42 protein-coding genes (1 of these 42 running past the window's edge) are annotated in these 57,671 nt (G+C 44.4%); 23 read left to right on the top strand and 19 right to left on the bottom strand.

Going from position 1 to position 57,671, the window contains the following annotated elements; translation table 11 throughout:
- Both CSD97_RS07065 and recJ read right to left on the bottom strand, forming a co-directional pair.
- Window positions 1-1,642: the 5' portion of an ATP-dependent DNA helicase RecQ gene (locus CSD97_RS07065; protein ID WP_229075296.1), read on the bottom strand. The gene continues 305 nt to the left of window position 1, outside the view; only the first 1,642 of its 1,947 coding nucleotides appear in the window; it begins with the start codon at window positions 1,640-1,642; the stop codon falls past the left edge of the window.
- Between the two features lie 174 nt (window positions 1,643-1,816).
- On the bottom strand, window positions 1,817-3,532 hold the full coding sequence (gene recJ / locus CSD97_RS07060; RefSeq protein ID WP_005833333.1) for a single-stranded-DNA-specific exonuclease RecJ: 1,716 nt from the start codon (window positions 3,530-3,532) through the stop codon (window positions 1,817-1,819).
- A gap of 195 nt (window positions 3,533-3,727) precedes the next feature.
- Between recJ and yaaA the strand changes: the two genes are divergently transcribed.
- The 12 genes from yaaA (at window position 3,728) to CSD97_RS07000 (ending at window position 23,610) form a co-directional block, all read left to right on the top strand.
- Window positions 3,728-4,501 (top strand): peroxide stress protein YaaA, encoded by a 774-nt coding sequence (gene yaaA, locus CSD97_RS07055; protein WP_005830017.1) that lies wholly within the window; start codon window positions 3,728-3,730, stop codon window positions 4,499-4,501.
- 147 nt (window positions 4,502-4,648) lie between these two features.
- Window positions 4,649-5,644, top strand: coding sequence for a phosphatidylinositol-specific phospholipase C (locus CSD97_RS07050; protein ID WP_098032159.1), 996 nt, complete (start codon window positions 4,649-4,651; stop codon window positions 5,642-5,644).
- A gap of 83 nt (window positions 5,645-5,727) precedes the next feature.
- Window positions 5,728-6,552: an ROK family protein gene (locus CSD97_RS07045; RefSeq protein WP_005833328.1), complete on the top strand. Its 825-nt coding sequence runs from the start codon at window positions 5,728-5,730 to the stop codon at window positions 6,550-6,552.
- A 173-nt stretch (window positions 6,553-6,725) separates the two neighbouring features.
- Window positions 6,726-9,908: a TonB-dependent receptor gene (locus tag CSD97_RS07040; RefSeq protein ID WP_005833326.1), complete on the top strand. Its 3,183-nt coding sequence runs from the start codon at window positions 6,726-6,728 to the stop codon at window positions 9,906-9,908.
- Window positions 9,909-9,930: 22 nt separating this feature from the next.
- The gene (locus tag CSD97_RS07035; protein ID WP_005833325.1) at window positions 9,931-11,568 is read left to right on the top strand and encodes a RagB/SusD family nutrient uptake outer membrane protein; all 1,638 of its coding nucleotides are present in this window, start codon (window positions 9,931-9,933) and stop codon (window positions 11,566-11,568) included.
- 202 nt (window positions 11,569-11,770) lie between these two features.
- A complete protein-coding gene (locus CSD97_RS07030; RefSeq protein WP_098032158.1) occupies window positions 11,771-14,701 on the top strand; it encodes a GH92 family glycosyl hydrolase in 2,931 nt (976 codons plus the stop codon).
- Window positions 14,702-14,719: 18 nt separating this feature from the next.
- Entirely contained in the window at window positions 14,720-15,583 is an 864-nt protein-coding gene (locus tag CSD97_RS07025; RefSeq protein ID WP_005830032.1) for an endonuclease/exonuclease/phosphatase family protein, read from the top strand.
- A gap of 13 nt (window positions 15,584-15,596) precedes the next feature.
- Window positions 15,597-16,739: an alkaline phosphatase gene (locus CSD97_RS07020; RefSeq protein WP_098032157.1), complete on the top strand. Its 1,143-nt coding sequence runs from the start codon at window positions 15,597-15,599 to the stop codon at window positions 16,737-16,739.
- Between the two features lie 21 nt (window positions 16,740-16,760).
- On the top strand, window positions 16,761-18,365 hold the full coding sequence (locus CSD97_RS07015; protein ID WP_005830037.1) for a trehalase family glycosidase: 1,605 nt from the start codon (window positions 16,761-16,763) through the stop codon (window positions 18,363-18,365).
- Between the two features lie 14 nt (window positions 18,366-18,379).
- Window positions 18,380-19,831, top strand: coding sequence for a glycoside hydrolase family 125 protein (locus CSD97_RS07010; protein WP_005833321.1), 1,452 nt, complete (start codon window positions 18,380-18,382; stop codon window positions 19,829-19,831).
- The gene (locus tag CSD97_RS07005; protein WP_098032156.1) at window positions 19,828-22,149 is read left to right on the top strand and encodes a glycoside hydrolase family 20 protein; all 2,322 of its coding nucleotides are present in this window, start codon (window positions 19,828-19,830) and stop codon (window positions 22,147-22,149) included. The genes CSD97_RS07010 and CSD97_RS07005 overlap by 4 nt, the downstream gene beginning before the upstream one ends.
- Before the next feature lie 12 nt (window positions 22,150-22,161).
- A complete protein-coding gene (locus CSD97_RS07000) occupies window positions 22,162-23,610 on the top strand; it encodes a PA14 domain-containing protein (RefSeq protein WP_005830044.1) in 1,449 nt (482 codons plus the stop codon).
- A gap of 1 nt (window position 23,611) precedes the next feature.
- Here the strand turns inward: CSD97_RS07000 and CSD97_RS06995 are convergent, their stop codons facing one another.
- Together CSD97_RS06995 and CSD97_RS06990 are read right to left on the bottom strand one after the other, a co-directional pair.
- Complete coding sequence (locus tag CSD97_RS06995; protein ID WP_005830046.1) at window positions 23,612-24,784, bottom strand: DNA-binding transcriptional regulator; 1,173 nt, start codon at window positions 24,782-24,784, stop codon at window positions 23,612-23,614.
- 67 nt (window positions 24,785-24,851) lie between these two features.
- The gene (locus CSD97_RS06990) at window positions 24,852-25,286 is read right to left on the bottom strand and encodes an acyl-CoA thioesterase (RefSeq protein ID WP_005830048.1); all 435 of its coding nucleotides are present in this window, start codon (window positions 25,284-25,286) and stop codon (window positions 24,852-24,854) included.
- An 80-nt stretch (window positions 25,287-25,366) separates the two neighbouring features.
- Here CSD97_RS06990 and CSD97_RS06985 point away from each other — a divergent pair, with 80 nt between their 5' ends.
- The 8 genes from CSD97_RS06985 to glmM all read left to right on the top strand — a co-directional run bounded on the left by CSD97_RS06985 (window position 25,367) and on the right by glmM (window position 35,132).
- On the top strand, window positions 25,367-25,930 hold the full coding sequence (locus tag CSD97_RS06985) for an L-threonylcarbamoyladenylate synthase (RefSeq protein ID WP_005830050.1): 564 nt from the start codon (window positions 25,367-25,369) through the stop codon (window positions 25,928-25,930).
- 8 nt (window positions 25,931-25,938) lie between these two features.
- Entirely contained in the window at window positions 25,939-27,729 is a 1,791-nt protein-coding gene (locus CSD97_RS06980; RefSeq protein ID WP_005830052.1) for a chloride channel protein, read from the top strand.
- Window positions 27,730-27,902: 173 nt separating this feature from the next.
- Entirely contained in the window at window positions 27,903-28,874 is a 972-nt protein-coding gene (gene fmt / locus CSD97_RS06975; protein ID WP_098032155.1) for a methionyl-tRNA formyltransferase, read from the top strand.
- 265 nt (window positions 28,875-29,139) lie between these two features.
- The gene (rpe, locus tag CSD97_RS06970) at window positions 29,140-29,790 is read left to right on the top strand and encodes a ribulose-phosphate 3-epimerase (RefSeq protein ID WP_005830060.1); all 651 of its coding nucleotides are present in this window, start codon (window positions 29,140-29,142) and stop codon (window positions 29,788-29,790) included.
- Window positions 29,791-29,848: 58 nt separating this feature from the next.
- Window positions 29,849-31,885 carry a ComEC/Rec2 family competence protein gene (locus CSD97_RS06965; RefSeq protein WP_098032154.1) on the top strand — a complete coding sequence of 679 codons (2,037 nt, stop codon included), beginning with the start codon at window positions 29,849-29,851 and terminating at the stop codon, window positions 31,883-31,885.
- A gap of 86 nt (window positions 31,886-31,971) precedes the next feature.
- Complete coding sequence (locus CSD97_RS06960) at window positions 31,972-33,009, top strand: bifunctional oligoribonuclease/PAP phosphatase NrnA (protein ID WP_005830066.1); 1,038 nt, start codon at window positions 31,972-31,974, stop codon at window positions 33,007-33,009.
- A gap of 103 nt (window positions 33,010-33,112) precedes the next feature.
- On the top strand, window positions 33,113-33,718 hold the full coding sequence (locus tag CSD97_RS06955; protein ID WP_005833312.1) for a DUF4827 domain-containing protein: 606 nt from the start codon (window positions 33,113-33,115) through the stop codon (window positions 33,716-33,718).
- A gap of 25 nt (window positions 33,719-33,743) precedes the next feature.
- Entirely contained in the window at window positions 33,744-35,132 is a 1,389-nt protein-coding gene (gene glmM, locus CSD97_RS06950) for a phosphoglucosamine mutase (protein WP_098032153.1), read from the top strand.
- A gap of 77 nt (window positions 35,133-35,209) precedes the next feature.
- On the opposite strand, the gene CSD97_RS06945 is transcribed toward glmM, so the two are convergent.
- Window positions 35,210-35,713, bottom strand: a complete 504-nt coding sequence (locus CSD97_RS06945; protein ID WP_098032152.1) for an NUDIX domain-containing protein — start codon at window positions 35,711-35,713, stop codon at window positions 35,210-35,212.
- Between the two features lie 5 nt (window positions 35,714-35,718).
- Window positions 35,719-36,948: an S-adenosylmethionine:tRNA ribosyltransferase-isomerase gene (locus CSD97_RS06940; protein WP_098032151.1), complete on the bottom strand. Its 1,230-nt coding sequence runs from the start codon at window positions 36,946-36,948 to the stop codon at window positions 35,719-35,721.
- Window positions 36,949-37,075: 127 nt separating this feature from the next.
- On the opposite strand from CSD97_RS06940, the gene CSD97_RS06935 reads away from it, so the two are divergent.
- On the top strand, window positions 37,076-38,206 hold the full coding sequence (locus tag CSD97_RS06935; protein WP_098032150.1) for a DUF2027 domain-containing protein: 1,131 nt from the start codon (window positions 37,076-37,078) through the stop codon (window positions 38,204-38,206).
- Window positions 38,207-38,265: 59 nt separating this feature from the next.
- Here the strand turns inward: CSD97_RS06935 and CSD97_RS06930 are convergent, their stop codons facing one another.
- From CSD97_RS06930 to CSD97_RS06900, 7 genes are all read right to left on the bottom strand, one after another.
- Window positions 38,266-39,744, bottom strand: a complete 1,479-nt coding sequence (locus CSD97_RS06930; protein ID WP_005833302.1) for a serine/threonine-protein kinase — start codon at window positions 39,742-39,744, stop codon at window positions 38,266-38,268.
- 16 nt (window positions 39,745-39,760) lie between these two features.
- Entirely contained in the window at window positions 39,761-40,819 is a 1,059-nt protein-coding gene (locus tag CSD97_RS06925) for a protein phosphatase 2C domain-containing protein (RefSeq protein WP_044467752.1), read from the bottom strand.
- 8 nt (window positions 40,820-40,827) lie between these two features.
- On the bottom strand, window positions 40,828-42,570 hold the full coding sequence (locus tag CSD97_RS06920; protein WP_005830088.1) for an FHA domain-containing protein: 1,743 nt from the start codon (window positions 42,568-42,570) through the stop codon (window positions 40,828-40,830).
- A gap of 16 nt (window positions 42,571-42,586) precedes the next feature.
- Entirely contained in the window at window positions 42,587-43,861 is a 1,275-nt protein-coding gene (locus CSD97_RS06915; protein WP_098032149.1) for an FHA domain-containing serine/threonine-protein kinase, read from the bottom strand.
- Between the two features lie 11 nt (window positions 43,862-43,872).
- On the bottom strand, window positions 43,873-44,697 hold the full coding sequence (locus CSD97_RS06910) for a zinc ribbon domain-containing protein (RefSeq protein ID WP_057097587.1): 825 nt from the start codon (window positions 44,695-44,697) through the stop codon (window positions 43,873-43,875).
- A 72-nt stretch (window positions 44,698-44,769) separates the two neighbouring features.
- Window positions 44,770-45,540: a BACON domain-containing carbohydrate-binding protein gene (locus CSD97_RS06905; RefSeq protein WP_005830094.1), complete on the bottom strand. Its 771-nt coding sequence runs from the start codon at window positions 45,538-45,540 to the stop codon at window positions 44,770-44,772.
- The gene (locus CSD97_RS06900) at window positions 45,527-46,972 is read right to left on the bottom strand and encodes a serine/threonine-protein kinase (RefSeq protein WP_057097586.1); all 1,446 of its coding nucleotides are present in this window, start codon (window positions 46,970-46,972) and stop codon (window positions 45,527-45,529) included. The genes CSD97_RS06905 and CSD97_RS06900 overlap by 14 nt, the downstream gene beginning before the upstream one ends.
- Before the next feature lie 345 nt (window positions 46,973-47,317).
- On the opposite strand from CSD97_RS06900, the gene CSD97_RS06895 reads away from it, so the two are divergent.
- Window positions 47,318-49,348, top strand: coding sequence for a histidine kinase (locus CSD97_RS06895; protein ID WP_098032148.1), 2,031 nt, complete (start codon window positions 47,318-47,320; stop codon window positions 49,346-49,348).
- Between the two features lie 132 nt (window positions 49,349-49,480).
- Window positions 49,481-50,233 (top strand): LytTR family DNA-binding domain-containing protein, encoded by a 753-nt coding sequence (locus tag CSD97_RS06890; protein ID WP_005833286.1) that lies wholly within the window; start codon window positions 49,481-49,483, stop codon window positions 50,231-50,233.
- Between the two features lie 138 nt (window positions 50,234-50,371).
- On the opposite strand, the gene CSD97_RS06885 is transcribed toward CSD97_RS06890, so the two are convergent.
- The 6 genes from CSD97_RS06885 to hemW form a co-directional block, all read right to left on the bottom strand.
- Complete coding sequence (locus CSD97_RS06885; protein ID WP_005830102.1) at window positions 50,372-50,725, bottom strand: hypothetical protein; 354 nt, start codon at window positions 50,723-50,725, stop codon at window positions 50,372-50,374.
- A gap of 291 nt (window positions 50,726-51,016) precedes the next feature.
- On the bottom strand, window positions 51,017-52,150 hold the full coding sequence (locus CSD97_RS06880) for a DUF4249 domain-containing protein (protein ID WP_005833284.1): 1,134 nt from the start codon (window positions 52,148-52,150) through the stop codon (window positions 51,017-51,019).
- A gap of 12 nt (window positions 52,151-52,162) precedes the next feature.
- Complete coding sequence (locus CSD97_RS06875) at window positions 52,163-54,892, bottom strand: TonB-dependent receptor (protein WP_005833282.1); 2,730 nt, start codon at window positions 54,890-54,892, stop codon at window positions 52,163-52,165.
- Between the two features lie 2 nt (window positions 54,893-54,894).
- Window positions 54,895-55,413 (bottom strand): DUF4974 domain-containing protein, encoded by a 519-nt coding sequence (locus tag CSD97_RS06870; RefSeq protein WP_005833280.1) that lies wholly within the window; start codon window positions 55,411-55,413, stop codon window positions 54,895-54,897.
- A gap of 286 nt (window positions 55,414-55,699) precedes the next feature.
- Window positions 55,700-56,245, bottom strand: a complete 546-nt coding sequence (locus CSD97_RS06865) for an RNA polymerase sigma-70 factor (RefSeq protein WP_005833278.1) — start codon at window positions 56,243-56,245, stop codon at window positions 55,700-55,702.
- Between the two features lie 20 nt (window positions 56,246-56,265).
- Window positions 56,266-57,396 (bottom strand): radical SAM family heme chaperone HemW, encoded by a 1,131-nt coding sequence (gene hemW / locus CSD97_RS06860; RefSeq protein WP_057255807.1) that lies wholly within the window; start codon window positions 57,394-57,396, stop codon window positions 56,266-56,268.
- Between the last annotated feature and the right edge of the window lie 275 nt (window positions 57,397-57,671).

Below are 57,671 nucleotides of genomic sequence, written 5' to 3'. Positions count from 1 at the left end.
AATCCAGCATGGCACTTATGCGTTTCTCATATCGCTCTTTGCGTTCCTCGTACACGGTGGAAGGGATTTGCAGGTGGCGCATTTCAACCCTCTCTCGCGTGTATATTATATATGGTGTCTTTTTGCGGGGGATGTAACTGACGATATGTAGCTTGGCTAGGTGGATGAGCTGTTCATACACTTGCCGGCGTGTGAGTCCAGTGCGTATGGCCAGTGAATCTTCATTGATGAAAGCATGGTCTGTGAAGACCCCGGTATAGGAGCGGAGAATGGTTTGGATGAGTTTGTCCATATCTTCGCCGAGCTCTCTCAGTTTATAAAGTTCGTCTCGACGGATAGTGAACAGTAGCCGGGATGCATTGTCTTGTTCGTCTGTATATTCCAAGTATCCCGCTTGTGTCAGAATCTTCAAGGCACTGTCCACGGGAACGGGGAAGTACTTGAACTTTCGGCAAAAGTCTTCTATATTGAACTCGCGTACACAGCCTTGTCCATCTCCCATTGCCATCTGGTAATAGTATTGAAGATGCTCATATACTTCCTTTATATATTCTTTTTCAGGAAAGGTGTCGGGAATGCGTTTGTGCAGTGTTGCCTTATCCGACTTGGCGTAAAGGACGACCGCGTAGGCTTTTTGTCCGTCCCTTCCGGCACGTCCTGCTTCCTGGAAGTAGGCTTCTATGGAATCGGGCAGATCCATGTGGATGACAATCCGTACATCCGGTTTGTCGATACCCATACCGAATGCATTGGTGGCGACCATGACACGGCTTTCTCCTGTTTGCCAGCGTTGTTGGCGGATGTCTTTGGTGGCGTCATCCAGTCCGGCATGGTAGAAATCGGCGGTGATGTCTTCGTTGTGCAGCAGTTCGGTAATTTCCTTGGTACGGCGACGGTTGCGCACATAGATGATGGCGCTTCCGGGCATACGGCGCAGGATGTGCAACAGCTCTCCCGTCTTGTTTTCCGTCTTGCGGACGATATAGGCAAGGTTTTTGCGTTCGAAACTCATGCGGAACACATTTTCCTCACGGAAATGCAGACGGGCCTGGATATCTTTCACTACTTCCGGAGTGGCGGTGGCTGTCAATGCCAGGATGGGTACGCCGGGCAGAAGTTCGCGTATTTCGGCTATCTTCAGATAGGCGGGACGGAAATCGTAGCCCCATTGCGATATGCAGTGGCTTTCGTCTACCGTAATCATACTGATTTTCATCTTCTGCAGTTTGGTGCGGAAGATTTCAGTATCGAGCCTTTCGGGGGAGATGTAGAGGAACTTGAAATTGCCGAATATACAGTTCTCCAGTGTGACGATGATTTCCTGCCTGCTCATGCCTGAGTAGATGGCAAGCGCCTTGATTCCCCGCTTTTTCAGGTTTTGTACCTGGTCTTTCATGAGGGCAATCAACGGAGTGATGACCAGGCAAAGTCCTTCTTTAGCAAGTGCCGGAACTTGGAAAGTGATGGATTTTCCTCCTCCCGTGGGCATTAGTCCCAAAGTGTCCCGTCCCTCGGTAATGCTGTTGATGATATCTTCCTGGATTCCCCGGAAGGTATCGTATCCCCAGTATTGCTTCAGAAGCCTCACCCCCAATCCCTCCCCCATAGGGAGGGGAGTTTTGAAGTTACTACTGCTGCTCATGGTCTTATTGAACTTTCTTGCTACTTCTTATCGTTGAATTGATATTCTTTCCTTCTCTATGCTAATAGTAGTGATTACTTATCTTATAGCATCAACCAATTTTCATCATTTCCTTAATATAAGGAGACTATTCTTATTCCCCTCCCTGTGGGGGAGGGGTTAGGGGAGAGGCTTTCAGTTCGGCTTTATGTCTTCAATCTGCAACTGCACTTCACCCCTCTTATGGGTATTCTCTTCAATGGAATAGCAGATGTCGAAGGAACGTTTGGTCTTGATGAAGCGTACGTGGGAACTTTGCCCGAAAGCGATGCCGTTCATTACATTGTTCGATTTATTATCCACCAGTTCTAGCTTGATATGTTCCTGGTCGCGGCCTACGACTTTGCTGGTACCATAATCATAGACATTGTGCGTACAGAAAATGGGTTTGGCATTGTCCGGTCCGAATGGATTGAATTTCTTCAAGTCGCTGAAGAATTTCGGAGTGATGTCTCTGAAATCAATCTCGGCATTGATGTCGATGACGGCGCATGTCTGTTCCGGCAGGATATTTTGTGATACGAACTCTTCGAAGCGTTCGATAAAGGCCGGTACATTTTCCACCTTCATGGAAAGACCGGCGGCGTAGGTATGACCTCCGAAGTTTTCCAGAAGGTCGCGGCAGTATTCAATGGCTTTGTAGACATCGAATCCGGAGACGGAACGGGCAGATCCGGTTGCCATGTCATCCGTACGTGTCAGTACTACTGCCGGCCGGTAATAGATTTCCGTCAGCCGGGAGGCTACGATGCCGATGACGCCTTTATGCCAGTCTTCATTGTACAATACGATGGAACGTCGGTCGGCAAGTCCGTCCAGGTCAGCTACAATCTTGTTGGCCTCCTCGGTCATGGTCTTGTCCAAGTCCTTGCGTGTCTCGTTGTATTGGTTGATTTGTCCGGCTTTCTCCAGGGCAAGAGAGAAATCTTTTTCAGTAAGCAAGTCAACAGCTTCTTTCCCGTTCTGGATACGTCCGGAGGCGTTGATGCGGGGACCTATTTTGAATACAATGTCACTGACGGTGATGTCCTTGTCCGTCAGTCCGCAAACATCAATGATTGCTTTCAGGCCTACGCTGGGATTACTGTTCAACTGCTTCAAACCGTGGTAGGCGAGAATGCGGTTTTCACCCATAATGGGGACAATATCCGATGCGATACTGACGGCGCAGAGGTCCAGTAAAGGGATAAGGTGATGGAACTCGATACCGTTGTTGAGGGCAAATGCCTGCATGAACTTAAAGCCTACACCGCATCCGGACAGATGTTCATAAGGATAGGTGTTGTCTTCCCGTTTGGCATTCAGAATGGCTACAGCAGGGGGCAGTACATCATCGGGGACATGATGGTCGCAGATGATGAAATCAATGCCTTTCTCCTTGGCGTATGTGATTTCTTCGACGGCTTTGATACCGCAGTCCAATACAATAATCAAACCTACACCACTCTCTGCGGCATAGTCTACTCCTTGGATTGAAACTCCATACCCCTCATTGTAACGGTCGGGGATATAGTAGTCGATGTTCGAATAGAACTGTTGAATAAACTTGTAGACCAATGCCACAGCCGTGGTACCGTCTACGTCATAATCTCCATAAACAAGAATGCGCTCTTTCTTTCCCATTGCCTTGTTCAGGCGCTCTACGGCTATATCCATATCCTTCATCAGGAATGGGTCGTATAAGTCCGGTAGTTGGGGGCGGAAAAATTTCCGGGCATCCGCTGCCGTTGTTATTCCCCGCTCCACCAGCAATTTTCCCAATATTGGGCTAATTCCCAATTCTTGGGCCAGTTGTTGGCTTGCTTCTGCCTGTTCGGGTGTAATGGGTTGATAATTCCATTTGTGAGTCATTTTATATATTATTTTTTCTTTTTCTATCTCAAGATGTTGGGGGAGTAGAGGGGTTCAATACGTGCACTTTTCTCCAACAAGGTGTAAAGGTATGAAAAACTCTTGAAACGGAGGTGAATTCTGCGGAAAAACTTTATAAGTATATGTATTCTCCACTAAAAAACTTTATTTTTGTATCCATTAAAAAATATCGCTATGCTTGTTTTTATCTCTTGTGCAAAGACCATGGCAGCGCGCTGCTCTGTTGTCGTGCCCGAAGTCACAGTCCCGAAATTCGAAACGGAGGCTGTGCGGAATGCGTTGGAAATGTCGCAGTATTCAGTATCCGAATTGGAAAGGCTTCTTCGGGTGAATACCAAAATTGCTGCCGAGAACCGTTTGCGTTTTCATGATTTCTGTTCGGAGGAGAATCGTTCGATGCCAGCCGTTTGCGCCTACACGGGAGCTGTTTTTAAACGCATTCTTCCGAAAGATTTTTCAGCGGAGGATTTTCGTTATGCGCAAGAACATCTACGTATCACTTCTTTTCTTTATGGGTTGCTTCGCCCGCTGGACGGTATCAAACCCTATCGTTTGGAAGGAGATGTCCGTTTGCCCGAAAAAGGTGGAATATCCATGTTTGATTATTGGAAGCCTTTGTTGACGGATTACTTCATAGAGGAAATTAAAAACTGTGGCGGTGTTCTCATTAATTTGGCAAGTGCTGAAATGAAAGATTTGTTCGACTGGAAGCGGGTGGAGCAAGAGGTGCGTGTTATTACGCCCGAGTTTCAAGTTTGGAAGGCCGGACAGCCGAAGACTGTCGTTATCTATGCCAAGATGTGTCGCGGAGAGATGACGCGTTTTATTGTCAAGAACCGTCTGGAGTGTCCTGAGGAGTTGAAATCCTTTTCTTGGGAGGGCTTCGTCTGGGATGAGATACGCAGTACGGAGAATGTATGGCATTTTTCGTTAGGTACATTTATGTAATGAAAAGGTATATTACGTTTGGCTCAGATGTTACTATATGTTGCTTTCGATGTTTGCGCAAAATGAAGAACTAAATACGCAATTTAGGATGAGGGAAAAGAATGAACCCTCTACATTTGCATGCAGTAAACTTAAAAGCAATATACTATGAAGAGAAACGGATTAAGAACAGTTGTTGTATTAGCTTTGACCATATTTCTATTGAATGCTCCGGTTTGTGCTACAGCTTTCAGATTGCAGGATACTTGTGCGGAGGCGCGGGATGAGGTTGCACTGCGGCTTGAGTGGATGAGGATTCTCCATGATACGCTTCCTATATGTAAGATTTCTATTCCTGGTTCACACGATAGCGGTAGTATCAAAGGAGGGCATATGTTGAAAACGCAAGCAACAGATATTCCTGCTCAATTACGGCAAGGCATCCGTGCTTTCGATATCCGTTTGGAAAAGAAGGGTAATAAACTGGGGGTGTTTCACAGTCATGCCTTTCAGGATATATATTGGGAAGATGATGTTTTACCTGCTTTTATACACTTTCTGCAAACATATCCTTCTGAGACTTTGATTGTTTCCTTGAAAAAGGAAGGGGGAGAATTGCGGGATTATGCTTCTCTGCTGTCCGTTTCTTTAAGCAGCCCTGAGTATCAAAGTTATTTCGTGATGGACTTTCGCCCTGAACTGACGCTGAAAGATTGCCGTGGAAAGATTCTTTTCCTGCATAGGGATCATGCTATGGATAATTATCCTGGAGCAGCATGTGTAGGTTGGGAGGATGACAGTACTTGCCTGCTCACTCTTCGCAATAAAGATGGTAAGGAAGGAGTGGCTTTGCTCGAAGATGAATATCAATATGAATCGGGTGAGGAGGCCGGGAAGAAGGTAGGGGTTTGTGTCCGTAATATTGAAGGGATGTCTGCTGAGCCGGTTTCCTCACGTCGGTGGGGAATTACTTTTGTAAGTGCGACGGGGCTGCCCTTGGGAACCCCTAAAGTCTTTGCTGATAAGGTGAACAAGCCTATTGCTGACTATTTAAAACAAAAGAATAGCCGGAATTGCGGTATTGTTTTTATCGATTTTGTCAGTGAACCTGGAGGAAAAGATTTGGTGGAATATTTGATTGACAGTAATGTTTGCGCAAAATGAAGATTTATATGCGCAATTGGGAATACTGAAAAAAAAGCATTTTCTTAATTTTGCACATGTTGAACACCTTAATGTTATATACTATGAAACTGTCAATAGATTTAGGAGGAACCAATATTCGAATAGCCCAAGTGGAAAAAGGGAACTGCTTGAATAAAGTGTCGGTTCCATGTTTAGCTCAGCAAGATGCTTCTACTGTGCTAAACCAGCTTTCCCAGCTTATTCGGAATATGATGAATGAGCAGGTAGATGGTATCGGTATCGGTGTCCCTTCAATTGTTGATCCGGAGAAAGGAATTGTATATAATGTAGCAAATATATCTTCTTGGAAAGAAATACACTTGAAGGAGATTTTGGAGAACGAATTCAAGGTGGCAGTTGCCATTAATAATGATTCCAACTGTTTCACTTTGGGGGAGAGCCTATACGGCGAAGGAAAATCTTATACCAACATGGTAGGCGTTACTATTGGGACCGGAATTGGAGCTGGCGTTGTCATTGGCCGTCGTTTGTATGGTGGGCAATATATGGGAGCCGGTGAGATAGGCTCATTTCCTTATTTGGACTCTGATTTTGAACACTATTGCAGTAGTTTCTTGTTTAAACGTTATGGCACTACCGGTGCGGTAGTAGCTGAAAAAGCCCAGCAAGGAGAACAAGCTGCATTGGAGATTTGGAAAGAGTTTGGGAGGCATTTGGGTAATCTTATAAAGGCAATTCTTTTTGCCTATGCTCCCCAGGCTATTGTTTTAGGAGGCGGTATTGTATCGGCTTTTCCTTTCTTTAAAAATGCTATGGAACAAACAATGCAAAGTTTTCCCTACAAGATTATATCGGATAATGTGAGTGTGGTGGCTTCGCATCAAAAGGATTCCAGTTTATTGGGTGCTGCCGCTCTTCTTGAGTAATAATCCCTATACGGTTTGATTGAAAATAATAAATATTTTGCAGTTATATTATTTTACGCATAAATAAGGACTGTTAGAGAATTGTTCCTTTTGTAATAACTATGTAATTCTGCTTTCTGACCTTTGTGGCGGAATTATAATTTTCTATATTATAAACTTTAAATTTTGAATGCATGAAACAAGTAAATCTTAGAATCTATCGAACGATTCTGACCCTATTGTTGGGACTGTTCTTGTCGGCAGGTGCTTATGCACAGCAGATTTCTGTGAAAGGAACAGTAAAGGATCAGACTGGCGAACCTGTGATTGGTGCCAATGTGTTAGTAAAGGGGACGACTAATGGAGTGATTACGGACGTTGACGGAAACTTTAATGTTTCGGCCGATAAAAACGGCGTATTGGTAATCAGTTTTGTCGGCTATGTGACTCAGGAAGTACCAGTGGCAGAAAAACAAATGGTAATTGTGCTTAAAGAGGATACAGAACTTCTGGATGAGGTTGTTGTATTAGGGTATGGTGCGAATACACGTAAGCAGGACTTGTCTGCTTCAGTGGGTGTAGTAAGTAATACTGAAGAATTGGCTGCTCGCCCGGTAACTTCTACCGAAGGCATGCTGCAGGGACAGCTGGCAGGTGTTACCATTACGGCCGATGGTGGCGACCCAACTTCTTCTCCTAACATTGTGATTCGTGGTCAAGGCTCACAAGATGGAGACAATGTACTTTGGGTTGTGGACGGTGTTCCCGGTGCACCTATCTCATCCATGAATGATATTGAAAGTATCGTTGTTTTGAAGGATGCTGCTTCTGCTGCTATCTATGGCGCACAGTCTGGTGCAGGTGGTGTTGTGTTGGTAACTACCAAAAAAGCGAAACAAGGTGCTCCTTCGTTGACTTATGACGGCACTTTTGGTATTCGTCAGGCTACCAATTTGATAGAACCACTGAATGCGGAGCAGCAGATTGAGATGCGTAAGATATCTCATCAAAATGCAGGACTTTCGCTTCCAGTCGGTTGGGATGTTACCAAAAATCCATGGATAGGTACGACTCGTACTGATTGGATGGATGAGATTTTCCGCACTGCCTTCTACCAACGTCATAACGTAGCGTTGAATGTAGGTTCTGATAATTTTTCAAATCGTATATCTTTTGCTTACGATAATGATGAAGGTGTTTTGATTAATACTTTCAAGAAGAATCTTACATTACGTTATAATGGTAAAATGCAGCTGAACAAGTGGGTGAGCGTCAGTGAGGATTTTGTATGGCAGAACACTACCCAACGTTCCAAAGCTACGGATAACGATGCTTATACAGGACCTATCCTTTCGGCTATCTACATGCCGGCAAGTGCCACTGTCTATAATCCGTTGGACGGAAGTTATGGTGGTGTGACTACGGAAGATCCTGCCTATATTGAAAAATATGGTTCGAATTTCTCTGATATCCACGGGGATGCTGTAAATCCGGTACGTCTATTGGAAGCAGAGAATTTGTATGACAAGATAAGTGACATATGGAGCACTACCAGCTTGGAGATAGCTAATGTACTTCCTGGATTGAAGTTTACGAGTCGTTTTACTTATAATATGAAGACTAATCATTACAAGAAGTTCAATCCTATTCGTGATGAAGTAGGTAAACCGGCTTTGTCGAATAATCTTCAAGAAACTACTTACCGTAGAGATGCTTGGAAGACGGAAAATACCCTGACTTATGATAAGACATTCGGTGAACATACGGTTGGTGCCTTGTTCTCGACTACGGCAGATCATTCTGAAACGCGTGGACTGGAAGTGACGGGTAAGGATTTTGCGGATGAATCGGAATTTTTACAATACATGGCGTATGCAGGATCAGTGACAGCATCTGACTATTTGACTGGACCTGATGCCAATGTGTCGTTGATTGCCCGTTTGGCTTATTCTTATAATGACCGTTATTTTGCTACTGCATCTTGGCGTCGTGATTATGCTGGACGTTTGCCTAAGGAAAATAACTATGGTGATTTCCCTGCAGTGACCCTTGGATGGAAAATATCTAATGAAAAATTCTTTAAGAAGAGTGATTTTATCAGTTTGCTGAAATTGCGTGCTTCTTGGGGGCGTGTAGGTAATTTGAGCTCTATAGGGCTTAATTATAAGTCTGCTTTGTTGAAGAAAAGCTCGTGGACAGAACAAGCACAATATGGTCCTGAGGCAAATAATATCTGGAATACTTTGATTTACAACGGCTCTGCGTTAAATCCTGATTTGACCTGGGAAACTTCAGAACAGACTGACTTGGGCTTGGATGTTGAGATGTTTAAAAACCGTTTGTCGGTATCATTAGACTATTTTGATAAACGTACTTTCAATTTGATTCAGACACAATCAATGGGGTGGCCTTCTACTATGGGACTCGATGCCATGTTAATCAATCAAGGTGAAGTGCGTAACCGTGGCTTTGAGATTCAAGCTAATTGGAGCGATAAGATTAACAAAAACCTTTCTTATTTCGTATCGGGTAACTTCTCGTATTTAAAGAACTGGGTATCAGATATAGGTGTGAAGGATGCGGATGGCAATCCGGGTTTGTGGCCTAATGATAAAAGGTTCCGTAGCATCCCTTATATGATGCAGAGTACGGAAGGGGAACCTCTGAATTCCTTCTACTTGATTAAGACAGATGGTTTGTTCCAAAGTGATGCAGAAGTTGCCGAGTGGAATGCTAAACATGGAACATATGTGACCAATGATAATGGTGAAAAAGAGTGGGTAGGTATTCAGCCGAATGCCAAGGCTGGTGACTTGAAGTTTGTGGATCATAATGGCGATGGTAAAATTACGGATGCAGACCGTCAGTATATGGGTAGTGCGACTCCGAAGACGACTTTTGCCTTTACATTGGGAATGACGTGGAAAAAACTTTCTTTCAGTGCCATGTTCCAGGGAGTAGGTGGAGCAAAAGCTTTATATGTAGGAAAGTACATGCTGTTGAGTGATGTAGAAGGAAACTTTAACCGTTCCAGCGAGATATTGAATGCTTGGAGTCCTACAAATACCGGTTCTGATATTCCTCGTTTGTCAAAGAATGACCCGAATGGAAACTTTACGACTGCATCTGATTGGTATTTGGAGAATGCTTCTTATCTGCGTTTGAAGAATGTAACCCTTTCTTATGATTTAAGCGATGTATTCCGCAAGTGGTCTCATTTGAATGACCGTAACAGCCGTTTGTCTGTGTACTTCAGTGGTGAAAATCTTGCTACTATCACTGGATATTCTGGTATGGATCCTGAATGTGGTGGCTGGGATGCTTTGAAATATCCGGTATCTCGCGTATTATCTGTTGGTGTAAAATTGACTTACTAATAATTAATAGAGAAGAATGATTATGAAAAAAAATATATTATTTTTTGCGATGTCTGCCACATTGCTTATGAGTTCTTGCAGTGACTTCCTTGATGTGCAACCAGAGGGAGATGCTACTACAACGACTTATTTTACCAATGACCTGCAGGCTATTGATGCTGTAGATGCATTGTATGAAAGATTTCATCAGGAAGCTGTATATGGACGCGAACTGTTTTGGGAACAAGGTGCCGCGTGCGACGTTGTGTGGGGAAAGACCCGTGATTTTCCAACACTTGCTACATTGAAATATACAGGAGACGAATCCCCTTTGCGTACTATTTTTGATACTATGTACAAAGTGATGGCACGTTCCAACTGGGTAATACAAGAGTTGCTTAAGAAAGGGAAAAGCACCACTTTGAGTGATATTGAAAAGAGAAGTCTCGGTGAAGCTTACTTCACTCGTGGATGGGCTCATTTCTTGATCGCTTATCGTTACGGTCTTGATACACAAGGGGTACCTTTTGTCCGTTATGAAGATTTTGAAGGTGGCTATGACAATTCTATTCCTCCTCAGCAAGCTTCGGTCATCGATAATTATAAATTGATTATCTCGGATATGGACAAGGCAATAGAGTATTTGCCCCGTTTTGAAGAGTATGGAGATAATGATAGAGGACGCGCGCACGATGCGGCTGCAGTAGCTTTTAAAGCTAAAGTTTATGCTTATTGGGCAACTTGGGATGCTACACAATGGGGAAATGTAATCAGTATGGTCAATGAACTGGAAACTGCTTACGGACGTGATTTAGCCGGTACTTATGAAGAGTTGTTCTCTTCTGATTTCTCTAAATGGTGGAATAAAGAGTATATTTGGACTATTCCTGGAAATGGTGGCTCTCAAGGTGGCGGTTCGGAGTTTCCGGGAGTTGTCCTTGAGAACAAAGGCTGGGGACAATATAATGGCTGGGGACAGAACAAGCCGTCTTATGATATTTACGAAGAGATGTTGAAAGACGGAGCTGGTAATGACCGTTTGGTTCGTACGGTTTTAGAGTATGGTCAGGAATTTCAATTCTTGGGTGAATCCCGTGCTTTTTATTCAAGCTCGGATATTGAATCCGGTTTTATGATTAATAAATACATGGATCCCTTTAAGTATGAAGATGCAGCCAATAAGGGGTATATCAATACAAACGGAGACTGGCCGACGGTACGTATTAATTTCCCGGTTATCCGTTTTGCAGAAATGTTACTTTTCCGTGCGGAAGCTTATTTGATGACTAATAAAGCGGACTTGGCTACGGCTGATTTGAATCGCATTCGTAAACGTGCCAATGTTGCATTATTGACGGGCACTGCTACTATGGCTGACCTATATCATGAACGCCGTTGTGAATTGGCATTTGAGTTTACAGACCATTTATATGATTTGAAACGCTGGTATCGCTCAGGCAATACTGAAATAAAGGCTTTGGCTGCTGCCGAATTGAATGCCCGTCCGCGCGTACGTCATTATGCCAACCGCCAGGACCCTGCTTCCACATTCGTTGTAGGTGAGTATGAGGATTATACGGATAAGATTGCTTATCAGGATTACATGATCGTATTCCCTTATCCTTCGGTTCAGATTACCAAATCTGATGGTAAGTTAAAACAGAATCCTCATTATGATTGATATTTTCTCTGAAAGAGATAAAATATAAAAAAAGACCTCATTGCCATTGGTCTAATCTGCAGGGGTTGGTATTTTCGGGTATTGATCCTTGCAGATATTTCTTCTTTTTCTTTCATTTGCAAAGGCTATTCATAAAATCATTTTAATATACGGAGAGACGGCATTCCCGACAGTCTGCAGCGCTCTTCAAATATACAGTCTGATGAAATTAAAAACTCTTATATGTGCAACTACTGCCTTTTGGGCTTGCTGCTCTTGTACATCCGGTGAACTATCTCCCGTAGACTATGTAGACCCTTTTATAGGTACCGGCTTTCATGGGCATACTTATCCGGGGGCAACCGTTCCGTTCGGGGCGGTACAGTTAAGTCCTGACACGCGTGCCGGAAACTGGGATGCTTGTTCGGGGTATCATTATAATGATACGACTCTAAAAGGTTTTTCACACACACATTTAAGTGGGACCGGATGCATTGATCTTGGGGATATACTGTTTCGTCCTACTACGCTGAAACCGGATTTGACTACGGAAAGCATTTACCAGCCAGCGGCTTTTTCCCATAAAGACGAAGATGCTTCTGCCGGATATTATTCGGTTGTTCTGAAAGAAGAAGGAATAAAAGCTGAATTGACGGTAACGGCACACGCCGGTATGCACCGCTATACGTTTCCTTCCGGCAAAGAAGCATCTATTATTATAGATTTGACTCATTTGCTTGATAACGAATATATTTATGAGGCTGAACTTGAACAGACTGCCGCCAACGAAATAACAGGTATGCGCAGAACCAGGGGATGGACGGACAATCAGTACGTTTATTTTGTAGCCCAGTTCTCGAAACCTTTTCAGGCCATAGACTTTATACAGAATAAAAAGATGGTTTCTGCAGGAGTTAAGTTGAACGGTACCGATTTGCAGGCTTGCTTGTCCTTCGATAATAGTAATGGAGAGCCGGTTATAGCCAAAGTTGGATTATCCATTGTCAGTGAAAAGAATGCACGTGAGAATTTGGAAACCGAGGTGATAGGTTTCGATTTTGATGCCGTGCGTAGTGCTGCCCGTTCCGCTTGGGAACAAGCTCTCTCTGCTATTACGGTAAAAGGCGGCAATACGGACGACTTGAAGAATTTCTATACAGCCATGTATCATTCTATGGTTGTACCCAATGTCGTGAGTGATATCAATGGTGAGTACCGCCGTCATAATATGGAAATTGGGCAATTGCCAAAAGGCAAAGTGCAATATTCTACATTTTCGCTTTGGGATACTTTCCGTGCATGGAATCCGTTGATGACTTTGATTGATACAACTTTGGTCAATAATATGATAAATTCCTTTCTGGACATTTACGAATCTTCGGGTGAACTTCCTATCTGGCCGCTTTCTGCCGGAGAGACGGGAACTATGATTGGTTATCATGCAGTGTCCGTTATAGCAGATGCTTATATGAAGGGTATTAGAGGATTTGACGCGGAAAAGGCGTTGGAAGCTATGGTAGTTTCTTCTGAAAAGAACAAAAAGGGAGCTGATTACTATATTCAGAATGGCTTTATTCCTTCTAATATAAAGAAAGAGTCCATCTCTTGTTTGCTGGAGTTTGCCTATGATGACTGGTGTATTGCACGTATGGCTCAGGAAATGAGTAAGGATGATATTTATCAAAAGTATATTCAACGTTCCCAGAACTATATCAATGTTTTTGATGGTAATACAAAATTCTTCCGCCCCAAGCGGATGGATGGGAACTGGGAAACTCCCTTCAATCCTATTGAGGTAGGTCGTGCCTATACGGAAGCCACAGCCTGGCAGTATCGCTTCTTTGTACCTCACGATGTAAGCGGTATGGCACAACTGTTTGGTGGTAAGAAAGAGTTTATTACCGCACTCGATTCTATCTTTACAGTAGAGTCGGGTGTACATGGCGATTTAGTGGATATTACCGGACTGATAGGTCAATATGTTCATGGCAATGAGCCGAGCCATCATATCGCCTATCTGTACGATTACGTCGGACAGCCTTGGAAGACGCAGGAAATGACACGCCGTCTGCTCCATGAAATGTACGCTCCTACGCCTGAAGGAATCATTGGTAATGAAGATTGTGGACAGATGTCCGGTTGGTATATATTATCCTGCTTGGGTATTTATTCAGTTTGTCCGGGAAGCAATGAATTTGCACTGACTACTCCTCTATTTGAGAAAGCGGTTGTCAACCTGGCAAATAGAAAGACTTTGACCATCCTTGCCAACAATCCGAAGAAGAATGTCTATATCACAAAAGTAGAATTGAACGGACAACCGATAGATGTAAATTTTATTACTTATGCACAGTTGATGGAAGGTGGAGAACTTCGTTTTACTTTGTCCGACAAGCCGAATATGGAGAGAGGTGTTTCCTCTGAAGCATCCCCTTATTCCTATACTAAAGATGAAGTCGTTTCCATTCCCTATGTGGATAAGGATTTGAACTTGTTTATGGATAAGGTAACGGTTGCATTGGCCACAACAACCAAGGATGCCGAAATCAGATATACATTGGATGGCAGCGAGCCCACAGAGCAATCGGTATTGTACGAGCAGCCTTTTGAACTGGACAAGACCACTTTAATAAAAGCCAAAGGATTCAAGGAAGGTCTCCGCTCAAGCAGAACATTATCCATATCGGCAACGAAAGCTGAATTGAAGGCTGCTCTTTCTGTAAATCCTACTCAGAATGGTACATCTTATAAGTACTTTGAAGGCACTTACCAGAAAGTGGCTGATGTAGAAAAGTCACCGTTGCTGGAGTCTGGTGTCATGCCCGAACCTTCTATTAAGGGTGCTAAGCAGGAGGATCATTTCGGTTATATCTTTTCTGGATTGATAAATGTTCCCGAAGATGGAGTCTATACTTTCCAGACCCGTTCGGACGATGGCAGTGTCTTGTACATTCACGATGAGCAGGTAGTCAATAATGATGCTTCCCATGCTGCAATTCCTGCTACCGGAATGGTCGCGCTGAAGAAAGGTTTTCATCCTTACAAGCTCTATTACTTTGAAGATTATGAAGGTGAGTATTTGAGCTGGGCTTGGAAACTGCCTTCTGCCGAGAAGTTGGCACCCATTCCTGCATCGGCTTTATTTGTGAAATAATAGTTTAATATATATGCTATGAGAAAGTTATTTTTGTTATTTTTACCTTTGTTCGCTGCATCATGCGGACAGGTGAAGCAGCAGGCACCTGCACCAGAGCCCGTTAATGTCATGAGTTTCAATATTCGCTATGACAATCCGGAAGATAGCTTGGACAACTGGCAATACCGTAAAGACCGCGCGGCAAATGCCATCCGTTTTTATGATGTGGATATATTGGGTACGCAAGAAGTACTTCATAATCAGTTGGAAGACCTTAAACAACGATTGCCGGAATACGGAGTCATCGGTGTAGGTCGTGAAGATGGAAAGGAAAAGGGTGAATATAGTGCACTCTGGTATAAGAAAGATCGTTTCAACTTGCTGGATTCTGGCTATTTCTGGTTGAGCGAGACTCCTGAAGTTGCCGGTTCCAAGGGCTGGGATGGAGCTTGTGAGCGTATCGCTTCATGGGCAAAACTGCAAGATAAAGTAAGTGGCAAGGAGTTCTTCGCATTGAATACCCACTTGGATCATGTAGGTGTTGCTGCACGTCGTGAAGGTATAAGCCTTATGCTGGATAAAGTAAATGAGTTGAGTGGTAACTTACCCGTAGTAGTAACGGGCGACTTTAATGCTAGTCCGGAATCGGATGTCATCAAACACGTGACTGACCCTTCCAATCCGGAACACTTGACAGATGCACGCCAGGCATCGGCAATTGTTTATGGTCCGGCATGGAGTTTCCATGATTTCGGAAAGATTCCTTACGATAAACGTCCGCTGATTGATTACGTTTTTGTACGTAATGGACTGAAAGTTTTGAGGTATGGTGTATTGGCTGAAACAGAGAATAATGCTTTCCTCTCCGACCATGCCCCTATTTTAGTAACGGTTGAATAATAAAACAATAATTATGACTAAGATATTAAGAATATGTATCGTTATGCTCTTGGCAGTCTTGCTACTGCCGGTAGAGTTATCGGCACAAAGCCGCCGTGATAAAGAACAGACCTATGTTTTGGACCAACCTTATGAGGTGACAAAGATTACCCCTCCCCAGGGCAAGAAGATAAAGAATGTCATCTTGATGATTGGTGATGGCATGAGTCTTATGCACGTATATTCTGCCTGGACAGCCAATCGAGGCAAGTTGTTTTTGGATAACTGCCAGGTAGTGGGTTTGTCTAAAACCTATTGTGCCAACAAGCTGATTACAGACTCGGGAGCGGGTGGAACAGCCATAGCTACGGGGCAGAAGACAAACTATCATTCTGTGGGTGTAGATACCGAAGGACGTCCTTTGAAATCATTGGTAGACCTGGCTGCTGCTAAAGGTAAATCGACCGGTATAGCGGTGACTTGCCGTCTGTGGGATGCCACTCCTGCTGATTTTTGTTGCCATAACAAGGATAGGGATGCGGAAGCTGAAATCGTAGCAGATTACGTTAATTGCAGTGCCGATTATGTATTCGGTGGAGGTGCCAAGCTTTTCGAAAACCGTGAAGATGGACGTGACTTGTTTAAGGAACTACGCGATAAAGGATTTCAGACTCCTCGCAGTTGGGATGAATTGGCTGGCATAAAGAGTGGTAAGGTATTTGCCGTACCTTATCCCGTCGATACTCCTCTTCCTGCTGAACGTGGCGACCTTTTGGCACGTGCTTCATTGAAAGGTATCGAATTGCTGAACCAAAATAAAAACGGTTTCTTTATGATGATAGAAGGTTCGCAGCTGGATGACTACGGACACTTCAATGACATTGATTTGCTGATGCAGGAAACACATGACTTTGACCGTACTATCGGTGCCATTTATGAATGGGCTGCCAAGGATGGAGAAACATTGGTAGTAGTTACTGCAGACCATGAGACTGGTGGACTTACGTTGGTTGATGGAGATTTGGCAGAAGGCAGAATCGTATGTAAGTTCTCTACCGGTGGTCATAGCGGTGTAATGGTACCAGTGTATGCTTTTGGTCCCGGTGCAGAGGAGTTTACAGGGATTTTTGAAAATACTGCTATCTTTGACAAGATAAAAAAACTGCTCAATTTGTAATTTAAAAAATAACTATTTCCTATGTTGAAACACATTTTATTGGTAAGCTTGCTTTCTTTTTCCACTCTCCCTTTGCTGAAAGCTCAGAGCTGTGGCAATGATGAAAAGTATCATTTGCCTTATAAAAATACATATGTAAAGGAACCGCTGGTCACTGAAAATGAGTATCGTGTGGCAAAACCTGAGACGATTGTGCCGAAAAGCTTCGAAGAAGCTCGGCAGATTCTTCCCAATCCCATTTGGGGTGGACATGACAAGGAACTTGAAATGTATTGGAAGGCATGGGAAATAGCTATCGGCAATATTCGTGCTCCTCAAGCAGGCTCGGGTTTTGTCTCAAGCTATTTGGATACAGCTTATAATGGTAATATCTTTATGTGGGATTCCTCTTTCATTCTGATGTTTGCCCGCTATGGTACCCGTTTCTTTCCTTTCCAGAATACGCTGAACAACTTTTACGCCAAGCAGCATCCCGACGGTTTCATTTGCCGTGAAATAAAGGCGGATGGTGCCGATTGCTTTGAACGCTATGATCCGGTGAGTACCGGACCGAATTTGATGCCTTGGTGTGAGATGGTCTATTTCCATCAGTTTGGTGATACGGAACGCCTGCACAAGATATTTCCGGTACTTTGTGCTTATTATAAGTGGTTGAAATTGAACCATACTTGGAGAAATGGAACCTACTGGTCAAGCGGATGGGGGACCGGCATGGATAATATGCCCCGTGTTCCGTCGGAATACAGCCCTATCTACAGTCACGGGCATATGATTTGGTTAGATACAAACCTACAGCAATTATTTACTGCCAATTTACTACTTGAGATGGGCTTTTATCTGGAACGTTGGCAAGAGATAGAAGAGTTTGAAGACGAAGCCAAAATGCTGGGAAAATATATCCATGACAATCTTTGGGATGAAAAGACCGGTTTCCTTTATGACCAGTATGCTGACGGTACGCTCTGTACAACCAAGGGAATAGGTGCCTATTGGGCTCTGTTTACTGATGTATTGGATTCTGTACAGTTGGACCGCATGGTGAAGGAATTGGATAATCCTGCCACATTCAACCGGAAACACCGTATTCCTTCTTTGTCTGCCGATAATCCCAAGTACAAGGAGAATGGCCGTTATTGGCAGGGTGGCGTATGGCCGGGAACTAATTACATGGTGATGCAGGGCCTTGTGCAGAAAGGTTATGGTAAACTGGCACGGGAGATTTGTTTGAATCATTATGCCCAGGTGTTTGAGGTCTATAAGAAGACTGGAACTTTTTGGGAATATTATGCTCCGGAAAGTGCTGAGCCGGGATTTATGGCAAGGGATAATTTTGTGGGTTGGGCAGGACTTCCTCCTATTGCTGAATTGATAGAATTTATTATCGGTATTCGGGGAGATTATGCCAAAAAGCAGATTATCTGGGATATGAATTTGACGGAGATTAACGGCATAGAACGCTATCCTTTTGGTCCCGAAGGGCTTATCTCCTTAAAAGCTGAAGCACGCCGTTCTGCAAGTGATGAACCTCGTATTACAGTAGATTCCAATATCGATTTTGAACTGTGTGTACTCTATGGTGGAAAAGAGAAAAAGATAAATGTGACATCCGGTAAGCATACCTATTAAAGAAGAAATCAATCATGAAAAACAATATGTCAAGACGCCAATTTCTGAAGACTGGCGGGCTTGCCTTGGCTGCAATGACCTTTCAGCCCGCTTCCGTATTATCTTCATCCGGGACTTTCAGCCAGAGATATGTTTCGTTGCGTCCTTCTGCAAGCAAAAGGAACTTCATTTCGAAGGCAGTAGATGCTGCCATTGAAGAAGCAAAGCCTAAAATAAAGGACGAGAAGTTGCGTTGGATGTTCGAGAACTGTTTTCCCAATACGCTTGACACTACTGTCAGATATAGAGTGAAGAATGGCAGACCAGATACTTTCGTCATTACAGGTGATATAGATGCCATGTGGTTGCGCGACTCTTCAGCGCAAGTATGGCCCTATCTGCCGTTGATGAAGAAAGATAAGGACTTGCAGTTGATGGTGGCAGGACTTGTCAACAGACAGACTGAATGTATCTTAATAGACCCGTATGCCAATGCCTTCAACGACGGGCCGTTGGGCAGCTATTGGGAAACCGACCATACACAACATATGGCTAAGGAACTGCATGAACGCAAATGGGAGATAGATTCTTTGTGCTATCCCATTCGTCTGGCTTATCATTATTGGCAATACACGGAAGACACGTCTGTGTTCGATGAAAATTGGCATAAAGCTATGCTGCTGGTGGTCAAGACCTTTAAAGAGCAACAGAGGAAACAAGGCTTAGGACCTTATAGCTTTACGCGCGATTGCGACCGCCCTACAGATTCGCAGATTAACAACGGATGGGGAGCACCGGTAAAGCCGGTCGGCTTAATCGTTTCTTCTTTCCGTCCGTCAGATGATGCTACACAATACGGTTTTCTGATTCCTGCTAATATGTTTGCGGTTGTGTCATTGCGCCAATTGGCTGAGATAGAGGATAAAGTTTATGGAAACAAGGACTTCTCCGGAGAATGTATAACATTGGCAGATGAAGTGGATGCAGCTATCCGTAGGTATGGTACTTTCAATCATCCGGTTTGTGGGCGTATTTATGCTTTTGAGGTCGACGGTTTTGGTAACGCGCTTTGTATGGACGATGCCAATGTACCCAGTTTGCTGGCTGCGCCTTATCTGGGTTATTGTTCTTTTAAAGATGCGATTTATCAGAATACCCGTAAAATGATATGGAGCGGCAATAATCCTTATTTCTTTAAAGGAAAAGCCGGTGAAGGGGTAGGAGGCCCTCATGTGGGATTGAATTATATCTGGCCGATGAGCATCATTATGAAGGCTTTTACAACGGATGATTCCGAAGAAATACGTGCTTGTCTGAAGCAACTTCGTGATACGGATGGAGGGACGGGCTTTATGCATGAGTCTTTCCATTCGGAGGATGCCGCGGACTTTACTCGTTCCTGGTTTGCCTGGACAAATACTTTGTTCGGTGAACTGATACTGAATACAATCAAGGAATATCCCAACTTATTATCCCAAATACTATGAAGATAAGATATTGGTTACTGGCTATGTCATTCATTTTTCTCTCTTGTGGGAGAGTGGCTGATGATGTAGCGGCAAACTATGGTATTATACCCATGCCGAATGAACTTGCTCCAATGCAGGGAGTGTATGTCTTGCAAGGGAAAAAAACAGTGGCTGTCCCTTCCGGGGAAGCCGCGATGAAAGTTTTTCATTATTTGGAGGATGCGTTGAAAAACACTTCTGTAACGCTGAAGGATATTTCGGAAACGGGAAAGGCCGATATTTGCTTATCTATAGATAATTCCTTGCCCAATGAGGCCTATACATTGGAGGTTTCTTCCGATAGGATAAATATATCTTCCAATGAAACTGCCGCCGGATTTTTTTATGGTGTCCAGTCTTTGCTGCAGCTCATGCCGGCAGCCATTTATGATGGTGACCGGAAATACGAAGGAAAGATTAGGATTCCTGCTGTCAGCATTACGGATGCTCCCCGTTTCCCTCATCGTGGGGCTATGATGGATGTAGGGCGTAATTTTCTGCCAAAAGAGGAAGTGCTGAAGTTTCTTGATTTGATGGCATTCTATAAATTGAATAAATTCCATTTTCATCTGACAGATGACCAAGGATGGAGAATAGAAATAAAGAAATACCCGAAACTGACTGAAATAGGTTCTTATCGTAAACAGACTCAGATAGGACACTCTGATTATTATTTTCCACGGCGTTACGATGGAAAAGAAAAGAGAGGCTATTATACGCAGGAAGAAATAAAGGAAATTGTGAAGTATGCATCCGACCGTTTCATTACGGTCATTCCCGAAATTGAAATGCCGGGACATGCATCCGCAGCACTGGCTTCCTATCCGGAACTTTCTTGCGGACTGGGAAAGACTTATGTGGTGCGTGATTATTTTGATGTTTTTGATGAGGTCTATTGTCCCAAAGAGCATACATTTGAATTCTTACAAAATGTGCTGACCGAAGTTATGGAACTCTTCCCCAGCCATTATATCCACATTGGTGGAGATGAGTGTCCCAAGAAAGCATGGAAGAAGTGTGCCCATTGCCAGCATTTGATGAAGTGGGAAGGTCTGCCCAACGAAGAAGCTCTGCAAAGTTGGTTTATCCATCGGATTGAGCAATTTGTGAACAGTAAAGGGCGTGACATCATCGGGTGGGATGAGATTCTGGAAGGAGGGCTTGCTCCTAATGCTACCGTCATGTCATGGCGTGGCGAAAAAGGAGGTATCGAAGCGGCTCACCAACGGCATAAAGTCATTATGACACCCGGCAAAAAGTGTTATTTGGATTACTACCAGGAAAGTCCGGAATTTGCCCCGTTGGCTATCGGCGGTTTTCTTCCGTTGGATACGGTGTACAATTATAACCCGCTTCCTGCTGAACTGACTCCGGAAGAACAAGCTTATATAATAGGTGTACAAGCCAATATCTGGGGAGAGTACATACAGACTCCCGAGTATTTTGAATATATGGCTTTCCCTCGTTTGCTGGCTATGTCAGAGGTGCAATGGACACAGCCGGAACATAAGGACTTCGAGTCGTTTGCCCGTAGGCTGGATAAGGAGTTTGAACGATTGGATTATTGCGGAGTGAATGCTTGCCGCAACTTCTATGAAGTCAATCAGGCTGGTGCGTGGAACAAGTCGCAGCAGACTTATGAGGTGACTTTGAACACCTTCTGTCCGGATGCCGATATTTACTATGCGGTAAATGATTCAACGGTCAACACTTCATCTTCCCTTTATAAGACTCCGATACCGTTGGACGAGGATGCAACTGTTTATTCGGCAGTTTACAGAGACGGTAAGCCGTTGGGGAAAGTGACCCGCAAGAGCTTTGCTGTAAACAAGGCAACCGGATGTGACTATACTTGTAATCCTGCAGCAGGATGGGAACACCTGAATGAAGGCTTCGGGCTGACTGATGGACGACGTGGCTATGCCCGCGACATGCGTCGCTGGATTAGCTTCTACCAGGATACTGTACAGATTGTAGTGGAACTGAAGAAACCTCAAAAAGTCAAGGAAGTGGCCTTTTCTTCTTTATGGCGGCCGGTAAATGAGATATGGCCGGCAAGGGCGATGAGTGTTTCTGTTTCAATGGATGGTCAGACTTTTATTCCGGTGGGCACTAAACGGCTGACTTATGATTTTAGCTTGACGGAAGGCACCCGTTTTCCGGCATCTCTTTCATTTGCCGAAACGGAAGCTACATTTGTCCGCTTGGAATTATTGAGTGGTGGCTTGTGCCCGAAAGGATATTTTCATGAAGGGTTGCAGAGTGAGTTGGCAATAGATGAAATAGAAATATATTAATCTCAAGAAATTATGAAGAAAATAGTTGTTCTTTTAGTTGTACTGTTGGGCTGTATGCCGGTAACGGCTTTTGCGCAGAAGCAATTCTTTTTTAAGGATGGCAGGTTTGTAGTAGCACAGTTTACAGATTTGCACTGGATGCCGGGTTCTGCAAAGTGTGCCGAAACGGCAGCTACTATCCGTGCTGTCCTGGCAGCCGAACATCCGGACATTGCTATACTGAGTGGGGATGTGGTGACCGATGACCCTGCTATGGATGGATGGAAAAGTGTAGTGGATATTTTCAATGAAGCCAAGATGCCTTTTGTGGTGATGATGGGAAACCATGATGCAGAATACTTGACGCGCAATGAAATCTATGATTTCCTCTTGAAGTCTCCCTACTATGTGGGGGCAAAAGGCCCTGAAGATATTATGGGATGTGGTAATTGTGTGATTTCTATTTATAGTCCGGAGAAGAAGGACCAGGTAGAGGCATTGCTCTATTGCATGGATTCCAACGACTATCAGCCTAATAAAATCTATGGTGCTTACGACTGGATTCATTTCGACCAAATAGAATGGTACAGAAAGCAAAGTAAACACTTTGCAGAGAAGAACGGTGGTAATCCCGTTCCTGCTTTGGCCTTTTTCCATATTCCGCTGATTGAATACAACGAAATCAGAGGTGACGGGAAAACTTATGGCAATGACAAAGAAGGTGGAGTTGCCTCTGCTAATATCAATTCTGGTATGTTTGCTTCCTTCCTTGACATGAGGGATGTAATGGGAGTATTTGTAGGACATGACCATGATAACGATTTTATAGGAATAGATAAAGGTATTGCATTGGGATACGGACGGGTGACCGGTGCGGATGCGTATGGAGAGTTGACGAGAGGAGCCCGTATCATTGAACTGTACGAAGACCAATTCAAATTTGACACATGGATTTCCACTCCTTCGGGAAGGGAGGCTGCCTACTATTACCCTTCAGGTCTGAATTCGGATGAGGAGCAGAGTATGGCTTATTTGCCGGCTACGGGAACTTCTCCCAAGAAGCAGGGCGTGGCATATACCTATTATGAAGGCAAATGTAAACGTGTTGCCGATATTGCCGCCTGCAATAAAGTGAAGGAAGGGGTGATGAAGAACTTCTCGATTGAAGAAGTAGCCGTCCCTGATCATTTTGCTTATGATTTCCGTACGTTGGTGAAAATTCCAGAAAGGGGAGTATACCGTTTCTATACTTTTTCCGATGATGGTTCTAAACTATACATAGACGGTAAATTGATTGTTGATAACGACGGTGGACACAGCGGACGCCGTGCCGAAGGGAAAGTCGCTCTCGAAGCAGGGTACCACGAGTTGCATCTGCTGTATTTCGAAGATTACATGGGCCAGGAATTGGAAGTCGGGTATTCGGGACGGAATGTTCTGGAAACCGTGTTACCTGATACCATGTTGTTTGTACCGGATTAAATCAGCGCTGGTAACTCTTTGTCTGGTACTCTTTCCGATATTCATTGGGAGAGACTTTCTTCAAAGCTTTGAATTGGCGGGACAAGTTCTTCAGATTGTTTATTCCGACTTGTTCCGCCACATCTGCAATCGGAGCATCACTGGCCAACAGCAATTGGGCAAAGCGTTCCATCCTAAGGTTGAAGATGTATTTGTGGATGGATTGCTGGGTGACTTGCTTGAAGCGAATCTCCAATAAACGGCGTGATAATGGTACTTGTTTCACTATATCCGATACAGTGATATCAGCTGCTATATTCTGATGGATATATTTCAGAGCGGTTTGGATATGGGCATCGGTGGTAGAATAGAAGTCGGTCGAAAGCCGGTTGATTATATTAACTGGTTGGAGCACTACGTCCTGATAAGTGGCCTCCTCATCATTCAATAGATGTTCTATGAGGGCAGCTGCCTCAAATCCGCCTCTTACAATGTTTTGGCTGATACTGGATAGGGGAGGGTCTGAAAGATTGCATATAATCTCATCATTGTCGACTCCTAATATTGCTATCTTGTCGGGCACTCTGATGTTGTTGACTTTACAGATTTCCGTAATGCGGTTACCTTGATTGTCATCGCAAGCCATGAGTGCCGTAGGTTGTGGCAATGACTTTAACCAGTTGAGCAGGGGCGGTGCTTCATAAAACCATAAGTCATCAAGGGATTGGTCCTGATAAGAATAGAAATTGTTTCCAAACCCTTGGGCTGCTATACATTCATAGAAACCCTCGCAACGTTCTTGTGACCATACCGTATCGCGATAACCATAGAATGCGAAGTTCTGAAAGCCTTTACTCAGAAAAAACTCTGCTGCCATTCTGCCGGTCTTGCGGTAATCGCCGGTGATGTTTGGAATATTGCTGAACCTTGATTTATAATCCTGGGCCAATGCGATAATTCCGTTTTCACGGAATAGCTCCACGTTGTCATCATTGTCAAATCTGCCGATGATTGCATCTGCATGCCATGTCTTTGCCCATTTCAAGACTCCTTCTATACCATGACTGTTTTTGTAGGAGGGTGGCATACGGCATACTACCCATGGCTCATGGCTTTTGGAATAGGCCAATACCCCCTTTAGCAGATTGTACGAAAAGGACTCTGTAAAATCGGTCAATAATATCAATCGAATCATAGCAGTTGACTAAATGTAACTGATTGTTACTTATACAAATGTTAGCTTAATTGACAAATATAGGATTTTATTTCTTTTTCTTCAAATCTTTTCCCTCATATTTGCAGATTGCTTCAATCCATTTTTCTTCCAGTGGCTTGGACTCGTGTTTGGCGAGGTCGAAGGCTACCATGACGGAGGTACATACGCATTTTACTTCTTGGGTTTCCGTATCAATGACCCGTTGGGCGAGGTGGAAGCTTTTGGTTCCTATCTCAGTGACGGCAGTTTGCACGGCGATATGGTCCGAACCATAAATCTGTGCGAGGAAGTTTGCTTCAATATGGACGACAACGATACCATCCTTTTCCCAATCTACATCCGGGCATACGGAAGCGAAATATTCCGTTTTTCCTAAATCATAAAAAGAGAAGTAAACAGTGTTGTTTACATGGCCGAATTTGTCGACGTCATTGAAGCGTAGTTGTATGGGCAGGGTGTGGTTAAATTGAATTTCTTCCATTGTTTTCTCTTAAACTTTGTTTATAATCGCTGCAAAAATACTATTTTTGCGTGTTAATCCGTGAACTTATATATCAAGAAATGATAGAAGACATCAAAAAAGCCTGCCAGGTAATGAGCGAGGGCGGGGTAATTCTGTATCCGACAGATACGATTTGGGGTATAGGTTGTGACGCTACCAATGAAGAAGCGGTGCGCCGTGTATATGAAATCAAGCAACGCTCTGACAGTAAGGCGATGCTGGTATTGGTAGATTCTCCGGTAAAGGTGGATTTCTATGTGCAGGATGTTCCGGAGGTTGCCTGGGATTTGATAGAACTGGCTGACAAGCCCCTTACCATAATTTATTCCGGAGCGCGTAATCTGGCTCCTAACTTGCTTGCCGAAGATGGTAGTGTAGGTATCCGTGTCACCAGTGAGGCATTTTCAAAACGGCTTTGTCAGCAGTTCCGCAAGGCGATAGTCTCTACTTCTGCCAATGTCAGCGGGCAACCGTCTCCCGGTAACTTCAGTGAAATAAGTGAAGACATCAAGTCTGCGGTGGATTATATAGTAGGATACCGCCAGGAGGAAACGGGACGCCCGAAACCGTCCAGTATCATCAAGTTGGGCAAGGGCGGAGTCATTAAGATTATTCGCGAATAAAAGGAAAAATGGCAGAGGACAAGAGGAGTTTGTTGCAGCGCTTCATCATATGGCGCGAAAAGAATATCAAGGAAAAGCGGTTCATACTGATTCTCAGTTTTCTTGTAGGTATCTTTACGGCATTCGCCGCACTGATACTGAAAGTCATCATACACTGGATACAGAACTTCCTGACGGATAATTTCAATGCGACGGAAGCCAACTACCTTTATCTGGTCTATCCGGTAGTGGGTATCTTCCTGACCGGATTGTTTGTCCGCTACGTGGTGAAGGACGACATCAGTCATGGTGTTACCAAAATCCTATACGCCATCTCGCGGCGGCAGGGACGCATCAAACGGCATAACACTTGGTCGTCCATCATAGCCAGTTCCATTACCATCGGTTTCGGTGGTTCGGTCGGGGCAGAGGCGCCTATTGTGCTGACGGGTTCGGCTATCGGTTCCAATCTGGGAACCATCTTCAAGATGGAGCATCGTACGCTGATGCTATTGGTGGGATGTGGTGCTGCCGGTGCGGTTGCAGGCATTTTCAAGGCGCCGATTGCCGGTCTGGTATTTACGCTGGAGGTACTGATGATAGATTTGACAATGTCCTCCTTGTTGCCGTTGCTGATATCTGCGGTGACGGCTGCAACTGTTTCCTATATCGTGACGGGTACGGATGCCATGTTCAAATTCCATCTGGACCAAGCTTTCGAACTGGAGCGTATTCCGTATGTCATTATGCTGGGTATCTTCTGCGGATTGGTTTCCCTTTATTTTACCCGGGCCATGAACTCTGTGGAAGGCGTGTTCGGAAGGTTGAGAACTCCCTATAAGAAACTGATAATGGGCGGTGCCATGCTGAGTATCCTGATATTCCTTTTCCCACCGTTGTATGGCGAAGGTTACGATACGATAGAATTGTTGCTGAATGGGATGAGCAATGCCGAATGGGACACGGTGATGAATAATTCCTTCTTCTACGGGCACGGCAATCTGTTGCTGATATACCTCATACTGATTATTCTGTTCAAGGTCTTTGCCTCGAGTGCCACGAATGGCGGGGGCGGTTGCGGCGGTATCTTCGCACCTTCGTTGTATCTGGGTTGTATTGCCGGTTTTGTCTTTTCACATTTCAGCAATGAAATAGAGATGACGGCTTATCTGCCCGAGAAGAACTTTGCCTTGATGGGAATGGCGGGGGTCATGAGTGGGGTCATGCACGCTCCGCTGACCGGCGTGTTCCTCATAGCCGAGCTTACGGGAGGATACGACCTGTTTCTGCCACTGATGATTGTTTCCGTCAGTTCTTATCTTACCATCATCATGTTCGAGCCTCATAGTATCTATTCCATGCGTTTGGCCAAGAAAGGAGAACTGTTGACGCACCATAAGGACAAGGCCATCCTTACCCTGATGAAGATGGAGAATGTGGTGGAAAAGGATTTTGTGACCGTGCATCCCGAAATGGATTTGGGCGAACTGGTAAAGGCCATTTCTGCCTCGCATCGCAATGTCTTTCCCGTGACGGATAAGGAAGGGGTGCTGATTGGCATTGTCTTGTTGGACGATATCCGGAACATTATGTTCCGCCAGGAGTTATATCATCGCTTTACGGTGGGAAAACTGATGACTTCGGCTCCGGCACGTCTGTATGATACGGACAGTATGGAGCGGGTGATGCGTACCTTTGATGATACGAAGGCGTGGAATCTGCCGGTGGTGGATGCGGAAAACAAATACTTGGGCTTCGTGTCCAAGTCGAAGATATTCAACTCGTACCGTGAAGTATTGGTACATTTTTCAGAAGACTGAGGACTTTTTGGTATTTACTATTTTACTATTTACAAGTTACTATTTGCCGTTCGGGGTGATGGGGCATTGTAAATCGCAAAGAAGATGCTTCGTACATTGTAAATGGTAAATTGTAAATGGGCAAATGAGCTGCCTCGCAAATGGTACATTGTAAATGGTAAACTGTAAATGAAATGGTGGAAAAGAAGAATTTGAGGATTGTATATATGGGTACTCCCGACTTTGCGGTGGAGGCTCTTCGTTGCCTGGTAGAAGGAGGCTACAATGTGGTGGGTGTCATTACGATGCCCGACAAGCCTGCCGGACGGGGACATAAACTCCAGTTTTCTCCGGTGAAGCAGTATGCACTGGAACATAATCTTCCGCTTCTTCAGCCGGAGAAGCTGAAGGATGAGGCTTTTGTGGAGGCGTTGCGTGCATGGAAGGCCGATTTGCAGATAGTCGTTGCCTTCCGCATGTTGCCGGAGGTGGTATGGAACATGCCGCGATTGGGCACCTTCAACCTGCATGCTTCCCTGCTTCCGCAGTATCGCGGCGCAGCCCCCATCAACTGGGCGGTGATTAATGGTGATACGGAAACGGGCATCACCACTTTCTTCCTGAAACATGAGATTGACACCGGTGAGGTTATCCAGCAGGTACGGGTACCCATTGCCGATACGGACAACGTGGGTATCGTCCACGACAAACTGATGCTGTTGGGCGGTCGCCTGGTGGTAGAAACCGTAGATGCCATTCTTGCCGGTACAGTGAAAAGTATTCCTCAAGAAGAAATGGCCGTCGTGGGTGAACTGCGTCCGGCACCGAAAATCTTCAAAGATACTTGTCGTATTGACTGGAACCGCCCGGTGAAGCGTATTTACGATTTTATACGCGGTCTTTCTCCCTATCCTGCCGCTTGGACGGAGCTGGTCCAACCCGGTGGAGAATCTGTTGTGGTAAAAATCTTCGAGACGGAGAAAATAGGGGAATCCCATCAACTGGTTCCCGGAACCTTGCAGACAGACGGGAAGACCTATATCCGCGTTGCTGCCGAAGATGGCTTTGTCGGCATCTGCTCCCTCCAGCTTCCGGGCAAGAAGAAACTGAAAACGGATGAACTGTTGCGCGGCTTCCGGTTGACGGAAGGATACGTGATGAAATAACTGATTGTCATTCAATGACTTCCTACTGCAAACTTACTGCATACCTTTTGCAGCGTCACTGCAAACCGCTTTGCAGTGTTGCTGCAACTAATATGCAGTGTGACTGCAACTGCTTTGCAGTGCTACTGCAACACGTTTGCAGTGACGCTGCAAAAGGTATGCAGTAAGTTTGCAGTGAGAGTTTTGATTTCCAATGTTAGGCTGAATTAAATCTTTTCTCTATATTTGTACATAACAAAGTTCGTAAACTTTAGAACATAACATTATGAAACCAATCATATCCCCTTCTATTCTCTCTGCCGATTTTGGTTATCTGGCACGAGACATTGAAATGATTAACGAAAGTGAGGCTGAGTGGGTACATATCGACATCATGGACGGTGTGTTTGTCCCCAATATTTCTTTCGGATTCCCGGTACTGAAGTATGTGGCAAAACTGTCGCAGAAACCTTTGGATGTGCATCTGATGATTGTACAGCCGGAGAAGTTTATTCCGGAGGTGAAGGCTCTGGGGGCACATGTCATGAATGTGCATTACGAGGCTTGTCCGCATCTGCACCGTGTGGTGCAGCAAATCCGCGAAGCAGGGATGCAGCCGGCGGTAACAATTAATCCGGCAACTCCCGTATCCTTGTTGAAGGATATTATTAATGATGTATACATGGTGCTGATAATGAGCGTAAATCCTGGCTTCGGCGGACAAAAGTTCATAGAGCATTCTCTTGATAAAGTGCGCGAGTTGCGTGAATTGATTACGGTTACCGGTTCGCAGGCCTTGATAGAAGTGGACGGTGGCGTAAACTTGGAAACCGGTTCGCGTCTGGTAGAAGCTGGAGCAGATGTACTGGTGGCAGGCAATGCCGTTTTCTCGGCTCCCGATCCGAAGGAGGCCATCCGTGCATTAAGGAATCTGTAATCCGTCTTCTGGATTGATAATCGACAGCTGGCAACGGCATCCTTTCCTTCGACTGTTGATGCCGTTGGTAGTTGGTATTTTGTGTGGAGATGCGTTTCCACACGTGCTTTCTGCATGGGAGTATGTGGCAGGTTTTCTGCTTTTTCTTTTTATTATAGGTAGATACAAGCATACCGGATGGGTGTATGGAGCGGCGGTATACCTTTTCTTGGGTGGTACGGGGGGCTGCTTGATGAGTTGGCAGCAGGGAAAGACGGTATTTCCCTTTTCGGGCAAAACTGCTGTTTATAGGGTTTGTATCCGTGAGCATCCAGAAGAGAGGGAGCGCAGCATATTGTGCAGGGTTGCCCTGCTGGGAGAGGTAGAGAAGGATACAGTTACGGGTTGCCCCCGGAATCATCTTTTTCTGGCTTATTTTCCGAAAGATTCTGCTACGGCCACTTTGCGCCGTGGTGATGAGTTGCTGGTATCTACCCGGCTTGCTCCTCCGGCGAACAATGGTAATCCCGACGAGTTTGACTATGCTCGCTACCTGAGGCGGAAAGGTTATAGCGGCACGGTCTACGTGGCTGACGGACATTGGCGGAAGACGGGGCATGATGCCTCCCGCACTGTCAGCCAGGTAGCACTGGATTATAGGGCGAAAGTAGTTGGCTTATACCGGAGTTTGGGTTTTGAAGCTGATGAATTGGCGGTACTTGCTGCGTTGACAGTGGGAGATAAAGAGGAACTGAGCGATGATATTGTGGAGACCTACTCCGTCTCGGGAGCCAGCCATGTACTGGCACTTTCGGGATTGCATATAGGGTTTCTGTATGCTTTGCTCTTGTTTGTGCTTCGTCCTTTGTGGAGGCGATGGCGGCGGTTGAAACCTTTGTTGCTTTTGCTTCTGGTCCTTTTCTTGGTGAGTTTTGCTTTTTTCACGGGATTGTCTTCCTCGGTGGTGCGGTCGGTCGTCATGTTCTCTTTGTTGGCGTTTGCCGGTTTGCAGCCGGAAAAGCCGCTGACTCTGAATACGCTGGCGGCAACTGCTTTCCTGATGCTGCTGTGCAAGCCGGTCTGGTTGTTTGATGTCGGTTTTCAGTTGTCATTCTCGGCGGTTGCAGCTATTGTACTTGTACAGCCTAAGTTATATGCCCTTTGGAAGGTTGACAATCGTTTCCTGCGATATTTGTGGGGACTTATGACAGTGTCTGTGGCTGCTCAGCTGGGCACGGCCCCTTTGGTCATTTTCTATTTCTCCCGTTTTTCCACTCATTTTCTGTTGACTAATCTTTGGGTAATTCCCATGGTGTCACTCGTTCTGTATTCTGCTGTCTTTCTGTTGATGCTTACGCCGCTGCCTTTTGTACAACATCTGTTTGCAAGGGTAGTAGAGGCATTGGTACATGTCCAGAATGAAGTGCTCCGCTGGATAGAGCATCTTCCCGGCGCTGCTGTTGATGATATTTGGCTGGATATATGGGGTGTTTTGCTCGTCTATCTGTTCTTGGGGATGGCATATTATGGCTTTCTACGCCTTACGGTACGTAGAGTATGCTTTGCGTTGCTGGCATTGTTGGCAGTGGTTTCCTGGCATTCCCTTTCCATCATGTCCAATGCTCCCCGGCAGGGGATTGCTTTTTATAGCGTGAGAGGCTGTCCCGTTGTCCATTGTATGGCAGACAACCGTCATTCTTGGTTGGCATGTGCCGATAGCTTGCCGGATATGCCGCGTCTGTGCCGTGCCCTTTCTCCGCATTGGAGCCGCCTGCATCTGGAGACTCCCCGACTGGTTGCCGGAGATTATACAACTCCCGGCTTATCCATGCGCAACCAGATTGTCTCTTACGCCGGTAAGCGCATCTGTCTTCTTTCCGACAACCGTTGGAGAAACAAGAACTCTTCCCGTCCCCTTTCAGTTGATTATCTGTATGTCTCCAAGGGGTATCAAGGTGGGGTAGAGGAACTTACTTCACTCTTTTCCATGGGCATGGTGGTGCTTGACGCTTCTCTTTCAGACTATTATCAGAATAAGATTGCCAATGATTGCGTTCGCTTAGGTATTCCCTATCTTCTTCTTTCTCAAAAAGGTTCTTACCGCATATTGTTATAAATCACAAACTTTTCGTACTTTTGCCCCTTCAATTTGTTATAAACGCCAAATAGTAAATAGTCAATCGTCAAATAGTAAATAAAAATATGTTGACCAAAGTAATAGAACAATCCAAGATAGACCATTTCACCAAATGGTTTGACCGTGCAGACAAGATAGTAATCGTTTCACATGTGGGTCCCGACGGGGACGCCATCGGCTCTTCTCTGGGCTTGTGGCACTTCTTCAGCTCGCAGGGAAAGACGGCGAATGTTATTGTGCCGAACGCCTTTCCCGACTTCTTGAAATGGATGCCCGGGAGCAAGGACGTCCTTCTGTACGACCGCTACAAGGAGTTTGCCGACAAGCTGATTGCCGAGGCGGATGTCATTTGTTGTCTGGACTTTAATGCTATCCATCGTATAGATGCCATGGGTGACGCTGTTCTTGCATCCCCGGCAAGAAAAATACTGATAGACCATCATCTCCATCCGGAGGATTTCTGCAAGATTATCATTTCCCATCCGGAGATATCCTCCACTTCGGAACTGGTTTTCCGCCTGATTTGCCGTATGGGCTATTTCAGTGACATTTCAAGGGAAGGAGCAGAGTGTATCTATACGGGTATGATGACGGATACCGGCGGGTTCACCTATAATTCCAATAATCGGGAAATCTATTTCATCATCAGCGAACTGTTGTCGAAAGGTATTGACAAGGACGAGATTTACCGTAAGGTGTTCAATACTTATTCAGAAAGCCGTTTGCGCCTAATGGGATATGTCTTGTCACAAATGAAGGTCTATCCGGACTATCATGCAGCCTTAATTTCTCTGACTAAAGCCGAACAAAGCCAGTTCGACTATGTGCGTGGAGATAGTGAAGGGTTTGTGAACATTCCTTTAAGTATCAAAGGGGTGATTTTCTCTTGCTTCCTGCGTGAAGATACGGAGAAGCCGATGATAAAGATTTCTTTACGTTCGGTCGGTACATTCCCCTGCAATCAGCTGGCTGCCGAGTTCTTTGGCGGCGGCGGTCATTTGAATGCTTCCGGCGGTGAATTTTATGGAACGATGGATGAGGCCCGCAAGGTCTTTGAGCAGGCTTTGGAGAAATACAAACCGCTGCTGAATGCCAAAGGATAAAAAAAGTTCAGTTGTAAAGGTTAAAAGTTACGAACTTTCTATCCGCAGCTTTCAACTTTCAAGGAAATCAGATACTTTTGTACGAAATTACTAAATAACAGAAATGAAGAAACTTACTTTATTCTTTTTTGCCTTACTTGCAGTTTGTTTAGCCTTCCAGGCATGCGATAATTCTAAAACTTATGCCGAAATGCTTGAGGAAGAAAAAGATGCCATCAAAGCATTTATCAAAGACAGTAGCATTGTCGTTATTTCTCAAAGTGAGTTCTATGCGCAAGATTCGACCACGGATGTAAGCAGGAATGAGTATGTGCAGCTGGCAAGCGGGGTATATATGCAGATTGTGGATAAAGGTTCGACGAATCCTGCGGATACAATAAAACCGAATGATTTGGTTTTGGTGCGTTATGAAGAGCTGAACTTGCAGTCTGGATATTTAATGTCTAATCTGGATATACCGATACCAGATTATTTGGATGAATTCAAATATACAGTTACCTCGTCATCTATTGCCGGAATTTTCATAAAGGGTTCTATGCGTCTTGCCTATGGTACGTCTGTGCCTGCTGGCTGGCTGGTGGCTTTGAAGTACGTTCGTGATAGGGCGCATGTGAAATTAATCGTTCCTTCTAAAATGGGGCAACAACAAGCTATGGAGAGGGTTTATCCTTGTTACTATGATATTCATAAATTCCAAATTTGGAACTAACCTATAAATTTTAAATCATTAACCTATGACTCTAATCAAATCTATTTCTGGAATCCGCGGAACTATTGGCGGTGGTGCTGGCGAGGGATTGAATCCGCTCGACATTGTGAAGTTCACTTCAGCTTATGCTACCTTGATTCGCAAGACGTGTACTGTAAAAAGTAACAAAATTGTAGTGGGACGTGATGCCCGCATTTCCGGTGAGATGGTCAAGAACGTAGTAGTCGGTACCTTGATGGGTATGGGCTGGGATGTAGTGGACATTGATTTGGCTTCTACTCCGACTACCGAGCTGGCTGTAACCATGGAAGGTGCCAGTGGAGGTATTATTCTGACTGCCTCACACAATCCCAAGCAGTGGAATGCGTTGAAACTGCTGAATGAAAAGGGCGAATTTCTGAACGCTGCCGAAGGCCAGGAAGTACTCCGCATTGCCGCCGCCGAAGAATTCGACTATGCCGAAGTGGACCAACTTGGCTCGTACCGTCAGGATTTAAGCTACAACCAGAAACACATCGACAGTGTATTGGCACTTGACCTCGTAGATGTGGAAGCTATCCGAAAGGCAAACTTTCGTGTTGCCATCGACTGTGTAAACTCTGTGGGCGGTATCATATTGCCGCAGCTGCTCGAGCAGCTTGGTGTTCAGCACGTAGAGAAGCTCTATTGCGAACCGACCGGTAACTTCCAGCATAATCCCGAGCCTCTGGAAAAGAACTTGGGTGACATCATGAACCTGATGAAAGGGGGGAAGGCAGACGTTGCATTTGTTGTAGACCCTGATGTAGACCGCCTGGCAATGATTTGCGAAGACGGCAAGATGTACGGTGAAGAATATACGCTGGTTACTGTTGCCGACTACGTATTGAAACATACTCCGGGCAATACGGTATCCAATTTGAGTTCGACCCGTGCCTTGCGCGATGTAACCCGCAAGTATGGGCAAGAATATTACGCTTCCGCCGTAGGTGAAGTGAATGTAACTACCAAAATGAAGGAAGTAGGTGCCGTTATCGGTGGCGAAGGAAACGGTGGGGTAATCTATCCGGCCAGCCACTATGGACGTGATGCCTTGGTAGGTATTGCCTTGTTCTTGAGCCATCTGGCACACGAAGGCAAGAAGGTGAGCGAACTCCGTGCATCCTATCCTGCATACTTCATGGCAAAGAATCGTGTAGACTTGACTCCTGAAACAGATGTAGATGCTATTCTTGCCAAGGTGAAGGAGCTGTATAAGAATGAAGAAATCAATGATATAGACGGTGTGAAGATTGACTTCCCCGACAAATGGGTTCATCTGCGTAAAAGCAATACGGAACCGATTATCCGCGTTTATAGTGAGGCCGGTACACCAGAAGCTGCCGAGGAAATCGGTCAGCAGATTATGAAGGTGATTGAAGACCTGGCAAAATAAGACTGATTGTAATGACTGTTATATGTCCCACTTTTCTTTTGGAGAGTGGGACTTTTTTTAGGGAGTATTTATTGCTGCTACAATTCGATGACTTTCTCTATCTCTTCTTCAAAGTTTGGAGTAAAGACTTCCTTGCCTATGCTTTTTTTGATTTCATCAATGCTCCAGAAACGTCCTCCGTCCAGCTCGTCACTGGGATGTATTTCACCGTCGTAGACCGTTTTGTGTACGAAGACCAGTTCCTTTTCGCGGGCAGACTCGAAGACATAATGCAAGACGGTTTCGGGAACAAAGTCGGTAATGCCGAGTTCTTCGCGTACCTCGCGTTTCAGCGCCATCTCTACACTTTCACCTAAATCGACGTGTCCGCCTACGGAGGTGTCCCACTTCCCCGGTTGTATGTCTTTCCATTCGGGACGTTTCTGCAGATACAGCTCACCTTTGGAATTGAATACATGAAGATGGATTACCGGATGCAGCAGTTTGCTACCGTTATGGCATTCGCCACGGGTGGCGGCACCTATGATGTTGCCTTGTTCGTCGACAAGGGGGAACATCTCTTGATTGTTATCGTGGTTCATTGTGTTTAGGGTATTAATAATGATGAATCTCCATAGCTCAGAAAGCGGAAATCATGTGCCAGTGCATAGTTATAAATCTTCTGCCAGTCGCCGTGTACGAAAGCTGATACGAGCAGCAGCAAGGTGCTTTGCGGTTGGTGGAAATTAGTCACCATAGCCTTCACGATTTTGTATTCATATCCCGGGGCGATGATGATTTGAGTGCTGGTATGCAGAGTCTCCATACTATGCTTGTCAAGATAGGCGACAATGGCTTGCAGGGCTTCTACTGCAGGGGTGGTGGCGGCCTTGGCAGACATTTCATAAGGTTGCCATTGGTGGACGTGCAAGTCTTCCTCTGTGGCTTCTGGATTATTCAGTAAAGTGACTCCGATGTGATAAAGGCTTTCCAATGTGCGCACTGAAGTTGTTCCTACGGCCACTGCCTTGCCGCCGTGTACTATGAGTTTTTCCAATGTGTTGCGCGAGACAGAGATGTATTCCGTATGCATTTCGTGCCCTTCTATTTCTTCACTTTTCACCGGTTTGAAGGTTCCGGCTCCCACATGGAGTGTCAGCTCTTCCAATTCTACTCCTTTATTGCGCAATGCGTCCAATACGCGTGGGGTGAAATGCAGTCCCGCTGTAGGGGCAGCCACCGAACCTTTGATTTTGGAGTAGACAGTCTGGTAAGTCTCCTTGTCACTTTCCTGGGTCTCCCGGTTCAAGTAGGGGGGGATGGGCAATTCACCGAAGACCTCGAGAATGTCGGCAAAAGTCACTTCCGGATTATTCCAGCGGAAGTTTATCCAATGGCTGGTTCCGTGGCATTCACCCCGTTCGGCGGTCAGGGTGAGTGACTTGCCTTTCACGGTCATCTCACGTCTCAGCATGCCTTCCTTCCATTTTTTCAGGTTGCCGACCATGCAGAGCCAGGCGGCATGCTCGGTTTGCTGGAAGTTGAGGGCGTAGTCGTTCGGCTGTATGGGTTCCAGGCAGAATACTTCAATCAGTGCTCCCGTTTCTTTCCGGAAATGCAGGCGTGCTTGGATGACTTTGGTATTGTTGAATATCATCAGGCTTCCCGATGGCAGATACTCCGGCAGTGAAGTGAATCTGTCTTCTGAAACTTCTCCGTGGCGATACAATAACAGTTTGGACTGGTCACGTACGGACAATGGGAACTTTGCAATGCGTTCGTCCGGCAACGGGTAGTTGAATTCGCTGATTCTGATATGTCTGGGGTCTTCTTTCATGATGGCTTTCTCTTTATTATATCGGCTGCAAAGGTACGGATATTTGGGAAGATTTGAAGAATAAGGGAAATAATTCCTAACTTTGCAGGAAGAAAGTAGGAAAAGACAAACTAAAAGATAAGTTACTATGAAGATAGGAGATAAAGTTCGTTTCCTCAGCGAAGTTGGGGGCGGTGTTGTGACAGGATTTCAAGGGAAAAACATCGTGTTGGTGGAAGATGTCGACGGTTTTGACATACCGATGCCCATAAACGAATGTGTGGTGATAGAGACCGATGATTATAATATCCCCACTCCGGCAGCCAAAGCGGCTGCCAAGAAGAAGCGGGAAGAAGAGCAACAATTGCGCACGGCCGCTACTGCGGCAAGGCCGTCTGCTATGGAGTCTCAGGTTTCAGAGCCTCAATCGGTCCGTTTGGAGAAACCGCAGATATCTGTTTATCGTCAGCCCGAGATGAAAGGTGGAGATATCCTGAATGTCTTTCTGGCCTTTGTTCCGGAGGATATCAAGGCTGTCAGCACTACACCTTTCGAGGCATATTTGGTGAACGACAGTAATTATTATATGTATTACACCTATTCGAGTGCCGAAGGAAAGTCCTGGACAGCCCGTTCGCATGGTTTGATAGAGCCGAATACGAAACTTCTGCTGGAGGAGTTCGAAAAGTCCGAGTTGAACGACCGTGAACGTGTGATGGTACAGCTGGTGGCATTCAAAGATAACCGTGCGTTCACAATGAAACCGGCTGTCAGTGTGGAAGTCCGCATAGATATGGTAAAGTTCTATAAACTGCATACATTCCAGCAGACGGTTTTCTTTGAAACACCGGCCTTGGTGTATGATATTGTCCGGAATGACCAGCCTGTCAAGCAGGTGTATGTTTCGGCAGAGGAACTGAAGGAGGCTTTGATACAGAAAAAAACGGCAGATACTCCGTCCAAACCGCAGACGGTCATCAAGCGTGGCGGCAAGAATGGGATTGTCGAGATTGACCTGCATATCGGCGAGTTGCTGGATGACACCTGCGGTATGAGCAACAGCGAAATATTGAATTACCAGCTGGATAAGTTTCGTGAAGTGATGGAACAATACAAAAAAAGGCGCGAACAACGCATCGTCTTTATTCACGGCAAGGGAGATGGAGTGCTGCGTAAAGCCTTGCTGGACGAGCTGAAACGTAAATATCCTGACTGCCGCCATCAGGATGCTTCGTTCCAGGAGTATGGATTTGGGGCGACGATGGTGACGATTAAATAAAATCAAGTATTTGAATAGTGAATAGGGCAGTTCAAACGTTGGAATGCCCTATTCATTATTTATAGTCTGACATTGACTCTTGTATTTTTTCTTATGTGTATTTCTTGAGTGGAAGGATTGGACTGCATCATTTCTGATTCTATTTGCTGGATTGCTCTTTTGGCTTTGTGTACAAACCTGCCTTTGGGATATTTTCGCAAATATTCTTCGTAATCTGCTACCGACTGGCAACTATAGAAGAGGCGTTCTTCATTTTCTCTTCTGACTTCTCTTATATCAGTAATGGGAAGAACTGGCTGTGAAGAAGGTTGTGGATGTGGGTGGACAATCTGTTTTTTAGGTTCCTCTTGGAACTGTTCAAGTTTTGCAGTATCCGTTTTTACCGAGTCCATAACGATGTTTTCTTCTCTATTTATTGGGGAGATTGGATTTACCTTGTTTCCCAAAAATTGTTTTATAAAGTTTGCATGAGATGAGGAGGGGTATTCTTTTAGAAAATCTCTGTAGTCTTCTTCTGTACGGCATGCAGCGTACTTGCGCTCTTCTTCAAGGTGTCTAAAGTATATGGAACCTCCTTTGACAAGCAATAGAATCAATACTATACCAAGGCCGGTCCATCCTGCTATGCGTTTATGCATGTTCGAAGGACAGAACTTTTCTTTAAGGCGTGGTGATGTTGTTTTAGGAAAAAGTGGAGCAATAGGCTTCAGCTGTACTGAAGGAGAGTCTGTCTTTGTTTGTTTTAGTATGGAGCAAGCAAACTCATAGGCTTGTTGGGCTGTGGGGCGGTCCCAAGTGTTGAGGGCAAGGCATGCGTGAACAAACTGGGACAATTGGGAAGAATATTTCTCATCTAATGCTGGAATATGTGCACCATTCAGTTGGACACAACCTCCCATACCTTCCCATAATACAAGACCAGTGGATAATTCATAAACACTCATCCCTAAAGACCATATATCGCTGGTAGCCACAATCAGTGGTTTCTCTGCAAAACGTTCTGGTCCCATATAGGCAAGTGTTCCGGAACTTTCTACTTTGTTGATACTTTTACGAAAAGTATGCTCCAGTTTACGGCTGATGCCAAAATCTGAGATGATGAATTTGTCATCATCCCCTATCAAAATATTATCGGGTTTTATATCTTGATGAATGATAGGAGGATTCTGATTATGAAGAAACATCAATCCGCATGATACATCGCGTATGAAGCGCCAGATTTGCTTTTCAGACATTTTGCCTTTCAAGCTCGCTGAGGACCCTTTGGGACAGTAAGGCATTACCAAAAAAGGGCACTGTCCAAAAACATCAAAATGATTAAGGTGCAGTAGATTGGGATGGTGTAATTTGTAGGCAAGTTTGAATTCTTCCCGGAAATCTTTTATGCCGTTGTCATCCAACAGTCCGTACAACTTTATGGCAACGTCTACATCTGCCAATATATTTCGGGCAAGCCAGACTTCACCAAAGCTTCCGACTCCTAATAGTTTCTTCAGCTGATAGTGTTCAGCAAATATATCACCATTTTTCAGTTGCATAGTTTCACAATAGTAATCAATCTGTTAGGGTAGTGTTAGTAGTGTCTGTCTCTGTAACTAGAACCGTATCTGCCTGATATAGTATCGTTTTCCATTTTGCATATTGCTGTGGATTTCTATATAAATAGAAGCCTGCCGCTAAAGCCAGTACCAGGAGTAACAGAAGAATTTTCCGGATTTTGTGGTGGTTGGGTTTGCTGAACACTGTATTATTCAACTTTACTTTGGGCTCGGTATCCTGTAGCATGATGTGGCATAACACAATCGTAATATTGTCATATCCACCTGCTTCAAGAGCAGCTTCTATCAACCTATCCTTGCATGTCATTAAATCATCCTGGTTCTCTTCTATAATTTGCATTATCTCTTCGTCGTGGCATAAACCACATAACCCATCACTACACAGTAGGAGAGTATCGCCATCCTTTAAATTATAGGAACGGAAATCGGGATTGGAACGATTGGTCGGGTCTCCCAAACAGCGGGTAATGATATTACTGTAAGGATGGTCAAACGCATTTTCAGGATCTAGTTTTCCCTGATCTACTAAATCTTGTACATAGGAATGGTCTTTAGATAAACGGCAAAAACCTGAATTGCCATTGAATACATAACAACGACTGTCGCCACACCAACAGATATAGGCTTTATCGTTCAATATCCAAGCAATGACAATAGTAGTACCCATTCCCTGGGTACTACTATCTTCTTTACTTGCATTGACAATATTTAAATCAGCGGTTTTGACAGTTCTGCTCAGAAATTCTTCAACGGCTTCTTCTGAGGTAACAATGCCTTCCTGCGTAACGATATCTCCTAAATTCTCGGGGGTGAATGCATTTTGCACCGTCTCAATGGCTATGGCAGAAGCAACTTCTCCGGCATTGGTGCCGCCCATTCCGTCGGCCACTACCAATATGCTGCCATACCGTCCTAAAGAAATGGGTTCTATCGATTGGGGGATAATCCACTCTGATTGGCATAAATCACGATTGACAACAAAATTGTCTTCGTTGTTTTTCCTGACTAAACCAACATTGGTACCTGCCGCTAATTTAATGCTTATCTCGGACATGTTTAATTTTAATGTATTAAATTTCTGATTGGTACTAAACGATCCTTACCCTCTATGCTTCCTACCATGAAACCCACTACTTTGTAAGAACCATTTTCTAGAAGGAATGCTGGAGAACCATAATAACCGGGCTCTGCCACACGATTCTGTAATATGGTAGTCTCATATTTTGTGTCGGCTATATTGGTATGGTCATTGAAATGAGCCGGAGTAAGATTATGAATATCAGCATAACCTGCATAGCCCACCATTTGAACTTCTGTACCTCCACTCATGTTGTCTGCGGCGGTAATGTCGTAAGGCAATCCCTCACCATAAACGCCTTTTCCTCTAATGTATGCCCAACTGTTGGCAGCAGGGGTAACAATGCTGACACTGATATATTTCCTACGTGTATAGGTCAATTTTATCCCATGTTCCCTTAGTTGTACCCTGATGGATTTATCTACTTCTATTTCGGTCACTTGTACATCATTTCGTCCGTCTTTGGCAAAATCGCTACTGGTAAATGTCAGAGGCTTTCCAGTTCCTTTGGTACTGTATGCACGGTAATGGATAATGATATTACATCCTGCTCCTTTGTATACAGCCAATAGTTTACGCCATGGGTCTTTCCACTCTGTGTTGGAGTATATCCATGGCTCGACATTCTGCCTGTCTGTTACAAACATTCCGTTTGATAGCATGAAGCCAGTTCCGCAGATTATATCTGAAACTTGTATGCCCGGATCAAACTTTGTTCCATTATATTCGATTTCAATACGGTCGACTTTAATTGTATAGATATAATCATAATAATCTTTCAAATCTCCTGAAGCATTACTGTCTTGTTCATCTGCTATATCAGGGTCTTCATAATATTGGTCTTTGGAGAGTCTGGTGCCTTCTTGTATATTTGCGTTAATGGCATTGCTTGAATTCTCAATGCTTTTAGTGCTTATGCTGTTTGAGAGATTGTCCAAGTCTGATTTGACCTTATAGAAACTTGCATTGACATTCTTTAATTGACTATTAACGTTGTCCAACTGTGTTTTTAAGGCCTCTGCATTACCGTCACTGTTTCGTAATTTGGTCTCTAACTCCCGTTGCTGTGCTTCTAGAGATGCTCTTTCGGTCCCCAGTGAATCCAATTGGTTTTGGTATCCTTTCAGTTGAAGTTCTTGTTCTTCTGTCTTCTGTGCCAACAAATCATTTTTTACACCTAAACTGTAGTTCCAGGCAGCCAATCCTGCCACCGCCAGTACGAAAACAATTCCCATGATTGTTAATGCGGTCTTGTAGGGGCGTAAGGCTTGTTTGCGGAAAAGGCTCATTCTCTCAGTCAATCCAATGCTGGAAGTTAATGCTTGGCGACCTTGTGGAACAATGAATCCCAAGCGTGGTCCGCCAACGGATAATTGTATTTCATCTCCTGTTTGTAAATAGTAGGACCCATTTATAGGATGTCCGTTGACCAATGTCGGATTGGAGTGTGAAAGGTGGATAAGTTTCCAGTTTTCACCGTCGCGTACAATTGCAGCATGTTTGCGGCTAACTGTTTCGAAACTTTCATCAAAGCGTACTTGGCAGGAAGCGTCTCTACCTAATTCTACTTGGTCGACAATGATTTTTTGGGATTCTCCCGCTTGATGATACTTTGAAGAGGTCTTGTGCTCCAAAATAAAGTAAGTTCTACCGGAAGCACCCATTAATGCCCCCATACCAGCCCCTACTGAGCCGGCTAAGGTACGTTTGTAATTTTGTGTATCCATACTACTTGATATATAATTAATAGTTTTCAAATCTCATTTTTACATCCCCAATGGAGATGATATCTCCAATTTTCAGTATATGCCCTTGTTTGGTGACTTGGGTGGAATTGACATAAGTCCCATTACTGGACTCCTGCCACAACTTTAACTCCTTCTGCCATTGCCCGTCCCGAATAATCCATTTATCAGTGGCGGGATTTGTTTCTATTGTGCAATGATGGCGTGATATATAGGCACTTTGCTGTTCTGTTATATGTAGCAGATTGTCGCGTTCTCTCCCGATAGTAAGGATTCTATTGCCATATTTTATAAGTTCACTTAATTGATATATTTTTCCGTACTCTTCACCTTGCATAATACGTATACAGAAACCATTGACTGTTTGTGGTGGACAATATCCTCTTTCCATAGGGACTTGGCTTATTGCTGGCAGGTGTTCCAATACCTCTTGCACAGACTGGAAACGTTTTTTGAAATCTGGATTAAGACATCCTGCAAAGAGTTGCTGCCACTGCTCTCTATGTTTCAACTGTGTCAATTTCTGCCGGTTCCAATCTCCATTTTTCCCACGTTTCTGGTATAGTGCCAATTCATTATGACTGCTCAATTCGCCAAAGGGCAAACTGCCAGTTAATAATTGAAAGGCTAATACTCCAAAAGAAAAAATGTCCGTAGTGGGTAGGACAGTGGCCTCACCTCGCATGCGGTTCACTTGTTCTGGCGGCATATATGCATAAGTCCCGAAGATTTGGTTGGGTTTACCAAAAATATTGCGTTCAGTCATACGTTTGTTTCTATCCCCTGCTATACCGAAATCTGTCAACGCAGCAATTCCGTTACTCTTGAAAAGGACATTCTCCGGCTTTAGGTCACGGTGAACCTTGCCTCTGGTATGCAAAGCATGTAAACCTATTAGAATTTGTTGGCAAATTAGAGGAATCTTACTGCTTCCAGAACCTAAATAAGGTGTTAAATCTCCTCCGGAACAGTATTCCATTACAATATAAGGGTTACCTCCAACTGTACCGTAGTCCAATGAACGCACTAAATAGTCACAATCAATTTGCCCAGTTTTGAATTCCATCTCGAAACGTTTCATTAATGGTTTACGTATTTCAGGAGGAACTTCCCATAATCTCAGTAGTTTAAGCGCATAATCTTTGCTTGCGCTGTCCGTAACCCGATATACTTTACCGAATGAACCTTCGCCTAATGTTTGGGAAACCCTATAACGGTTATTGATATATTCCCCTACATTATAATCACATCTGTCGACAGTCCGGTTATTCACAAGAGTTATATTTAGTCACATTCAAACTTGAATCTTCGGTCGCCTAGTACAATGATATCATCCGGTATGATTTCTATTTTTCTGTTTACCTGGATATAGGTCGTTTGGAGCATACTTCGGTCAAGCAGATACCAATGACCATCATCGAAAACTATTTCAGCTTGTTCCTTTGAGGTGATTGTACGATTAGACATTTCTGTATTTTCCCGGTTCAAGATGATGGAGTTCCCTTCATATTCAAATCTTTTCGGAAGAATGTTCTCTTCTTCTTCCGGTATAATTGTTAATGAACAGTGAGGTTTGGTTTCCGGTTCTGTCTCTGTGATGTTCTTTATTTGTCGGCGTATGGTTGGCCGATGTACGCGGACACCGCAGTTCGGGCAAAAAGAGCAGGTTATTGCTATCTTACTTCCACATTCATGACAGAGCATTTTCTCTTCAGAAACGGAAGGTACTTCCTCTTCTACTCTTATTGTTTTGTATTCATTGTTTGTTGATGTGTTTGCTCTTTTCAATGGAGTTCCGCAGCAAGGGCAACTTGTGAAATCTCCTACTACCGGGTAATTGCAATTGGGACATTCTATAATTGGCTGTACAACAGTAGAATGATTCTCTTCTTCATTTGTTGTGGAAAACACCACAGTTTTTCTGCATTTTTCTTCATTAGAGCTGACATTCAATACTGTCGGTTTGGGTATAGCTTCTCCATGACCTTCTTTTGAAATAAAAATGTCCTGACTGTTGGCATAATTCTCCGGCATTCGCAAAGGTTGCCCGCATTTCAGGCATACTGTTGTGTTGGAATGGTTGTCCCAACCGCAATTCATACATCTCATAAGATTTTACTTTAATAATGGAATTACTTTGTATAAATCAGAGTTTCTCACCATTGTCGGTTTACCATGAATTTAGAATAGACCTCCCTTTTTCTGGGAGAGAATAATTGAAGATATTTTTCCTCCTTTGCTTTTAACTATGAGAGTTCCTTCTCTGGCCTTCTTGGTTTTTCCCACTTTTAGAATGAGTTTGCCACGGTCTTTTGCTATAGCTTCACACCATTCAGGAATATCTGCAACTTCCCATTCGGCATTGGAGTCTACTTGCAGTTCCTTAATTTCTCCTTTGGAGCCGAATTCCAATTTATCTAATGCGATATTAATGAATTCTTCTTGGCCACCTTGGGTAACACTGACCGTAGCTTTCATCTTTTCATTACTGATTGTAATGGTGGCTTTACGTTCGGTAGTCAGCCAATTGGTCTGGCAGCTTATGGAGAGTTTCTTCTCACCGGGAGTCACTTGACACCAGTCTGCATCTGATATTGCAGTCCATTGTTCTGGAAGACTTTCTATTTTTATACTTTCTGCAGTCTTTGTCTCACACCCAAATTCCAGGCTTTTTCTGTCTATGGTAAGTCTGGTGATTTCGGCAGGAGGCGCTGGCTTGGGAGCGGGATTTATTTTTTCCTCACACTCTTTGATTTTATTTTTGCATGCTTGCTCCAGATTGCTGTCGCATTTCATGGCTGCTTTAAAACTTTTAATAGCGTCTCTGTATCTTCCTCTTTTCATGTATGTCTCTCCCTTTTGATAGATGGAGGCGCATTGCCCCCATATACTTATTGGCATAGAGAGAGCGAACGCTAAAACAATCAGTCTGATAAGTTTATTCATTTTCATTGTTGTCTATGTTTATATATGGTTCTATTTTTTTTGCACGGTCTTCAAAAGCCTGGGCTGCTACGGCTTGGTCAAGGTCTTTCATGATATTTGCCTTTTCTTTAAAAACATGATAGGCAGAATCCAGTATGGCCTCTACTTGCTGTTTCAGTTCTGTTGCATTTAAGTATATTTTCGCGGAGATGGAATCTTTGTAGTAATTTATTTGGCGGTATTTGCCAATGGCATTTATGTAAAAATCCTCAAATACGGAATCATTGTTTTGCTTTAAAGTGTCAATGTCAAATCGGAAAACATCTCCTTGTATTTTAGAGTTTTCGCCTTCTTGAATGATTGACAGACACATTTTGTCGTAATCAATCGTTGGAGTCGGTTCCGGTATGGATTCCACTACTGGTTCTTTGCCGCTTATTAGCGAAAAGATGATGACAATTGTTGCGAATATAGCTGTGATTGCTGCTACGACTATAACTTTTTTGCGTTTCCCTTTGTCTTGATAGGGTGACATCTTATTTATGTCAGAAGAGTGTGCGCTAATGGAATCCTCATGGGTTTTGTCCTCTTCCTCTTGCAAAGTATCATGGCTGTTGTTTGACAGACTAAAGGGGACGGGACTTCCATTGATATGTTGGGAAGTGTAGTCTGCAATTTGTCTGGCTGTGGGTCTGTCCCATGGATTTAAGGCAAGGCACTTGTAAATGATATCCTTTAATTCTTGAGAAAAGTCTTCGTTGATAAGTGGAATGTCTGCACCGTTTTTTTGCAATACGCCTCCATGATCGCCATAGGGCGGCATACCGGTTAGAAGCTCATACATTGTTGCTCCCAATGACCAAATGTCACTAGCCATAATAGGGGCGGGAGATGGACCAAAACGTTCTGGTCCCATATAGGCCAAAGTTCCTCCACTGGATTCTTGGCCTTGGTTCCTGCGTAATGTACTTCTAATCCGTGCGCTGATTCCGAAATCCGTAATCATATACCTATTCTCATCATTAATCAGAATATTATCGGGTTTTATATCCTGATGGATAACCGGGGGAGTTTTTGCATGAAGATAAGCCAGTCCCTCTGCAACATCATGGAGCAAATGCCAGCTTTCCGTTTCTGTTATCCGGTTGTTGTCAGTAAGGTATTGGAAGGCCGAACCGTTTTTGCAAAAAGGCAAAATCAGGTATGGCATCCGTTCCCAGCAGTCATAATAAGTAGGATGCAGTAAATTGGTATGATTCATATCAAATACGAGGGAGAACTCTTGTGTGAAAAGGGATATCCCCGCATCGTCAAGCCCCATCCCTGGAGCATATATTTTTATGGCGACCTTAACATCCGTAAGTTTGTCTTGTGCCAGCCAAACTTCAGAAAATCCTCCTCTTCCTAGTTGTTTGAGTAGCTCGTATCTATCTGCTATGATTTGTCCACTGTCTAACATAGAACTTATAAATTATGTAAAAGAACTGTTTTCTTTTGGAAATAGCCTTTCTTTGTGTGATTGTATTATTTTGTTTGATTGAGTATATTCGCAATTCTTTATCCACAAAGTAATTAATAAAAATGTAAATAAGAAAATGAGAAAAAGTTTGAAATGTACTAAAATGTTGTTTCAATGGTTTATGTAGCTAAATATTGTACTATGATGTGATTTTTTGTTTCGTTTTAATAAAGCGGTAGCGTATGCTCTTTTGTGGTTGAGAAATACACCTTATGCTTGACGGTATTTCGCAAAAATATTTTAAGTTTGCAGATGTATTGAATAAATAATCTAATTACGAGAAACATGGGAGAGAGGATGGATAAGCGAATTCGATTTTATATTTATTGGATATTAGGGTTTGTGTTTCTAGGAGCTTGTGCGCCCGGAGATAAAGAGGACGTATACACAGAAATGAGAGCTTTTGAGGATTTTTCCCATATAAATGGAGATTCTGTGGCCATTGTGCCCCGAAAGGTAAGGTTGAAGGCTTTTCAAAAGATGGAAGAGGCAAAGGATAGCTTGGTCAAGTATAATTATCTGGCAATGACACTGAAAACATATTTGATTACTTCACAGCTTGATTCGGCACAAATCGTAATCCAGCAGATACATGACTTTATAGAAAGGCAGCATAGTTCTTCTCAAATGGCAGATTTGGAGTCTGAATGTTTCAATATGAAGGGAAATATCTTTGCACGTGTTGGGAATATGGATTCTGCTGAAATTTGTTTCCGGAAGGCTTATGAATTACGGATGAGAGGGACTAGGATTGAAGTGGTGCCGGATATTTTGATGAATCTTGCAGATGCGAATAACCGTTTAGGAAAATTGGATATAGGGGCAGCTTGGTATAGGAGAGCTTTGTTGATGTGCGACTCTTTGCATATAGCTTCTACCAAGAAACCTCCCATTTATTATGGTTTGGCACAAGTATATGTTACCATGCGTGATTTTGAACAGTGTGATTACTATTATAATCTAGCAGGAGAAAGCTATGACAGTATGCTACCTTATGAAAAATATATTTATTTGAATAATAGAGGGACTTCTTACTATTATAGGGAGGATTACCAGACAGCGATAAAATATTTCCAAAAGGTTATTGATTTAGTCGAAGGATATGCTGATATGAGTTTTGAACTTAATCTGGGGAGGTTGAATTTAGGAGACTGTTATCTTCAACTGAATAAGGTTGATTTGGCTGTTAAATATATAAATGAATGCCAACTTTTTTTTGAGGGAATGGGGGTGAGTACTGCACTATATTATATCGATACGCAGAAAATAGAATTGGCTCTGCTTCAGAAAGACTTTCAAGAGGCACGTCGTTTATTGTCCGAGAGTGTAGTCCCTCCGGGCATCGACCCTGATATGGTACATATCCGTAATAAATACCTTCAGCAGTTTTACGAGGAAACCGGCAACTACAAGAGGGCTTATCACTATCTGCAGAGGAACAACCAGCTTGATGATTCTATCAGGAATGAGCGTGTCCGGATGCGTACGGCAGACTTGACTTTGCGTTATCAGCAGGATTCTACCTTGATAGCACATCGGGTTTTGCTTCAGGAGCAGAAAAACAAGGTGCTGGTGCTGAGGCAGACACAGTTTGTCGTGTTTGCTGTAGCTGTTGTATCTATATTGACGGCGGTTTTCCTTTATCTGTACAGCAAAAAGAAACGTGCTTTGTTGCTTGCACGGAATCATCGCACAGTCTCTACACTTCGTCTGGAGAATATCCGTAACCGCTTGTCCCCTCATTTTATCTTCAATGTGCTGAACCGGGAGATGGTGGAGCGGAATGTGGAAGAAAAGCAAGAGCTTTCGTCGCTGGTAAAACTGATGCGTCGCAATCTGGAATTGGTGGAACAACTGTGTGTAACCTTGGCAGAGGAGCTGGATTTTGTGAAAACATATATTAATCTGGAACGCCGTTCTTTAGGTCCGGATTTTCATTCGGAACTGAAGATAGAAAAGGATGTGCAGCCGGAGCAAATAAGGATTCTGTCTATGATGATTCAAATTCCGGTTGAAAATGCAGTGAAGCATGCGTTGCGCGAGAAGGAAGGTGAACGTAATCTTTGGGTTTCGGTCTGCCGCCGGGGAAATGGTATCTGTATAAAGATAACGGATAATGGTGGCGGTTATCGTCCGGACAGTCGGAACCGGGGCACGGGGACGGGAATGAAAGTCATTATGCAGACCATTCGGATTCTCAACAATAAGAACAAGGAGGCCATTGATGTTTTGGTGCACAATGTCTCTCTACAGAGTGGTGAGATGGGCTGTGAGGTGACTTTCTGGCTGCCTGACAACTACGATTACAGAATTTAAAAGAACCGTTTAATCTTATTTTTTGCAAGGATAGGCATATTTACAGACAAATAGTCCGTAAATGACCTTCTATTGCTTTGTATGGGAGTAGGATTATGTATATATTCGCGAGAAGAAAAACATAAAAGGAACATGGATAAATATAAGGTTGCAATAGTTGACGACGATGAGGTGGCTCTTGAGAATCTGAGTTTTGAATTGGGAAAGGATGCACGCTTCTTTTTGAAAGGAACTGCCCGTAATGGTAAACAAGGGAAAAAACTCATTGCCAAGGTACAGCCGGATTTGTTGTTCTTGGATGTGGAACTGCCGGACATGACTGGAATGGAATTACTGCAGGAAATACGTGACAGTGTTTCGTGGAATATGCGGATTGTTTTCTATACGGCTTATGATAAGTACATGATTCAGGCTATCCGGGAGGCTGCGTTCGACTATCTGCTGAAACCTTTTGAAGAGCAGGAGTTGCGGGATATTCTTGCGCGTTTTGTAGAGCAGGCAGAGGCTGGGCAGAGAATGTCATATCCCATTGGTGCACCGTTGCATACCGGACAGACATTTATCGTATTTACGCCAACTAATGATATGCGTGCGTTGCGTCCGGCTGAAATCGGCTTTTTTCGCTATTGTTCCGAGCGTAAACAATGGGAGGTGATACTAAACAACCAGCCGCCGTTGGTGTTGCGTCGCGGAATGACTGCTGAGCAGATTACTCAATATTCATCCAGTTTCGTGCAGATACATCAATCGTATATTATCAATATTGATTATCTGATGATTATAAAGGATAGCAAATGCATGCTTTATCCACCATTTGACAAAGTGACGGAACTGCTGGTTTCCAGAAAGTATAAGAAAGAGCTGCAAGACAGATTCTGCTTGTAAAGTGATAAGAATTATTTGGTTAGGGAGTTGACGCCGCAGGTTTTGGTGGCGTTGACGTAAAGAAAAGGCATTGAACCTCTAAAGTCCAATGCCTTTTTATTTATCAAATACTATTTTCGTATTTATCAGAAGCGAAGTTTATTTCACTTCGATACCTTTGTTCTGCAGTGTGACGTTCAATACTCTGGCATAATCAGCATACTGCTTTTCATTCAGAGTCTTTTTCATCAACTTCAGATTACCATAAACTGCATTACGGAGTAACTTCTCCTGATTCTTCTTGGAATTTGTAGCGCGTTCCATCTGTTCTGTAAAATATTCGCAGATGTTTGCCACTTCTTCATGCTGGTTGGAATCCAGATTCAAATACTTGCTCAACTTTGTTATGTTGATGTTACCTTCCCATTTTGCAGTTGTAGGTTGGTTTCCTGCTGCAAATGTTGTAGCAGTCAGGCAGACTGCTGCCACTAATGTTAATCCTAAACGTTTCATAATACCTACTTTTTAATTGTTATTCCTAAAAACTAATCTCAATCTAATACCTATTGAAAACTCTCTAAGCGCTTAGCTTTTTCTTTTTACCTATGCAAATATAGGTATATGTTTTATAACACAAAAATGAATACGTAAAAAAGTGTAGTTTATACCTTCATTTCTTGACTTAAATCAATTTTGTAGTGTGAAAATGCTTTATTTGGATGCTTTTTGTAATACGAATGTAATGTAGGTTAAATGAAATTCAGTTTATTGTAATGGATAAAAGGATTTTTATTAGTCAAAATGTTATTGCCAAACAGTTTCGGGCAATTCTATGATTACTCTGCTTTCAGAGCAGACTCCCACAAAGCCTAATCCACCTATGACGTTGCAAGGCAGACTGATAGGTTCCATTAAAGTATTGTCGTAATCCCCATCATCCAGGCAGTTTAAGGCTTTCAGGTAGCGGTATTCGGCTTCAGTGATACTAAGCAGCCGTACGGTGATGGTTTGTTTGCGGGATATATGGTCGTAGTAGTGTCCCTCTACCGGATAATATTCTTGGTAGAGAGGGGTATATACTTTTAATGTGGCATACGAATCACGGAAAGTGTTATCATTGAATATGTTGTATTTGTTATTTATGGTGGGAAACAATTCATTTTCTTCATCATCATAGTTGCCAGGGTGGCCGTCAGTCAGTATAACATCTTCCCGGTTGATGATTTCGTTCTGTCGGGGAGCAAGGATGGTAGTGTCTCTGGGTATGGAGGCCCAATGCCAAGAGCCGTCCTCGTCTTCCACTTTGATGAGGCTGCCGTTTTCATCTTCCAGGTATTCTTTCCATTTGCAATAGTAACTACGGTCATTCCAAATGTCCAGCCGGTAGTAGTTCTTCTCGTTGGGGCGGTCTTGCAATGTAATTTTGTATTGGCGGTAAAGGGTTTGTCCGCTGTACTCGCGCAGGTAGGCCAAGCAAGTGTCCACGTGCAGGCTCTCTATCGGTTGCGGCACGGTGACTTCGGCACTGGCATGGTATTTTCCGTTTTCGGCAGTGGCTTCTAGGCGTATGTTGTCGCCGGGATGCAAAGGGGTGTTGAGGCGAAACAGCTTATACAAGATAGCATCGTATACAAAGATGGCGTCTTCCGGATAATTTTCCGGTGGACCGAAGATTTCCTCCGGTGTCAGTGCTTGAGGAGTTTCAGCAATGCGGTTATTGATAAACAAGGTCAGTGTAGCTTCGTTCAAACGTACTATGCTGCTGCCCTTGCTCAAGTGCAGAAAGACTTCATTAACGTCTTTTCCTGCATCCAGTTGGGCATTCATGATGAGTAGCGGTTGTTGGTTGTCTGGATTGTAAGGAATTTCATTTTCACATGATGCCAACAAGACAATAGCTACTATATATAATAGGTGTAATTTCATTTGGATCTTCATATGCTGATGTGTTTAAAATCTGTAAGTATAGGTAACTGAAGGGATGCAGGGCAGGATGGTCAGTTTTTTGATACTGATTTTCCCTTCCTCTTTATGTTCTATGAATCCTCCATTACCATCCGGTTGGTATAGATAACTGCTTTTCTTGTATTTGCTGTAAACGATGTTCGGATTCATGGCATTGTATGCATTGTAGATACTGATATTCCAGGTGCGTATGCCATGTTTGGTTTTTTTGTTGAAGTTAACACCTAGGTTCAAACGATGGCTGGCAGGCAGGCGATAGTTGTTGCGTCTGGAGATGTAGCCGGTCTCTTCGATGACTCCATCGGGGCTGACGATAATAGTAGCCTTTTCGGGGATAGTGATACATCCACCGGTATTGAATATCCAGGAAGCTCCTGCATCAATGCGGTCACTGAACTTATGGCTGAGATTGAGGCTGATGCTGTGGCGGCGGTCATATTTGTAGGGGAACCATCGGCCTTGGTTGATGGTACCGTTCTTAAAACGGTGATCGGTCTTGGATAGGGTATATGCCAGCCAGCCGGTAGTCTTGCCCAATGTTTTCTGTACCATCAGTTCCAGACCGAAGGAGCGGCCTTCGCCCATTTCCACTTTTTCTTCCCAGTTGGTAGAGGTGCCGAAGAAGGATACACCGTCTTGATATTCAAGTATGTGTTTCATCTGTTTATAATATCCCTCGACGGAGAACTCCCAACCCGGCAGTCCGGAATAGTAGCCTCCTATGGAGAACTGGTTGGCATACATCGGACTGATGTCTTTGGTAATGGGTACCCAGAGGTCGGTAGGCATAGACAGCGGAGTAGAGGACAGCAGATGCACATACTGTGCCATGCACGTATAGGATGCTTTGGCAGAATATCCTTGTCCGAGGTCATAGCGGGCGGAAAGGCGGGGCTGCAGCGAATAGTAGCTTTTCCCTTGTGTGTGGAACAGCGATGTGCGTACACCTGCATTCAGACTGAACCTGGCGTTTACATTGAAATTGTCTTCGGCGTAAAGGGAGATTTCTTGTCCGCGCATGGCATGGCTGTTGCTGGTATTGTAAACCGTATCTTCCTGGAGGGCGCCATTATCTATATCTTGTATTTTCGAGGTAGCTATTCCCGGACGGAACGTATGGTGGATGTACTCTGCACCGAACTTGATGTGGTGCTGCGGCATGGGGGTGTAGTCAAAGTCCATACGCGCACTCCAGTCACGGATACCGGAGTTGAACTTGGAGGAGTAATAGTATCTGTCTTGTACTTTATTGGCGACAGTATAGGTATCTTCCATGTTTCCGTCCAGCCCCATCTCATATTTGTTGTATGAGACGGTGGTGTTGCAAAACAGCTTGCTGTTGAATACATAGTTCCAGCGGCCGTAGGCGATGGTGTTTCCCCAATTCAGATGGCTGTTGTCCTTGGAATAATTCTTAATGCTGTTGTCGTAATTGTCACCGTGGTAGTAACTGTCATAATGATAGTGGTCTTTCCCCTTGTAGAAACTGAGGAAGATGCGGCTACGGTCGCTGAACTTATGGTTGACCTTTGCATTGACGTCGTAAAAATAGTAGTTGTATTTGTCGGAATAGGTGTCGTCTTTGTCTACAATGAGATTTTTGAAGAATAGGGTGGGGATGGCTCGTGCGCTGAAACTGAAGGAGGTCCGTTCTTTCCAGATAGGGCCTTCGATATGCAGTTTGTCCGTCAGCAGGCCTATGCTGAATGCGCCGTGGTATTTATGCATGTCCCCGTCGTTGGTCCGTACATCTACTATAGACGAAAGACGCCCGCCGTAGCGGGCAGGAAAAGAACTTTTGAAGAGTGTGGTGTTCTTTACCGCTTCGGGCGTAAAGATGGAGAATACTCCCAGCAGGTGGTCTGCGTTGTAAACAGGAATTCCGTCCAGCATAACCAGGTTTTGGTCGGGACCTCCCCCTCGCACATACATGCCTGCAAAACCTTCCATACCGGCTTGCACACCCGGCATCAGCTGAATGGTCTTCAGCAGGTCGGCTTCTCCCAATATGGACGGGGTATGCCTGATTTGTGTCATCGGTATCTCATGCGCTCCCATGGCTGTGCTTTCTATGCCGGCCTCCCGCTTGTCCGAGAGCACCACGACCTCTGCCAGCTGGTTATTGCTGTCCAGCCTGACGTTGAGTAAGGTGTCTTTCGTCAGTTCGAACCGGCTATGCCGGCTTTCGTAGCCCAGGTAGGAGAAAACCAGTTCCGTTTCCCCTTCCGGCAGGGTGAGGGAATAGAAACCGAAAGGATTGGTGGCAGTACCTGTGGAACGACGACTCTCAAGGATATTGGCACCAATCAGCGTCTCGGAAGACGCTCCGTCGGTCACGTATCCGCTGATGGTGAACTTACGGCTAACGGGTTTCTGCGGCACGGGCCGCTTATGGAGTAGAATGTGCTTTCCGGATATTTCGAACGTGATGGGTTCGTTTTCAAAGGCACGTTGCAATATCTCACTGATGTTCTTTTGTTTCATCTCCAGTGTGATGCGGTGCGTGAGCTTTACTTCTTCCCCATAGATGAAGGAGAATCCGGTTGCATTTTCCAGTTGCTTCACGAAACTCTCTAAAGTTGCGTTACGGATATTCAGGTTTATACGTGTTTCCTTGTTTTGTGCCTGTGCATGGAGTGAGGCGCTTAAAAGAACCACACACATCAGAAGTACGGTTCTGATGCGGTGGTGCGAACAGATAGTAGAGCTGGTCATTGTCAGTTAAGTTTAGTAGTAAGGATAATAGTGTTGTTTTCTTTTTTATAGGTAAAGTTGCCGGCGTCCTTCAGTAGGTCGAGGATTTCTGTAAGACTCTCCCCTTCGCGGAAGGTAGCTGTCATATGATAGTTCTTCAGGCTGTCTCCTTCGATACGTATATCGGTACGGAACGTTTCGGAAAGTTGACGGACGATTTCCTGCAAGGGTTGCTGATCGAATGTCAGTACGCTATGAATTACTTGGGTTTCCTCGGTAGTATGTATGGCTTCTGTGGGAATGGCTTCCCGTGGTGGTGCTACGTATAAGAACTGATAGGCTGCCCAGCTCGTTACACAGAGCAGGACTACGGCTGCGGCACTGGCTGTACGCATCCAGAACCGCTTCATGCTGCGGCGCTTTAGCAAACGGCTTTCCAGCAGCCTCCAGCTGTTCTCTGCCGTAAAGCGTCCTCGTGGGGAACGGGTAGAAGCAACCAGTTTGTTCAGTACCTTGTCGAAATTCTCGTTATTCACTTTCATTTTTGGCAATTTATTAAGAGCCTATGACTCCTTTTCTGCATGTAAAGACAGCTCCTTTTCAGGAATTCCCTATGCCTATATCCTGAAATAATGTTAATCTAAAGCTCTTTGTCCGTGAAAGTCCGTCCTGCCTACGTATGACTTCCTTGTTTCTCTGTTTCAATCAATAGGGAAGGTGTGCTCGAGATGTGCATCTCATGTTGTGCGAGATGTGTATCTCATGCAGCTCGAGATGTACATCTCATACATGCATACGCGGCTTCTTGCAAGGAAGATGAAGCAGAGTTCACTCCGTCAGCAATGCTTCCTTGAGTCTTGTGAGTGCTTTTTGCAGTTGCGCGTCTACTGTCTTTGTGCTGATGTTCAGCTCCTCCGCCACTTGTGCATAGCTTTGTTTCTCTTCGCGCAGGCGGATGAATACTTCACGGCAACGCTCCGGCAGGCGGTCGAGCGCCTTGACATATCGGGCAAACAGTTCTTCGCTGATAAGAGTGTCTTCGGGGGAATCGGCCTGGCCGGAAACTTCGGGAAGCTGTTCGGACGAGAGTGTAGGGTGCCGGTTCTCTTTTTCCAGGTAATTGAGGGAGGCATTTTTGGTAAGGATAAAGCAGTAATCCTCTATGTTGTTCACTTCCGGCAACAGGGCGCGTTGTTCCCAAAGCTTCATGAAGACGTCGAGCACAATTTCTTGCGCCCATTCTTCGTGCTTCACGAAATAGCAGGCAATACGGAACAAGCGGTCGTAGCACAGATTGTAGAAACTGTGAAAAGCCCGTTCCGAGTCTTCTTCCTTCATTTGGCGCAAGTAGCGTCTGACTTCTTGTTCGGTCATGCAGTCTCCCGGTTTTGCTGTTAATCAATGAACATCAGGTCGCTTATTATGCCGTCCGAAACAAAGATACCTTCCCGGGTCAGGCGCAGGCGGTCTGCCTGCATCTCCAGTTTGTGGCTTTGGAGGTAGGGGGCTGCCATTTTCGTGCAATATTGGCACAACTCTGTGCCGAAGGCTTCTTCCGTATATGTCAGGGAGATTCCCCACATGGTACGCAGGGAAGTCATAATGTATTCATTGTAACGGGTCACTTTATCCAGAATTTCTGTTTCGGAGGAACGGTGTCCCTCTTCAATGGACTTTATGTATCCTTCCAGAGAAGCTGTGTTCCATTCCCTTGTCTCCGCATTGAAGGAGTGGGCTGAAGGGCCGCAGCCCAAATACGGAATGCCTTTCCAGTAAGCAGTGTTGTGGCGTGAGTACATGCCGGGCTTGCAGAAGTTGGATATTTCGTAATGCTCATACCCCGCGGCTCCCAGGGTGTCCATGAGCGCCGAGAAGAAGCGCACGCTACTCTCTTCATCCACTTCGCTGATACGATGGCTCTGCAGCATTTCGTAGATGCGGGTACCTTTTTCGTAAGTCAGATGATAAGCGGAGATATGCTCCACATCAAGGCCGACGGCTTGTTGCAGGTCGCGTTCCCACCGTTGGTCTGTTTCATCCGGTAGTCCATAGATGAGGTCGATGCTGATATTCCGGAAGCCGGCTTGGCGGAGGCGGTGTATGGCTGCGATGGCTTGCGCGGCATTGTGCCGGCGGTTCAACAGTTTCAGGGTGGGGGCGTCGAATGTCTGTATCCCCATGCTTATGCGGTTGAAGGGGAGGGTGCGCAGCATGGACACATATTCTTCCGTCAGGTCGTCGGGATTGGCCTCGAGGGTAATTTCTTCGGCATGTTCTGTTCCATACACCTCTTTGATAGTCCGGAATATCTGCTCGAAATCTTCGTGAGCGAGCTGTGAGGGAGTTCCTCCGCCAAAGTAGATGGTCTCTATCGGTTCTTCCTTCAGATAACCCTTGCGGGTTTTCAGTTCAGTGCACAAGGCACGGATGTACTGCTGCTTCAATTCGCTGCGAGTGGTGGAATAGAAATCGCAATAGATACAGCGTGTCTTGCAAAAAGGTATATGAATATAGATGCCTGCCATGGTATGCTTATGGATATTTGTTGCAAAAATAGTCTTTTGGCAGGAGAATATATCGGTTTTCGGGACATTTAATGTAATATGGAAGTAGTCAGTGTCTTGGTGGATATTCTCAGTTTTGTCTGTAATCCGGAAAAATAGAACATTTTTTGAGTCGTATGGAAATTCATTATTCCGAATAAACTCCTTCTATGTTGTATTCCAAATAACTGAATACTTTTTTATTTGTTATTAACTTTATAAATCAATTTGTTACATGATTTTTTCCCAAAAGGAGA

It is taken from the genome of Bacteroides sp. AR29 (assembly GCF_900217715.1).
In the GTDB taxonomy this organism is placed as follows: domain Bacteria; phylum Bacteroidota; class Bacteroidia; order Bacteroidales; family Bacteroidaceae; genus Bacteroides; species Bacteroides uniformis.
Note: the sequence above shows the minus strand (reverse complement) of the source record. Positions and strands in the feature narration are given on the sequence as shown.

What these genes read in the sequence shown, in the direction of transcription:
- recJ (WP_005833333.1), bottom strand. Translation starts at nt 3,532, where the DNA reads ATGACTCACAAATGGAATTATCAACCCATTACACCCGAACAGGCAGAA.
- yaaA (WP_005830017.1), top strand. Translation starts at nt 3,728, where the DNA reads ATGCTTGTTTTTATCTCTTGTGCAAAGACCATGGCAGCGCGCTGCTCT.
- CSD97_RS07050 (WP_098032159.1), top strand. Translation starts at nt 4,649, where the DNA reads ATGAAGAGAAACGGATTAAGAACAGTTGTTGTATTAGCTTTGACCATA.
- CSD97_RS07045 (WP_005833328.1), top strand. Translation starts at nt 5,728, where the DNA reads ATGAAACTGTCAATAGATTTAGGAGGAACCAATATTCGAATAGCCCAA.
- CSD97_RS07040 (WP_005833326.1), top strand. Translation starts at nt 6,726, where the DNA reads ATGAAACAAGTAAATCTTAGAATCTATCGAACGATTCTGACCCTATTG.
- CSD97_RS07035 (WP_005833325.1), top strand. Translation starts at nt 9,931, where the DNA reads ATGAAAAAAAATATATTATTTTTTGCGATGTCTGCCACATTGCTTATG.
- CSD97_RS07030 (WP_098032158.1), top strand. Translation starts at nt 11,771, where the DNA reads ATGAAATTAAAAACTCTTATATGTGCAACTACTGCCTTTTGGGCTTGC.
- CSD97_RS07025 (WP_005830032.1), top strand. Translation starts at nt 14,720, where the DNA reads ATGAGAAAGTTATTTTTGTTATTTTTACCTTTGTTCGCTGCATCATGC.
- CSD97_RS07020 (WP_098032157.1), top strand. Translation starts at nt 15,597, where the DNA reads ATGACTAAGATATTAAGAATATGTATCGTTATGCTCTTGGCAGTCTTG.
- CSD97_RS07015 (WP_005830037.1), top strand. Translation starts at nt 16,761, where the DNA reads ATGTTGAAACACATTTTATTGGTAAGCTTGCTTTCTTTTTCCACTCTC.
- CSD97_RS07010 (WP_005833321.1), top strand. Translation starts at nt 18,380, where the DNA reads ATGAAAAACAATATGTCAAGACGCCAATTTCTGAAGACTGGCGGGCTT.
- CSD97_RS07005 (WP_098032156.1), top strand. Translation starts at nt 19,828, where the DNA reads ATGAAGATAAGATATTGGTTACTGGCTATGTCATTCATTTTTCTCTCT.
- CSD97_RS07000 (WP_005830044.1), top strand. Translation starts at nt 22,162, where the DNA reads ATGAAGAAAATAGTTGTTCTTTTAGTTGTACTGTTGGGCTGTATGCCG.
- CSD97_RS06995 (WP_005830046.1), bottom strand. Translation starts at nt 24,784, where the DNA reads ATGATTCGATTGATATTATTGACCGATTTTACAGAGTCCTTTTCGTAC.
- CSD97_RS06990 (WP_005830048.1), bottom strand. Translation starts at nt 25,286, where the DNA reads ATGGAAGAAATTCAATTTAACCACACCCTGCCCATACAACTACGCTTC.
- CSD97_RS06985 (WP_005830050.1), top strand. Translation starts at nt 25,367, where the DNA reads ATGATAGAAGACATCAAAAAAGCCTGCCAGGTAATGAGCGAGGGCGGG.
- CSD97_RS06980 (WP_005830052.1), top strand. Translation starts at nt 25,939, where the DNA reads ATGGCAGAGGACAAGAGGAGTTTGTTGCAGCGCTTCATCATATGGCGC.
- fmt (WP_098032155.1), top strand. Translation starts at nt 27,903, where the DNA reads ATGGTGGAAAAGAAGAATTTGAGGATTGTATATATGGGTACTCCCGAC.
- rpe (WP_005830060.1), top strand. Translation starts at nt 29,140, where the DNA reads ATGAAACCAATCATATCCCCTTCTATTCTCTCTGCCGATTTTGGTTAT.
- CSD97_RS06965 (WP_098032154.1), top strand. Translation starts at nt 29,849, where the DNA reads ATGCCGTTGGTAGTTGGTATTTTGTGTGGAGATGCGTTTCCACACGTG.
- CSD97_RS06960 (WP_005830066.1), top strand. Translation starts at nt 31,972, where the DNA reads ATGTTGACCAAAGTAATAGAACAATCCAAGATAGACCATTTCACCAAA.
- CSD97_RS06955 (WP_005833312.1), top strand. Translation starts at nt 33,113, where the DNA reads ATGAAGAAACTTACTTTATTCTTTTTTGCCTTACTTGCAGTTTGTTTA.
- glmM (WP_098032153.1), top strand. Translation starts at nt 33,744, where the DNA reads ATGACTCTAATCAAATCTATTTCTGGAATCCGCGGAACTATTGGCGGT.
- CSD97_RS06945 (WP_098032152.1), bottom strand. Translation starts at nt 35,713, where the DNA reads ATGAACCACGATAACAATCAAGAGATGTTCCCCCTTGTCGACGAACAA.
- CSD97_RS06940 (WP_098032151.1), bottom strand. Translation starts at nt 36,948, where the DNA reads ATGAAAGAAGACCCCAGACATATCAGAATCAGCGAATTCAACTACCCG.
- CSD97_RS06935 (WP_098032150.1), top strand. Translation starts at nt 37,076, where the DNA reads ATGAAGATAGGAGATAAAGTTCGTTTCCTCAGCGAAGTTGGGGGCGGT.
- CSD97_RS06930 (WP_005833302.1), bottom strand. Translation starts at nt 39,744, where the DNA reads ATGCAACTGAAAAATGGTGATATATTTGCTGAACACTATCAGCTGAAG.
- CSD97_RS06925 (WP_044467752.1), bottom strand. Translation starts at nt 40,819, where the DNA reads ATGTCCGAGATAAGCATTAAATTAGCGGCAGGTACCAATGTTGGTTTA.
- CSD97_RS06920 (WP_005830088.1), bottom strand. Translation starts at nt 42,570, where the DNA reads ATGGATACACAAAATTACAAACGTACCTTAGCCGGCTCAGTAGGGGCT.
- CSD97_RS06910 (WP_057097587.1), bottom strand. Translation starts at nt 44,697, where the DNA reads ATGAGATGTATGAATTGCGGTTGGGACAACCATTCCAACACAACAGTA.
- CSD97_RS06905 (WP_005830094.1), bottom strand. Translation starts at nt 45,540, where the DNA reads ATGAAAATGAATAAACTTATCAGACTGATTGTTTTAGCGTTCGCTCTC.
- CSD97_RS06900 (WP_057097586.1), bottom strand. Translation starts at nt 46,972, where the DNA reads ATGTTAGACAGTGGACAAATCATAGCAGATAGATACGAGCTACTCAAA.
- CSD97_RS06895 (WP_098032148.1), top strand. Translation starts at nt 47,318, where the DNA reads ATGGGAGAGAGGATGGATAAGCGAATTCGATTTTATATTTATTGGATA.
- CSD97_RS06890 (WP_005833286.1), top strand. Translation starts at nt 49,481, where the DNA reads ATGGATAAATATAAGGTTGCAATAGTTGACGACGATGAGGTGGCTCTT.
- CSD97_RS06885 (WP_005830102.1), bottom strand. Translation starts at nt 50,725, where the DNA reads ATGAAACGTTTAGGATTAACATTAGTGGCAGCAGTCTGCCTGACTGCT.
- CSD97_RS06880 (WP_005833284.1), bottom strand. Translation starts at nt 52,150, where the DNA reads ATGAAGATCCAAATGAAATTACACCTATTATATATAGTAGCTATTGTC.
- CSD97_RS06875 (WP_005833282.1), bottom strand. Translation starts at nt 54,892, where the DNA reads ATGACCAGCTCTACTATCTGTTCGCACCACCGCATCAGAACCGTACTT.
- CSD97_RS06870 (WP_005833280.1), bottom strand. Translation starts at nt 55,413, where the DNA reads ATGAAAGTGAATAACGAGAATTTCGACAAGGTACTGAACAAACTGGTT.
- CSD97_RS06865 (WP_005833278.1), bottom strand. Translation starts at nt 56,245, where the DNA reads ATGACCGAACAAGAAGTCAGACGCTACTTGCGCCAAATGAAGGAAGAA.
- hemW (WP_057255807.1), bottom strand. Translation starts at nt 57,396, where the DNA reads ATGGCAGGCATCTATATTCATATACCTTTTTGCAAGACACGCTGTATC.